This window comes from Burkholderia stabilis (assembly GCF_001742165.1).
Lineage (GTDB): Bacteria > Pseudomonadota > Gammaproteobacteria > Burkholderiales > Burkholderiaceae > Burkholderia > Burkholderia stabilis.
Genome location: NZ_CP016442.1, coordinates 3,399,039 through 3,454,302, shown reverse-complemented (window position 1 = coordinate 3,454,302; position 55,264 = coordinate 3,399,039). Strand labels below are relative to the sequence as shown.

The 55,264-nt window shown below is 69.0% G+C and carries 52 protein-coding genes and 1 pseudogene (2 of these 53 only partly in view); 26 read left to right on the top strand and 27 right to left on the bottom strand.

Annotation, left to right across the window (positions count from 1 at the left end):
- Window positions 1-522: the 5' portion of a SirB1 family protein gene (locus BBJ41_RS16060; RefSeq protein ID WP_069747736.1), read on the bottom strand. 321 nt of this gene lie to the left of the window's left edge; only the first 522 of its 843 coding nucleotides appear in the window; its start codon is at window positions 520-522; the stop codon falls past the left edge of the window.
- An 8-nt stretch (window positions 523-530) separates the two neighbouring features.
- A complete protein-coding gene (gene murJ, locus BBJ41_RS16055; protein WP_069747223.1) occupies window positions 531-2,081 on the bottom strand; it encodes a murein biosynthesis integral membrane protein MurJ in 1,551 nt (516 codons plus the stop codon).
- Between the two features lie 304 nt (window positions 2,082-2,385).
- On the opposite strand from murJ, the gene rpsT reads away from it, so the two are divergent.
- Window positions 2,386-2,658 (top strand): 30S ribosomal protein S20, encoded by a 273-nt coding sequence (gene rpsT / locus BBJ41_RS16050; RefSeq protein WP_047898858.1) that lies wholly within the window; start codon window positions 2,386-2,388, stop codon window positions 2,656-2,658.
- Between the two features lie 155 nt (window positions 2,659-2,813).
- On the opposite strand, the gene BBJ41_RS16045 is transcribed toward rpsT, so the two are convergent.
- The gene (locus tag BBJ41_RS16045; RefSeq protein WP_048245154.1) at window positions 2,814-3,134 is read right to left on the bottom strand and encodes a DUF3579 domain-containing protein; all 321 of its coding nucleotides are present in this window, start codon (window positions 3,132-3,134) and stop codon (window positions 2,814-2,816) included.
- Window positions 3,135-3,546: 412 nt separating this feature from the next.
- Here BBJ41_RS16045 and argF point away from each other — a divergent pair, with 412 nt between their 5' ends.
- Window positions 3,547-4,476, top strand: coding sequence for an ornithine carbamoyltransferase (argF, locus tag BBJ41_RS16040; protein ID WP_069747222.1), 930 nt, complete (start codon window positions 3,547-3,549; stop codon window positions 4,474-4,476).
- A 93-nt stretch (window positions 4,477-4,569) separates the two neighbouring features.
- On the opposite strand, the gene murB is transcribed toward argF, so the two are convergent.
- On the bottom strand, window positions 4,570-5,613 hold the full coding sequence (gene murB / locus BBJ41_RS16035) for a UDP-N-acetylmuramate dehydrogenase (protein WP_069747221.1): 1,044 nt from the start codon (window positions 5,611-5,613) through the stop codon (window positions 4,570-4,572).
- A 143-nt stretch (window positions 5,614-5,756) separates the two neighbouring features.
- Here murB and BBJ41_RS16030 point away from each other — a divergent pair, with 143 nt between their 5' ends.
- A complete protein-coding gene (locus tag BBJ41_RS16030) occupies window positions 5,757-6,242 on the top strand; it encodes a YajQ family cyclic di-GMP-binding protein (protein ID WP_006482217.1) in 486 nt (161 codons plus the stop codon).
- A gap of 75 nt (window positions 6,243-6,317) precedes the next feature.
- Here the strand turns inward: BBJ41_RS16030 and plsY are convergent, their stop codons facing one another.
- Entirely contained in the window at window positions 6,318-6,956 is a 639-nt protein-coding gene (gene plsY, locus BBJ41_RS16025; protein WP_069747220.1) for a glycerol-3-phosphate 1-O-acyltransferase PlsY, read from the bottom strand.
- Between the two features lie 108 nt (window positions 6,957-7,064).
- Window positions 7,065-7,556, bottom strand: coding sequence for a Cys-tRNA(Pro) deacylase (gene ybaK, locus BBJ41_RS16020; protein ID WP_048245167.1), 492 nt, complete (start codon window positions 7,554-7,556; stop codon window positions 7,065-7,067).
- A 239-nt stretch (window positions 7,557-7,795) separates the two neighbouring features.
- Between ybaK and BBJ41_RS16015 the strand changes: the two genes are divergently transcribed.
- On the top strand, window positions 7,796-9,358 hold the full coding sequence (locus tag BBJ41_RS16015) for a class I adenylate-forming enzyme family protein (RefSeq protein WP_069747219.1): 1,563 nt from the start codon (window positions 7,796-7,798) through the stop codon (window positions 9,356-9,358).
- A 67-nt stretch (window positions 9,359-9,425) separates the two neighbouring features.
- Here BBJ41_RS16015 and xerD read toward each other — a convergent pair whose 3' ends face one another.
- The 3 genes from xerD to queG all read right to left on the bottom strand — a co-directional run bounded on the left by xerD (window position 9,426) and on the right by queG (window position 12,140).
- Window positions 9,426-10,373: a site-specific tyrosine recombinase XerD gene (gene xerD / locus BBJ41_RS16010; protein WP_069747218.1), complete on the bottom strand. Its 948-nt coding sequence runs from the start codon at window positions 10,371-10,373 to the stop codon at window positions 9,426-9,428.
- Window positions 10,373-10,840 (bottom strand): methylated-DNA--[protein]-cysteine S-methyltransferase, encoded by a 468-nt coding sequence (locus tag BBJ41_RS16005; RefSeq protein WP_034190552.1) that lies wholly within the window; start codon window positions 10,838-10,840, stop codon window positions 10,373-10,375. The genes xerD and BBJ41_RS16005 overlap by 1 nt, the downstream gene beginning before the upstream one ends.
- Before the next feature lie 64 nt (window positions 10,841-10,904).
- Complete coding sequence (gene queG, locus BBJ41_RS16000) at window positions 10,905-12,140, bottom strand: tRNA epoxyqueuosine(34) reductase QueG (RefSeq protein WP_069747217.1); 1,236 nt, start codon at window positions 12,138-12,140, stop codon at window positions 10,905-10,907.
- Between the two features lie 17 nt (window positions 12,141-12,157).
- On the opposite strand from queG, the gene tsaE reads away from it, so the two are divergent.
- Together tsaE and BBJ41_RS15990 are read left to right on the top strand one after the other, a co-directional pair.
- The gene (tsaE, locus tag BBJ41_RS15995; protein WP_069747216.1) at window positions 12,158-12,709 is read left to right on the top strand and encodes a tRNA (adenosine(37)-N6)-threonylcarbamoyltransferase complex ATPase subunit type 1 TsaE; all 552 of its coding nucleotides are present in this window, start codon (window positions 12,158-12,160) and stop codon (window positions 12,707-12,709) included.
- Entirely contained in the window at window positions 12,691-14,217 is a 1,527-nt protein-coding gene (locus BBJ41_RS15990; RefSeq protein ID WP_069747215.1) for an N-acetylmuramoyl-L-alanine amidase, read from the top strand. Before tsaE ends, BBJ41_RS15990 begins: the two co-directional genes overlap by 19 nt.
- Before the next feature lie 45 nt (window positions 14,218-14,262).
- Here the strand turns inward: BBJ41_RS15990 and BBJ41_RS15985 are convergent, their stop codons facing one another.
- Window positions 14,263-15,141, bottom strand: coding sequence for an EamA family transporter (locus BBJ41_RS15985; protein ID WP_175972574.1), 879 nt, complete (start codon window positions 15,139-15,141; stop codon window positions 14,263-14,265).
- A gap of 259 nt (window positions 15,142-15,400) precedes the next feature.
- Here BBJ41_RS15985 and BBJ41_RS15980 point away from each other — a divergent pair, with 259 nt between their 5' ends.
- Both BBJ41_RS15980 and trxA read left to right on the top strand, forming a co-directional pair.
- On the top strand, window positions 15,401-16,282 hold the full coding sequence (locus BBJ41_RS15980) for a pirin family protein (RefSeq protein WP_069747213.1): 882 nt from the start codon (window positions 15,401-15,403) through the stop codon (window positions 16,280-16,282).
- Between the two features lie 52 nt (window positions 16,283-16,334).
- Entirely contained in the window at window positions 16,335-17,183 is an 849-nt protein-coding gene (gene trxA / locus BBJ41_RS15975) for a thioredoxin (RefSeq protein ID WP_069747212.1), read from the top strand.
- A 99-nt stretch (window positions 17,184-17,282) separates the two neighbouring features.
- Here the strand turns inward: trxA and tcdA are convergent, their stop codons facing one another.
- Window positions 17,283-18,140, bottom strand: a complete 858-nt coding sequence (gene tcdA / locus BBJ41_RS15970) for a tRNA cyclic N6-threonylcarbamoyladenosine(37) synthase TcdA (RefSeq protein WP_069747211.1) — start codon at window positions 18,138-18,140, stop codon at window positions 17,283-17,285.
- Between the two features lie 128 nt (window positions 18,141-18,268).
- Between tcdA and pdxH the strand changes: the two genes are divergently transcribed.
- The 3 genes from pdxH (at window position 18,269) to BBJ41_RS15955 (ending at window position 21,583) form a co-directional block, all read left to right on the top strand.
- On the top strand, window positions 18,269-18,913 hold the full coding sequence (gene pdxH / locus BBJ41_RS15965; protein ID WP_069747210.1) for a pyridoxamine 5'-phosphate oxidase: 645 nt from the start codon (window positions 18,269-18,271) through the stop codon (window positions 18,911-18,913).
- A gap of 121 nt (window positions 18,914-19,034) precedes the next feature.
- A complete protein-coding gene (locus tag BBJ41_RS15960) occupies window positions 19,035-20,255 on the top strand; it encodes an SAM-dependent methyltransferase (RefSeq protein WP_069747209.1) in 1,221 nt (406 codons plus the stop codon).
- Between the two features lie 23 nt (window positions 20,256-20,278).
- Entirely contained in the window at window positions 20,279-21,583 is a 1,305-nt protein-coding gene (locus BBJ41_RS15955; RefSeq protein ID WP_069747208.1) for a DUF72 domain-containing protein, read from the top strand.
- Between the two features lie 24 nt (window positions 21,584-21,607).
- Here BBJ41_RS15955 and msrA read toward each other — a convergent pair whose 3' ends face one another.
- The gene (gene msrA, locus BBJ41_RS15950; RefSeq protein ID WP_069747207.1) at window positions 21,608-22,168 is read right to left on the bottom strand and encodes a peptide-methionine (S)-S-oxide reductase MsrA; all 561 of its coding nucleotides are present in this window, start codon (window positions 22,166-22,168) and stop codon (window positions 21,608-21,610) included.
- 574 nt (window positions 22,169-22,742) lie between these two features.
- Between msrA and BBJ41_RS15940 the strand changes: the two genes are divergently transcribed.
- From BBJ41_RS15940 to BBJ41_RS15930, 3 genes are all read left to right on the top strand, one after another.
- The gene (locus BBJ41_RS15940; protein WP_069747206.1) at window positions 22,743-24,149 is read left to right on the top strand and encodes a selenium-binding protein SBP56-related protein; all 1,407 of its coding nucleotides are present in this window, start codon (window positions 22,743-22,745) and stop codon (window positions 24,147-24,149) included.
- A complete protein-coding gene (locus tag BBJ41_RS15935; RefSeq protein ID WP_069747205.1) occupies window positions 24,146-24,811 on the top strand; it encodes a hypothetical protein in 666 nt (221 codons plus the stop codon). The genes BBJ41_RS15940 and BBJ41_RS15935 overlap by 4 nt, the downstream gene beginning before the upstream one ends.
- A gap of 354 nt (window positions 24,812-25,165) precedes the next feature.
- Window positions 25,166-25,675 (top strand): flavin reductase family protein, encoded by a 510-nt coding sequence (locus tag BBJ41_RS15930; protein ID WP_069747204.1) that lies wholly within the window; start codon window positions 25,166-25,168, stop codon window positions 25,673-25,675.
- Here BBJ41_RS15930 and BBJ41_RS15925 read toward each other — a convergent pair.
- Complete coding sequence (locus BBJ41_RS15925; protein WP_006477992.1) at window positions 25,662-26,162, bottom strand: Lrp/AsnC family transcriptional regulator; 501 nt, start codon at window positions 26,160-26,162, stop codon at window positions 25,662-25,664. The two genes, BBJ41_RS15930 and BBJ41_RS15925, sit on opposite strands and share 14 nt — an antisense overlap.
- Before the next feature lie 130 nt (window positions 26,163-26,292).
- Here BBJ41_RS15925 and kynB point away from each other — a divergent pair, with 130 nt between their 5' ends.
- The 3 genes from kynB to kynA all read left to right on the top strand — a co-directional run bounded on the left by kynB (window position 26,293) and on the right by kynA (window position 29,231).
- Window positions 26,293-26,934, top strand: a complete 642-nt coding sequence (gene kynB / locus BBJ41_RS15920) for an arylformamidase (RefSeq protein ID WP_069747203.1) — start codon at window positions 26,293-26,295, stop codon at window positions 26,932-26,934.
- Between the two features lie 25 nt (window positions 26,935-26,959).
- The gene (kynU, locus tag BBJ41_RS15915) at window positions 26,960-28,213 is read left to right on the top strand and encodes a kynureninase (RefSeq protein ID WP_069747202.1); all 1,254 of its coding nucleotides are present in this window, start codon (window positions 26,960-26,962) and stop codon (window positions 28,211-28,213) included.
- A gap of 79 nt (window positions 28,214-28,292) precedes the next feature.
- The gene (gene kynA, locus BBJ41_RS15910; protein ID WP_069747201.1) at window positions 28,293-29,231 is read left to right on the top strand and encodes a tryptophan 2,3-dioxygenase; all 939 of its coding nucleotides are present in this window, start codon (window positions 28,293-28,295) and stop codon (window positions 29,229-29,231) included.
- Window positions 29,232-29,251: 20 nt separating this feature from the next.
- Here the strand turns inward: kynA and BBJ41_RS15905 are convergent, their stop codons facing one another.
- The 4 genes from BBJ41_RS15905 to mdlC all read right to left on the bottom strand — a co-directional run bounded on the left by BBJ41_RS15905 (window position 29,252) and on the right by mdlC (window position 34,948).
- Window positions 29,252-30,646, bottom strand: coding sequence for an MFS transporter (locus tag BBJ41_RS15905; protein ID WP_069747200.1), 1,395 nt, complete (start codon window positions 30,644-30,646; stop codon window positions 29,252-29,254).
- A gap of 254 nt (window positions 30,647-30,900) precedes the next feature.
- Entirely contained in the window at window positions 30,901-31,845 is a 945-nt protein-coding gene (locus BBJ41_RS15900; protein WP_069747199.1) for a ketopantoate reductase family protein, read from the bottom strand.
- Between the two features lie 14 nt (window positions 31,846-31,859).
- Window positions 31,860-33,311, bottom strand: coding sequence for an aldehyde dehydrogenase (locus tag BBJ41_RS15895; RefSeq protein WP_069747198.1), 1,452 nt, complete (start codon window positions 33,309-33,311; stop codon window positions 31,860-31,862).
- 29 nt (window positions 33,312-33,340) lie between these two features.
- Window positions 33,341-34,948, bottom strand: a complete 1,608-nt coding sequence (gene mdlC / locus BBJ41_RS15890; RefSeq protein ID WP_069747197.1) for a benzoylformate decarboxylase — start codon at window positions 34,946-34,948, stop codon at window positions 33,341-33,343.
- A 99-nt stretch (window positions 34,949-35,047) separates the two neighbouring features.
- On the opposite strand from mdlC, the gene BBJ41_RS15885 reads away from it, so the two are divergent.
- From BBJ41_RS15885 to BBJ41_RS15870, 4 genes are all read left to right on the top strand, one after another.
- A complete protein-coding gene (locus tag BBJ41_RS15885; RefSeq protein ID WP_069747196.1) occupies window positions 35,048-35,959 on the top strand; it encodes a LysR family transcriptional regulator in 912 nt (303 codons plus the stop codon).
- Window positions 35,960-36,202: 243 nt separating this feature from the next.
- Complete coding sequence (dalD, locus tag BBJ41_RS15880) at window positions 36,203-37,597, top strand: D-arabinitol 4-dehydrogenase (RefSeq protein ID WP_069747195.1); 1,395 nt, start codon at window positions 36,203-36,205, stop codon at window positions 37,595-37,597.
- 104 nt (window positions 37,598-37,701) lie between these two features.
- Window positions 37,702-39,183 (top strand): xylulokinase, encoded by a 1,482-nt coding sequence (gene xylB / locus BBJ41_RS15875; RefSeq protein ID WP_069747194.1) that lies wholly within the window; start codon window positions 37,702-37,704, stop codon window positions 39,181-39,183.
- 122 nt (window positions 39,184-39,305) lie between these two features.
- Window positions 39,306-40,262 (top strand): sugar-binding transcriptional regulator, encoded by a 957-nt coding sequence (locus tag BBJ41_RS15870; protein WP_069747193.1) that lies wholly within the window; start codon window positions 39,306-39,308, stop codon window positions 40,260-40,262.
- A gap of 16 nt (window positions 40,263-40,278) precedes the next feature.
- Here BBJ41_RS15870 and BBJ41_RS15865 read toward each other — a convergent pair.
- Together BBJ41_RS15865 and BBJ41_RS15860 are read right to left on the bottom strand one after the other, a co-directional pair.
- Window positions 40,279-41,489, bottom strand: a pseudogene (locus tag BBJ41_RS15865) (MFS transporter).
- Entirely contained in the window at window positions 41,486-42,682 is a 1,197-nt protein-coding gene (locus tag BBJ41_RS15860) for a serine hydrolase domain-containing protein (protein WP_069747192.1), read from the bottom strand. The pseudogene BBJ41_RS15865 and the gene BBJ41_RS15860 overlap by 4 nt, the downstream one beginning before the upstream one ends.
- Window positions 42,683-42,795: 113 nt before the next feature.
- Here BBJ41_RS15860 and BBJ41_RS15855 point away from each other — a divergent pair, with 113 nt between their 5' ends.
- On the top strand, window positions 42,796-43,680 hold the full coding sequence (locus tag BBJ41_RS15855; protein ID WP_069747191.1) for a LysR family transcriptional regulator: 885 nt from the start codon (window positions 42,796-42,798) through the stop codon (window positions 43,678-43,680).
- A 13-nt stretch (window positions 43,681-43,693) separates the two neighbouring features.
- Here BBJ41_RS15855 and BBJ41_RS15850 read toward each other — a convergent pair whose 3' ends face one another.
- The 8 genes from BBJ41_RS15850 to BBJ41_RS15815 all read right to left on the bottom strand — a co-directional run bounded on the left by BBJ41_RS15850 (window position 43,694) and on the right by BBJ41_RS15815 (window position 52,025).
- The gene (locus BBJ41_RS15850) at window positions 43,694-44,803 is read right to left on the bottom strand and encodes an ABC transporter ATP-binding protein (protein WP_069747190.1); all 1,110 of its coding nucleotides are present in this window, start codon (window positions 44,801-44,803) and stop codon (window positions 43,694-43,696) included.
- Between the two features lie 54 nt (window positions 44,804-44,857).
- The gene (locus tag BBJ41_RS15845) at window positions 44,858-45,556 is read right to left on the bottom strand and encodes an HAD family hydrolase (protein WP_069747189.1); all 699 of its coding nucleotides are present in this window, start codon (window positions 45,554-45,556) and stop codon (window positions 44,858-44,860) included.
- Entirely contained in the window at window positions 45,553-46,404 is an 852-nt protein-coding gene (locus tag BBJ41_RS15840) for a carbohydrate ABC transporter permease (RefSeq protein ID WP_048245223.1), read from the bottom strand. The genes BBJ41_RS15845 and BBJ41_RS15840 overlap by 4 nt, the downstream gene beginning before the upstream one ends.
- Window positions 46,401-47,348 (bottom strand): carbohydrate ABC transporter permease, encoded by a 948-nt coding sequence (locus BBJ41_RS15835; protein ID WP_069747188.1) that lies wholly within the window; start codon window positions 47,346-47,348, stop codon window positions 46,401-46,403. Before BBJ41_RS15835 ends, BBJ41_RS15840 begins: the two co-directional genes overlap by 4 nt.
- 100 nt (window positions 47,349-47,448) lie before the next feature.
- Window positions 47,449-48,774, bottom strand: coding sequence for an ABC transporter substrate-binding protein (locus BBJ41_RS15830; RefSeq protein WP_069747187.1), 1,326 nt, complete (start codon window positions 48,772-48,774; stop codon window positions 47,449-47,451).
- A 68-nt stretch (window positions 48,775-48,842) separates the two neighbouring features.
- On the bottom strand, window positions 48,843-50,204 hold the full coding sequence (locus BBJ41_RS15825; protein WP_069747186.1) for a D-tagatose-bisphosphate aldolase, class II, non-catalytic subunit: 1,362 nt from the start codon (window positions 50,202-50,204) through the stop codon (window positions 48,843-48,845).
- Window positions 50,192-51,151: a sugar kinase gene (locus tag BBJ41_RS15820; protein ID WP_069747185.1), complete on the bottom strand. Its 960-nt coding sequence runs from the start codon at window positions 51,149-51,151 to the stop codon at window positions 50,192-50,194. The genes BBJ41_RS15825 and BBJ41_RS15820 overlap by 13 nt, the downstream gene beginning before the upstream one ends.
- 97 nt (window positions 51,152-51,248) lie before the next feature.
- Window positions 51,249-52,025, bottom strand: a complete 777-nt coding sequence (locus BBJ41_RS15815) for an L-iditol 2-dehydrogenase (protein ID WP_069747184.1) — start codon at window positions 52,023-52,025, stop codon at window positions 51,249-51,251.
- Between the two features lie 317 nt (window positions 52,026-52,342).
- On the opposite strand from BBJ41_RS15815, the gene BBJ41_RS15810 reads away from it, so the two are divergent.
- The 4 genes in view from BBJ41_RS15810 to BBJ41_RS15795 are tightly spaced (at most 48 nt apart) and all read left to right on the top strand, a layout consistent with a single transcriptional unit that may run on beyond the window.
- A complete protein-coding gene (locus BBJ41_RS15810) occupies window positions 52,343-52,804 on the top strand; it encodes a Fur family transcriptional regulator (protein ID WP_069747183.1) in 462 nt (153 codons plus the stop codon).
- A gap of 48 nt (window positions 52,805-52,852) precedes the next feature.
- Window positions 52,853-53,770: a metal ABC transporter solute-binding protein, Zn/Mn family gene (locus BBJ41_RS15805; protein WP_069747182.1), complete on the top strand. Its 918-nt coding sequence runs from the start codon at window positions 52,853-52,855 to the stop codon at window positions 53,768-53,770.
- Window positions 53,771-53,785: 15 nt separating this feature from the next.
- The gene (locus BBJ41_RS15800) at window positions 53,786-54,664 is read left to right on the top strand and encodes an ABC transporter ATP-binding protein (protein WP_069747181.1); all 879 of its coding nucleotides are present in this window, start codon (window positions 53,786-53,788) and stop codon (window positions 54,662-54,664) included.
- On the top strand, window positions 54,657-55,264 hold the 5' portion of the coding sequence (locus tag BBJ41_RS15795) for a metal ABC transporter permease (RefSeq protein ID WP_069747180.1). The gene runs 175 nt beyond the window's last position; only the first 608 of its 783 coding nucleotides appear in the window; its start codon is at window positions 54,657-54,659; its stop codon lies off the right edge, out of view. Before BBJ41_RS15800 ends, BBJ41_RS15795 begins: the two co-directional genes overlap by 8 nt.

The following is a 55,264-nucleotide window of genomic DNA, read 5'->3' as shown; positions in this document are numbered from 1 at the left end:
GCTGTCGACCGCGCCGGCCGCGCGCGCGACGTACGGCTCGAGCATCTCGACCATCTCGGCCTCGGACAGCGAATGGCCGTTGGTCGGATCGATGATCAGGTCGCCGTCCGGCAGCGTGACGCGCAGCAGGAAATGGCCGGGGAACGATACGCCCCGCGCCGGCACGCCGACCTGCTCGGCCAGCTCCAGATACAGCACCGACAGCGAGATCGGAATCCCACGCCGCCGCTTCAGCACCGCGTTCAGATGGCTGTTATCGGGGTCGTAGTAATCGTTGTGATTGCACGCGAAGCCGAGCTCGCGGAAGAAGAAATCGTTCAGCGCGGCGACGCGGCCCTTCAGGTCCGCATCGTCGGTGAACCGCCGGCGCAACCGCGCCGCCAGCATGTCGAGTTCGGCCAGCGTGCCCTGCAGGTCGAGGTCGGGATACGCATCCTGGGCCAGCGACAGCGCGGTTTCCGTGACGGGCAGGCTGTCGTCGTCCGCCACGAGCGTGCTGAAGTAGTCGAGGACGCGGGTCATTGCGGTCGTCACTTGGCGCGCCTTCTGAAGTAAGCGTATTTGAAGCCCATCACCCACAACATACCGAAATATAGTGCAGCGAACAGCACGAGGCACGCACCCATCAACGCAATGCGGTCGAGCGGCTGCGCACGCATCCCGGTCCAGTCGAAGCTGATCGAGAACCAGTGCATCAGGCCCGCGAGCACGAGCGTCGCGCCGATCAGCTGCACGAAGAAGCGCAGCCAGCCCGGCGACGGCTGGTAAATGCCGCGCCGGCGCAGCCCGATGAACAGCAGCAGCGAGTTCAGGCACGCGCCGACGCCGATGCTCAGCGTGAGGCCCGCATGGCCGATCAGCGGTACGAACACGTAGTTCGAGATCTGCGTGACGATCAGCACGCCGATCGCGATCTTCACGGGCGTCTTGATGTCCTGCTTCGCATAGAAGCCCGGCGCGAGGATCTTGATCAGGATGATGCCGACGAGGCCGATCCCGTAGGTCGCGAGCGCACGCGCGACCATCGTGACGGTATGCGCGTCGAACTTGCCGTAGTTGAAGAGCGTCGCGGTGAGCGGCGTCGCGAAGAAGAACAGCGCGAGCGCGCTCGGCGCGGCAAGCAGGAACGTGACGCGCAGCCCCCAGTCGAGCAGCGCCGAATATTCTTGCGAATCGGCATCGACGTGCGCCTTCGACAGGCTCGGCAGCAGGATCGTGCCGAGCGCGACGCCGAGCAGCGCCGTCGGGAATTCCATCAGGCGGTCGGCGTAGTTGATCCACGACACGGCGCCCTGCCCGAGCCGCGACGCGATGTTGGTGTTGATGATCAGCGACAGTTGCGCGACCGACACCGCGAACGTCGCGGGCACCATTTTGGCGAGCACGCGCTTCACGCCCGGGTGCCGCAGCGCGCGCAGCGGATTGAGGCCGATCAGCGGCACCATGTCGATCTTCTTCAGGCCCGGCAGCTGCACGAGGAACTGCAGCACGCCGCCCACGATCACGGCCCACGCGAGCGCGAACACCGGCACCTTCAGGTGCGGCGCGACGAACACGGCCGCGGCGATGAACGCGACGTTGAGCAGCACCGGCGCGAACGCGGGCAGCGAGAAGCTCTTGTACGTGTTGAGCACGCCGGACGCGAGCGTCGTCAGCGAAATGAACACGATGTACGGGAACATGATCTGCGTCATCGTGACGGCGAGCGGGAACGCCTGCCCGTCGGTGTGCAGACCGGACGCGACCGCGAACACGACCCACGACGCGCCGGCGATCCCGAGGACCGACAGCACGGCAAGCGCCCACGCGAGCACGGTGGACATCGCATCGACGAGCGCCTTCGTCGCATCGTGCCCCTGCTGGTTCTTGAACTCGGCGAGGATCGGCACGAACGCCTGCGAGAACGCGCCTTCGGCGGACAGGCGGCGCAGCAGGTTCGGAATGCGGAACGCGACGTAGAACGCGTCGGTATATTGACTGGCACCGAACGCACGGGCGATCAGCGTCTCGCGGGCCAGTCCGGTCACGCGCGACAGCAGCGTGAAGCCGCTGACCGTCAGCAGGGCTCGGAATAGATTCATGGGGCGCTTATTATACGGACGTTGCGTGGCCCGGCCAGCGCCCGATGCCGAAAAGCACGCACGCCGCCGGCGCCCCGTCCGGCGGGCGTCACGTCGAACTTGCCACTCGCTTGATTTTGTTGCTATAATCGCCCGTTTCTGGGCTCGTACATGCACGGCAATTGCCGTTTTCATGTCCCGGCCTCGGTTAAAATCACCGTTTTTAATGCGCCCCTGGGCAATCGCTCTCAGGGGACGGATCGAAAAGCAGCGCTTGGCCGTCTAGGCTCCAAGCTCTGGAAACAGGACAGGATAAGGAACCGTCATGGCTAACTCCGCACAAGCACGCAAGCGCGCCCGCCAAGCCGCGAAGGCAAACTCGCACAACTCGGCGCTGCGCTCGAAATTCCGCACCGCGATCAAGTCGGTTCGCAAGGCTGTTGAAGCCGGCGACCACGCAAAGGCTGCCGATCTGTTCAAGGCTGCCGTGAAGACGATCGACACGATCGCCGACAAGAAGATCGTTCACAAGAACAAGGCCGCTCGCAGCAAGAGCCGCCTGGCCGCAGCCGTCAAGGGCCTGCAGGCAGCAGCGTAAATCCGGTGCGCCCGCTCACACGGGCGCTCCTGTTTCCTGCGATCGCAAAAAAGCCCGCCTAGGCGGGCTTTTTTGTTGCCTGTCGTCCGGCAATCGGGCCGGCAGGGCAGCCGGGACGGGCGCAGCAGGCGCCCTCGCCCGTCGGCATCACTTCGTCACTTCTTCGCGCTGTAGTCCGGCAGTTCGCACGCTTCGGTGACGACAAGGTTGTTGTCCTTCGCGAAATTCAGCACGAAATCGAAAGCCATCGGTTCGATGTCGCGCAGCCGCGAATCGAGGATCACGCATTTCAGGTCGCCGAGCATCGTCGGGCGCACGTACAGCGAATACTTGAGACGCGCATTCGGCCCGCTCGCCCCCGGCCCGAAGCAGGCCATCACACCGGCCAGACGTTCCGACCAGTCGCTCGGGCGAAACTTTTTCCCGTCTTTCGTGATGCCCTGGATGAAAAATTCGGTCGGAGGGGTTTCAGCCATGTGGTTACCCAAGTGACGGCCCGGCGATGCCCAGGCGACGGCGCCTGGATACGCGAACACAAAGCTGGAATGGACGGCGGCACAAGCATTTCGATATCCCGAAAACGGGGCGTCGATGCGCGCCGCCGGTGTGCTGCACCGGTTTGTGCAGCGCACGGCTTGTGTCCGGCAGAGCGCGAAGAGGCTTGCCTGCCGGGCTGGAGAAAACTTTTGGATTATACCGCAGCGCGCCATCCAGCGTCGCCTCGAAGGGCCGCTTCCCGCGCTGCCGGCCGCACGCAATGATCGCGTCCCGCTTCCGTCCGCGGCTCGTCAAAGCACAGAAAATCCTTTATGCTGCTTTGAGTTATCCACACCCGACGGCGGCGCCGTCCGGCCTCGCGGCCGGGTGCAACCCGCCGTATTTCGTTTCATGACCGCCAAAACCATTCGTCACTACCTGCAGTTCAAGGATTTCTCGCTGGAAGACTACGAGTACGTGCTCGAACGCACGGGTATCCTGAAACGCAAGTTCAAGAACTACGAGACCTATCACCCGCTGCACGACCGCACGCTCGCGATGATCTTCGAGAAGAGCTCGACGCGCACGCGGCTGTCGTTCGAGGCCGGCATCTTCCAGCTCGGCGGCCATGCCGTCTTCATGAGCACGCGCGACACGCAGCTCGGCCGCGGCGAGCCCGTCGAGGATTCCGCGCAGGTCATTTCGCGGATGGTCGACATCATCATGATCCGTACCTTCGAGCAGGAAGTGATCCAGCGCTTCGCGGAAAACTCCCGCGTGCCGGTGATCAACGGCCTGACGAACGAATACCACCCGTGCCAGGTGCTCGCCGACATCTTCACGTACTACGAGCACCGCGGCCCGATCGCCGGCAAGACCGTCGCATGGGTCGGCGACGCGAACAACATGCTCTATACGTGGATCGAAGCCGCGCAGATCCTCGGCTTCAAGCTGCGCCTGTCCACGCCGCCCGGCTACGCGCTCGACATGAAGCTCGTGTCGCCCGACAGCACGCCGTTCTACGAGGTGTTCGACGACCCGAACGAAGCATGCAAGGGCGCCGATCTCGTGACGACCGACGTGTGGACGAGCATGGGCTTCGAGGCCGAGAACGAGGTGCGCATGAAGGCGTTCGCCGACTGGTGCGTCGACGAGGAAATGATGGGGCACGCAAACCCGGACGCGCTCTTCATGCACTGCCTGCCCGCGCACCGCGGCGAGGAAGTGACGGCCGGCGTGATCGACGGCCCGCAGAGCGTCGTGTGGGACGAGGCGGAAAACCGCCTGCACGTGCAAAAGGCGCTGATGGAGTTTCTGCTGCTTGGCCGTCTCAAGCACTGACGCGCCGCCGGAATCCAGCCGCAGACGAAAAAAGAGCCGATCGACGATCGGCTCTTTTTGTTCGGGCGCGCGAAAAACGCTGCAGGACCTGCGTTACAGGCAGACTGGTTCGGCCTCGAGTTCAACGCCGAACTGCTCGCGCACGTCATGCTGGATCGCCCGCGCAAGCGCGAGCACGTCGGCCCCCGTCGCGCCGCCGCGGTTGACGAGCACGAGCGCCTGGCGGTCGTGCACGGCCGCCGCCCCCAGCGCGCGCCCCTTCCAGCCGCAGCGGTCGATCAGCCAGCCGGCCGCGAGCTTGACCTGCCCGTCCGGCTGCGGATACGACACGACGTCGGGCGCGCGAGCGCGCAGCGCGTCGAACTGCGCGGCATCGATAACCGGATTCTTGAAGAAACTACCCGCGTTGCCGACCACGAGCGGATCGGGCAGCTTCGCGCGGCGGATCGCGACGACCGCATCGAACACGTCGCGCGGCGTCGCCGCGTCGGGCGCGATGCCGCGCGCGTCGAGCTCACGCGTGACATCCGCATAGCCGAGCCGCGGCGCCCACTGCCTGGGCAGCCGGAACGTCACCGACACGATCGCGAACCGGCCACGCCCTTCCCGCTTGAAGAAACTGTCCCGATAACCGAACGCGCAGCGCGCGGCGTCGAAGCGCTCGCTGCGCCCCGTCGCCAGCTCGACCGCGACCAGCGAGTCGAAATACGCCTTCATCTCGAGGCCGTACGCGCCGATGTTCTGGATCGGCGCGGCGCCGACGGTGCCCGGGATCAGCGCGAGATTCTCGAGGCCCGGCATCCCGTGTTCGAGCGTCCACGCGACAAACGCATGCCAGTTCTCGCCGCCGCCGGCCTCGACGTACCACGCGTCGTCGTCCTCGCGCACGACGCGGCGGCCCGCGATCTCGTCGAGCAGCACGACACCGTCGAAATCGCGCGTGAACACGACATTGCTGCCGCCGCCGAGCACGAGCTGCGGCAGATTCGCGACGCGCGGGTCGCGATGCAGCGCCTCGAACTGCGACGCATGCGTGATGCGCGCGGCAAAGCGCGCGTTCGCGGCAATGCCGAACGTGTTGTGCGCGGCGAGCGGATGGTCGGGAAGCAGCGACAGGGCGGAATCGTCAGGAGGCATCGGCTTTCGCGGTCACGTCCGCCCGGTGCGGCGAATGGCCGGTCTTGGGCAAACGGAGGGGCATCGGTAAAATGGCAGACAGTCCGCAATTATAGCGAGTGCCCGCGCGCGAGCCGGGTGCCCGCATCTCAAGGGAGAATGCCATGCCATCGTTCGACGTCGTTTCCGAAGCGAACATGATCGAAGTGAAGAACGCCATCGAGCAGTCGAACAAGGAAATTTCGACGCGCTTCGACTTCAAGGGCTCCGACGCGCGCGTCGAGCAGAAGGAACGCGAGCTGACGCTGTTCGCCGACGACGATTTCAAGCTCGGCCAGGTCAAGGACGTGCTGATCGGCAAGCTGGCCAAGCGCAACGTCGACGTGCGCTTCCTCGACTACGGCAAGGTCGAGAAGATCGGCGGCGACAAGGTCAAGCAGATCGTCACCGTGAAGAAAGGCGTGACGGGTGATCTCGCGAAGAAGATCGTGCGGCTCGTGAAGGACAGCAAGATCAAGGTGCAGGCGAGCATCCAGGGCGACGCGGTGCGCATCTCGGGCACCAAGCGCGACGACCTGCAGAGCACGATCGCGATGCTGCGCAAGGACGTGACCGACACGCCGCTCGATTTCAACAACTTCCGCGACTGATCGGCCACCGATCCATCGCGTCATGACGCCGGGCCCCGCATACGCGGCGCGCCCGGCACGCGGCGCACCGCCGCGTCAGGCTTTCCCGCCGTCCTGCGCGCTGCTGTCCGCGGCCGCCTTCTTCTTGTCGCCGATCCGGCTTTCCTGCCCCGCGAGCAGCTTCGAAATGTTGCTGCGGTGACGCCACACGAGCAGCACGCTCATCGCGAGCACGGCCCACGCGACCGGGTTATGGCCCGTGCCGAACAGGAACACGTCGAACACCGGTGCGAACACGGCCGCCACCAGCGCCGCGAGCGACGAATAGCGGAAGAAGAACGCGACGATCAGCCAGGTCAGCGCGGTCGCGAGCCCGAGCACCGGGTGCACGGCGAGCAGCACGCCGGCCGCGGTCGCCACGCCCTTGCCACCCTGGAAGCGGAAGAACACCGGATACAGGTGGCCGATGAACACGGCGATCGCGACCCACGCGACCGCGACATCGGGCAGGCCGAAGCGCCGCGCGAGCCAGACGGCAATCCAGCCCTTGAACGCATCGCCGACGAGCGTCAGGATCGCGGCCTTCTTGTTGCCGCTGCGCAGCACGTTGGTCGCGCCGGGATTCTTCGACCCGTACGAGCGGGGGTCGGCCAGGCCCATCGCGGCGCTGACGACGACGGCGAACGACACCGAACCGATCAGGTAGGCAACGAGGGCGGCGAGCAGGATCTGCATGCGGAGGACTCTTCTTTCAACGTATCGGTAAAGGGACGGCTATGCGCGGCAAGCCGAAACGGCGCCCATTCTACCGAACGAGTGCGGCCTGCCACGAAGGTGAAACCCTCAGTCGACGCTCGCGCACTGCACGGGCTGCGCGCCGAGCAGCGACGTGAGCACCGCCGGCTCGAGGCTGACGAGGTAGCCGCGCCGCCCGCCGTTCAGGTAGATCGTCGGTAATTCGAGGATCGTCGCCTCGACGTAGACGGGCATCGTCTTGCGCGTGCCGAACGGCGACGTGCCGCCGACGAGATAGCCCGAATGGCGGTTCGCAACGTCGGGCTTGCACGGCTCGACGCGCTTCGCGCCGATCTGCCGCGCGAGGTTCTTCGTCGACACGGTGCGGTCGCCGTGCATCAGCACGATCAGCGGCTTCGCATGCTCGTCTTCCATCACGAGCGTCTTCACGACGCTGTGCTCGTCGACGCCGAGCTGGCGCGCCGACTCGCCGGTGCCGCCATGCTCGACGTATTCGTACGGATGCTCGCCGAACGCAACGCCGTGGCGGCGCAACAGCTGAGTCGCGGGAGTTTCGGACACGTGTCTGGATTTGCTCATGGCGGCATTTTAATGGTGAACGACCGGCAGGCGCGCAATGGCGCGCCCGCGCCGGCGGTATACTCGCGGCCCGTTTTCGGCCGGGCAGCCTGCGGCGGCGCCGCAACGATTCCGATCATCATCATTGCGGACATCGCGAAGCGCTATTGCCCGAATGGCCGATTGTGGCGTGCGCGCCGTCATGGCACGATCGTTCGCAAACATCGTCACGCGGCCCCCGCCCCTTTTCTGGAGACGCCATGCTCTCGCCCATCCGTTCCTCCGAGTCGCTCGACGTCGATGCGCTGCTCGCCGCGCTGCCCGGCCGCATCGCCGACGTCCCCGCGCGCTGGGCCGCGCAGTCGCCCGCGCACCCGGCACTGATCGAGGACGCGCGCCGACTGTCGTACGGCGACCTGGCCCAGGCCGTCGATGCGGCGGCCGCGATGCTTGCCAGCCTCGGCGTGCAAGGCGGCGACCGCGTGATGATCGTCGCGGAAAACTGCGTCGCGCAGATCGTGCTGCTGTTCGCGGCCGCCCGCGTCGAGGCGTGGGCACTCGTGTCGAACGCGCGGCTGTCGGCCGGCGAACTCGACGCGATCGCCGCGCACGCGCGCCCGAAGCTGATCGCGTTCACGACGGACGCGTCGCCCGACGCGCGCGCGCATGCCGCCCGATACGATGCAACGCCGGCCGGCGCGCTGCCGGTCGACATCGGCGCGTGGTCGTATCGCGTCGACGCGAGCGCGCCGGGCGAACCGGTGGCCGCCGACGGCGCCGCGCAATGCGCGGCGCTGATCTACACGACCGGCACCACGGGCGCGCCGAAAGGCGTGATGCTGTCGCACCGCAACCTGCTGTTCATCGCGGCGACGTCCAGCACGCTGCGCCGCGTGTCGCCCGACGACGTCGTCTACACGGTATTGCCGGTGTCGCACGTGTACGGGCTCGCGTCGGTGTGCCTCGGCAGCCTGTACGCGGGGGCGACGCTGCGGCTCGCACCGCGCTTTGCGCCGGAAGCCGTGCGCGTCGCGCTCGCCGACGAAGGCGTCACGATCTTCCAGGGCGTGCCCGCGATGCACGCGAAGCTGCTCGAACACCTGCACACGCACGGCCACGCGTGGCGCGCGCCGCGCCTGCGCTTCGCGTACTCGGGCGGCTCGCCGCTCGACGCGAACCTGAAGGCGCGCGTCGAGCACACGTACGGCGTGCCGCTGCACAACGGCTACGGGATGACCGAAAGCAGCCCGACAATCACGCAGACACCGCTCGACGCGCCGCGCGCCGACAGCTCGGTCGGCGTGCCTATTCCGGGCGTCGACGTGCGAATCGTCGCGCCGGACGGCACCGACGTGTCTCAAGGCGAAGTCGGCGAAATCCGCGTGCGCGGACCGAACGTGATGCTCGGTTACTACCGCAACGCGGAAGCGACGCGCGCGGCCGTGTCGCCGGACGGCTGGCTGAGCACCGGCGATCTCGCGCGGCAGGAAGCGGACGGCGCAGTGACGATCGCGGGCCGCAGCAAGGAACTGATCATCCGGTCGGGCTTCAACGTGTATCCGGTCGAAGTCGAGCAGGTGCTGAACGCACATCCGGACGTCGTGCAGGCGGCCGTCATCGGCCGCGCGGTCGAAGGCAACGAGGAAGTGCTCGCGTTCGTCGAGCTGGTGCCCGGCGCGGCGGCAGACGAAACCGCGTTGAACGCCTGGTGCGCGGAACGGCTCGCGCCTTACAAACGTCCTGCGCGCATCCGCGTGCTCGATGCACTGCCGGCCGCATCGACGGGCAAGGTGCTGAAGCACAAGCTGCGCGAGCTGGCCTGACACCCGTCACCGCCGGAAGCCGCACGCGCATCAGCCGATGCGCGCGCCGGGGCAGCACCGCCCCGCGCTAGCCGCGCGGGTGGTGTTGCGCGTGCAGCGTCTTCAGCCGCTCGCGCGCGACGTGCGTGTAGATCTGCGTGGTCGAGATGTCACTGTGGCCGAGCAGCATCTGCACGACGCGCAAGTCCGCGCCGTGATTCAGCAGGTGTGTCGCGAACGCGTGCCGCAGCGTGTGCGGCGACAGGTGCGCGCGCACGTCGGCCTGCTGCGCGTGGCGCTTGATGATGTTCCAGAACTGCTGGCGCGTCATCCCGTCGCCGCGCGCGGTCACGAACAGCGCGTCGGCCGCGCGCGCGCCGAGCAGCGCCGGCCGCGCGTCGCGCAGATAGCGCTCGATCCAGTCGTGCGCGACTTCGCCGAACGGCACGAGCCGCTCCTTCGAGCCTTTGCCCATCACGCGCACGACGCCCTCGTTGAGCCCGACCTCGACGGTCTTCAGCGTCACGAGCTCGCTCACGCGCAACCCGCTCGCATACATCAGCTCGAGCATCGTGCGATCGCGCAAGCCGAGCGGCGTCGCGATGTCGGGCGCGCCGAGCAGCGCCTCGACCTGCGCCTCCGACAGCGTCGACGGGAACCGCGCCGCCTGTTTCGCGGACGTGATCCGCAGCGTCGGGTCGGCGCTCGCGCGATGCTCGCGCACGGCCCAGCCGTAATAGCGACGGAACACCGACAGCCGCCGGTTCGACGACGTCGCCTTGCCGTCGCTGCGCGCGGCGATATAGCCCGTCACCAGCGCTTCGTCGGCGGAATCGAGCGGCGCGTCGTGCGTCGCGGCCAGCCATTGGGAAAACAGCACCAGATCGCGCCGGTAGGCGTCGAGCGTGTTGCGCGCGAGCCCGTGTTCGAGCCACAGCGCATCGCAGAACACGTCGATCGATGCGCGGCTCGCGAGCAGCGCGGGCGATGCCGCGGCTGCGTCGTCGGTTTCAGGGGAAATCAGCGGTTCGCTCATCAGTACGGCACGCCCTCGTGCGCCAGCAGCCAGCGCTTCACTTTCTGGTAATACCCGTTGTCGTCGTGGTTCGCGAAGCCGCCGAGGCCGCCCGCCGCGACGACGCGATGGCACGGAATCACGAGCGGGAAGTAGTTCGCGCCACACGCCTGGCCGACCGCGCGCGGCGCGCTGCCGATCCGCTTCGCGACCTGCCCGTAGGTCAGCACGGTGCCCGGCGGGATATCGCTGATCACGTCCCACACGCGGTGCTGGAATGCGCTGCCGACTTCGGCGAGCGGCAGGTCGAAGCGCGCCGACGCACGCTCGAAATAACGTTCGATCTGCTTGACTGCGCGCTTCGCGAGCGGCGAATCCGGATCGACCGACTTCACCGACTCGGGCAGATAGACGATCTCGCGCACCACGGCGGCGTCCGTGCGGATGCCGACCTTGCCGAACGGCGCGTCGATGACTGCATTGAACATGGCCCTCTCCTGACCGATGAAAGCGAGCGGTACCGCCGCGCGCCGACGACACTTTACGCCGCCTTCACGCGGCGCGCAGCGCCCATTCGACATGCTCGCGCACGACCGGCGACGGATCGTCGGCCCGCGCGCGCAACGCGGCGACGATCGCCTCGCGCGCCTGCGGCGACAGCCGCTCCGTGCTCGCGCGCAGCGCATTGCCGAGCCCGACCGCGAGATTACGCAGCCAGCTTTCGTAGCCGATGCGCCGGATCGCGCTGCCCTGCATCCGCGTATCGAACGCGTCGGCGTCCCACGCGAACAGCTCGACGAGCGTCGCGCGGTCGAGGCCGTGCCGCACGTCGAAATCGGCGACGGGCGCGGCCTGCGCGAACTTGTTCCACGGGCACACGAGCTGGCAGTCGTCGCAACCGTACACGCGATTGCCGATCATCGGCCGCAGCGGCTCGGGGATGCTGCCTTTCAGTTCGATCGTCAGGTACGAGATGCAGCGGCGCGCATCGACGCGGTACGGCTCGACGATCGCGCCGGTCGGGCACGCGTCGATGCAGCGCGTGCAGCTGCCGCAGTGTGCGCCGGGCGTCTCGGGCGCGGTATCGGGCGACGTGTGCGCGTCGGTCGGCAACGGAATGTCGACGTAGATCTCGCCGAGGAAGAACAACGAGCCGGCATCGCGTTGCAGCAGCAGCGTGTGCTTGCCGCGCCAGCCGACACCGGCCTTCTGCGCGAGCTCGACCTCGAGCACGGGCGCCGAATCGGTGAACACGCGGTAGCCGAACGCGCCGATCTCGAGCTCGATGCGCTCCGCGAGCGTCTGCAGCCGGTTGCGCAGCACCTTGTGATAGTCGCGGCCACGCGCATAGATCGACACGACGGCGGCCTGCGGATCGTCGAGCCGCGCCCGTTCGCGCGCACGCCAGTCGTGCAGCGCGAGCGCGCCCGGCTCGCCGTCGGGCGCGCTGGGGGCAAGCGTTTCGGCCGGCAGATAGGCGAGCCGCACGGAAATCACGCGTCGCGTACCGGCCACAAGTTCGGCCGGCCGCGCGCGTTTCATCCCATGTTTCGCCATATAATCCATTTCGCCGTGGTAACCGGCTTCCAGCCAGGCGGCGAGGCCTGCTTCGGCATCCGAGAGATCGGTGTCGCTGATGCCGATCGCCCCGAAACCCAATTCGCGCCCCCACGCCCTGATGCGAGCGGCGAGCGCAGTCAAGGCCGCATCATCGAGCGCGCACGGCGCCGCGCCTTCGGCATGAGTCGAAGGCCTGTCGGATGCGGCGAGTTCCGGTAATCGGTTCATCGCACTATTTTACGAGAATGCCAGCCACGTCCCATACGCCTCATGCCGCCACGCTGCCTGCCCCGCTCGCGGAGCGCGTGATCGCACTCGCCGACGAAGCGGCGACCGAGGCCTTCGGCACCCGCTTCGCACACGCGCTCGATGCGGCGCGCGTCGATCTCGTCCGCGCGCACGCGTTCGACGGGCTGCAGATCCAGCTGGTCGGCGATCTCGGCGCGGGCAAGACGTCCCTCGTGCGCGCGATCCTGCGCGGCCTCGGCCACCCGGGGCGCGTGCGCAGCCCGACCTACACGCTGGTCGAGCCGTACGCGCTCGAACGCGACGATGGGGAACTCGAGGTCTATCACTTCGATCTGTATCGATTCAACGATCCGGCCGAATGGTCCGATGCAGGCTTTCGCGAATATTTCAATTCCAGCGCGATCTGCCTCGTCGAATGGCCGCAACAGGCGGGCGCCCTGCTCGGCGTGCCCGATCTGGTTTTCTCGCTCGACGTGGATGGCGACGGCCGCGCCCTCACCGTCCGGGCGTACAGCGCTTCAGGAAAGGCATGTCTCGAAAGATGTTGATCAAACCGTTCCGCTCGATCGAATCGGCGGCCACCGCGACGCACAACTGGCGCCGCCGCCAGATCCTGCGCGCCGGCGCGTCGACGCTGGTGCTCGGTCTCGTCGCCCCGCGGCTCGCGCACGCATCGTCGGTGCTCGGCGTGCGCGTGTGGCCCGCGCGCGATTACACGCGCGTCACGATCGAATCCGACCAGCCGCTGCAGAATAGCCAACAGCTGCTGCAGGGTCCCGACCGTCTCGTCGTCGATCTGAGCGGCCTCGATCTCGACCAGGCGCTGCGCGACCTCGTGTCGAAGATCGCGCCGAACGATCCGCAGATCCAGTCGGTGCGCGTCGGCCAGTACCAGCCGCACGTCGTGCGGATGGTGTTCGACCTGAAAGGCTCGGTGAAGCCGCAGGTGTTCACGCTGCCGCCGGTCGGCACCTACAAGTACCGGCTCGTGTTCGACCTGTACCCGGCCGTCGCGCCCGATCCGCTGTCCGACCTGATCGCACAGACGGAACGCAAGGAACAGGCGCTCAACGACACCGCGCGCGCGCAGCAGATGCAGCCGCCGTCCACGCTGGCCGGCCCGGGCACGCCGCCGCCCGGCTCGGGCGACAACAGCGATGCGTTCTTCCAGCGTTTCGCGCAGAACACGCCGGCCACGCCGCATACGCCGCCCGCCGCGGCCACGCCGTCGACGCCCGCGAAGCCGGCCGTCAAGCCGCCGCCCGTCATCGCGCGCCGCGACGACAGCGACGACGACGGCGACACCTACAAGTTCACCGCGCCGAAATCCGGCAAGGGCGGCACCGTGCGCCTGCTGACGGTCGCGATCGATCCGGGCCACGGCGGCGAGGATCCAGGCGCGATCGGCGGCGGCGGCACGTACGAGAAGCACATCGCGCTCGACATCGCGAAGAAGCTGCGCGCGAAGATCGACGGCGCGCCGAACATGCGCGCGATGATGACGCGCGACGCCGACTTCTTCGTGCCGCTGAACGTGCGCGTGCAGAAGGCGCGCCGCGTGGGCGCCGATCTGTTCGTGTCGATCCACGCGGATGCGTTCACGACGCCGTCCGCGCGCGGCTCGTCGGTGTTCGCGCTGTCCGACCACGGCGCGACGAGCGCCGCGGCGCGCTGGATGGCGAACAAGGAAAACTCGTCCGACCTGATCGGCGGCATCAACATCAAGACGGCGGATGCGGCCGTGAACCGCGCGCTGTTCGACATGTCGACGACCGCGCAGATCCGCGATTCGCTGCGCTACGGCAACTACGTGCTGAAGGAAGTCGGCGGCATCAACAAACTGCACAAGGGCTCGGTCGAGCAGGCCGGGTTCGCGGTGCTGAAGGCGCCCGACATTCCGTCGATCCTCGTCGAGACCGCGTTCATCAGCAACCCGGACGAAGAGCGCCGGCTCAACGACGACAGCTATCGCGACGAGATGGCCGACGCGATCTTCCGCGGCATCAAGCGTTATTTCGCCGCGAACCCGCCGCTCGCGAAGAACCGGATGGCCTGACGGCCGCTTCTCCCCCGCCGCCGGCACGCAGCGCGTGCCGGCGCGTCACGACGCCGCGAAGCGGCGCATCAGTTTCCCGCCGAACACGTTCACCGCGAGCCCGCCCATCACGAGCGCCGTGCCGATCAGTTGCGTGCGCGTCAGGTGTTCGTCGAGCAGCAGCGCCGACGACGCGAGCCCGACGATCGGCACCAACAGCGAGAACTGCGCGACCTGCGCGGCCGGATAGCGCGACAGCAGGCGGCTCCACAACCCGTAGCCGAGCAGCGTCGCGACGAACGCGAGATAGACGACCGCGAAGATCGATGCGCCGTTGAGCCCGGAGAGCGCGGTCGCGATCCGCTGCGGCCCTTCGAACCACAGCGACAGCAGGAAGAACGGCACGGGCGGCACGAGGCTCGCCCACACGACGAGCGACACGAGGTTCGCACGGCCGACCTTCTTCGTGACGATGTTGCCGAACGCCCACATCGCGGCCGAGCAGATCGTCAGCAGGAAGCCCGCGAGCGTCATCGCGCGGCCGCCTTGCGCGGCGATCACGACGAGCCCGCCCGCGGCGATCGCGAGCCCGATCAGGTTCTGCACGCGCAGCCGCTCGCCGAGGAACAGCATCGCGAACACCAGCGTGAAGAACGCCTGCGACTGCAGCACGAGCGACGCGAGACCGGCCGGCATGCCGACGTACATACCGGTGAACAGGAACACGAACTGGCCGAGCTGGATGGTCGCGCCGTACAGCACCAGCAGGCGCCACGAAATCTGCGGGCGACGCACGAAGAACACGGCGGGCACCGCCGCGAGCGTGAAGCGCAGCGCGCCGAGCAGCATCGGCGGCATGCCGTGCAGGCCGACCTTGATCACGACGAAGTTCACGCCCCACGCCAGGATCACGACCAACGCGAGCAGCAAGTCCTTCGGGGCCATCATCTGCGTCTCCTCGATTGTCTAATCGTTGTGCAAAGTGCCCCCGGCCCGGTCGCGTCGCGCCAGCCCCCTTTCGAGCGGGCATCCCGCAAGGGGACGTCCTTCGGGGCGGAAAACCCGGGACGACCCGGCGTTTTCCTGGGAAGCCGGTCAGTCTACCGGGTTTCACCACGCCGCCCGATACCCGCGCGGCGCGCATGGAATCGCCGGCGGGCGGCTATACAATGACCGGCATCCCCGCCGCCCCACAGGAACCGCCATGAACGATCCGATCAAAGCCCTGCTGAAGCCGCACGTGCGCGACATCGGCAACCTGCAGGTGCGCCGCACGCTGCCCGCGCTCGCCGCGCGCCTCGTCGGCCCGTTCATCTTCTTCGATCACATGGGGCCCGCCACGCTGCCGGCCGGCACCGGGCTCGACGTGCGCCCGCATCCGCATATCGGCCTCGCTACCGTCACCTACCTGTTCGACGGCGCGATCCTGCACCGCGACAGCCTCGGCTCGCTGCAGGAAATCGTGCCGGGCGACGTGAACTGGATGACGGCCGGCCGCGGGATCGTCCATTCCGAGCGCACGCCCGACGCACAGCGCGCAAACGGCCACACCGTGCACGGCATCCAGACCTGGGTTGCGCTGCCGCGCGCGCACGAAACCACCGAGCCGTCGTTCGAGCACCATGCGGCCGATACGCTGCCCAAGCGCAACGAAGACGGCGTGTCGCTGACGGTGATCGCCGGCGATGCGTTCAGGCTGCGCTCGCCGGTCACGACGTTCTCGCGCACGCTGTACGTCGCGGCCGAATTCGCGGCCGGCGGCCGCATCGAACTCGACGCGTCGCACGAGGAGCGTGCGGTCTACGTGGTCGACGGCGATCTCGCGATCGACGGCACGCCGGTCCCGGCCGAACAGATGGCCGTGCTCGCGCCGGGCGCGACGGTCACGCTGACGAGCACCGACGGCGCGCGCGCGATGCTGCTCGGCGGCGACAAGATCGACGGCGAGCGCTTCATCGAATGGAATTTCGTCGCGAGCAGCCGCGACGCGATCGCGCGCGCGAAGGAAGCCTGGACGCGCCAGGAAATGGGCAAGGTGCCGGGCGAGACCGAGTGGATTCCGCTGCCCGAAGCGAAGCCGCGTTGAAAAACGGGCGCGCCGCCCCCATCCTGACGACATTCGAACGAAAGAGAACGACATGGACACCACGCTTGCCACATTCGAGAAAGACGTCATCGAGGCGTCGCTGGACACGCCCGTGCTGGTCGACTTCTGGGCCCCGTGGTGCGGCCCCTGCAAGACGCTCGGCCCGCTGCTGGAAAAGCTCGAAGGCGACTACGAAGGCCGCTGGAAGCTCGTGAAGGTCAACGTCGACGAGAACCAGGAACTCGCCGCGCACTTCCAGACGCGCAGCATCCCGCACGTGATCGCGTTCGCCGATGGCCGCCCCGTCGACCAGTTCGTCGGCGTGCTGCCCGAAGGCCAGTTGCGCGCGTTCCTCGACCGGTTGCTGCCAGCGCCCGAGGAAGCCGAACGCCGCGCCGCACAGTACGCGATGGCCGAATCGCGCTTCGACGACGCGCTCACGCACCTCGAAGCGGCGCTCGCGCTGAACCCGGGCTTCGACGACGCACGGCTCGACCTGATCGAACTGCTGCTCGCGAACAACCAGGTCGACGCTGCGCAGGCCGAGACCGAGCGGCTGTCGCCGCAGACGGTGCAAGGCGGCGACCCGCGCTACCAGGCGATCAAGACCCGTTTCGACGCGCTCGAGGCAACAGCCGACCTGCCGCCGACCGACGCGCTCGAAGCCCGCATCGCGGCGAACCCGGGCGACCTCGACGCGCGCTTCGACCTCGCGCAGAGCCTGATCGCGCGGCGTGCGTATGAAGGTGCGCTGGAACAGTTGCTGGAAATCGTGACGCGCGATCGCACGTACGGCGACGATCTCGGCCGCCGCACGATGATCTCGGTGTTCGAGCTGGCGGGCGACCGCCCCGACCTCGTCGCCGGATGGCGACGCAAGCTGAGCATGGCGCTCAACTGACGTGCTTCACGCCGGGCCGCAACGGCCCGGCCTGATCGTCGTAGCGCAAGCGGCGCGCGTCCCGCGCCGCAGCATCGATCGATGCCGGCGCTGCGCGGATCAGTCGGCGGCCTGCGCCGCGATCGCGCGCAGCACGTGCGCGGCGGCCGCGAAGCCGAAGCTCGCGGTCACGCACACGCTCGAACCGAATCCTGCGCAATTGAGCCCCGCGACATGCGCGGCCGTGGACGGCTCGGCGCCGTCCTCGATATCGCAGGCGGCCGCTTCCGGATAGATCAGCGGCTCGTCCGAATACACGGCGCTGACCTTGAAACGCGCCTTCGGCCCGCGCGGAAAACCATGCTGCTTGCGCAGCTGCGCGCGCACCTTCGACAGCAGCGGGTCCTGGATCGTCAATGCGAGATCGTCGATGCGGATGCGCGTCGGGTCGAGCTGCCCGCCCGCGCCGCCGACCGTGATCAGCGGCTGCCGCTTCTCGACGCACCATGCGATCAGCGCGACTTTCGTGCGCACGCTGTCGATCGCGTCGATCACGTAGTCGAAGCCGCCGCCAAGCAACGCATCGAAGTTGTCGGGCTCTGCGAAATCCTCGATCCGGTTCACGCGGCACGCGGGATCGATCAGCGCGATCCGCTCGGCCATCGCGTCGACCTTCGGCTTGCCGTAATTGCCGTCCAGCGCATGGATCTGCCGGTTCGTATTACTTTCGGCGACGTTGTCGAGATCGACCAGCGTCAGCGAGCCGATCGCGCTACGCGCGAGCGCCTCGGCCACCCACGACCCCACACCGCCGATGCCGATCACCGCGACATGCGCGCGCTCGAAAGCGGCCAGCGCCGGCGCGCCGTACAGCCGCGCGATGCCGCCGAAACGCCGCTCTCGATCCACGTCAAGCTGGATTGTCGGGCTCGGGGTAAGATCAGAAGAACTGGGCGGGGCAGTATCGGCGGCAGACATGGCAGCAAGGAAAACGTAAGTCGAGCAGCCCTCTATTTTGCCTGAACTCCCCGCTCGCACGCGCCACTGTGCACGCACGATTCTCGCGCGTTCGCTATACTGGCCCCAGATTGAAGCGTTTGCATAACATGACGACTCTCGCCGATCTCCGCATCAATTATTCACGTGCTTCGCTCGACGAAGCCGATGCCGCCCACGACCCCTTCGCCCAGTTCGACCGCTGGTTCAAGGAGGCGCTCGCCGCCAAACTGCCCGAGCCGAACACGATGACGCTCGCGACCGTCGGCGACGACGGCCGGCCGTCGGCCCGGATCGTACTCATCAAGGGCGTCGACGAACGCGGGTTCGTCTTCTTCACCAATTACGAAAGCCGCAAGGGGCGCGATCTCGCTGCCCATCCGCACGCGGCGCTGCTGTTCTACTGGATCGAGCTCGAGCGCCAGGTGCGCATCGAAGGCCGGATCGAGAAAACCAGTGCCGAAGAAAGCGACCGCTATTTCGCGTCGCGCCCGCTCGGCTCGCGCATCGGCGCATGGGCGTCGGAGCAGAGCGCCGTGATCGACAGCCGCGCGACGCTCGAAGCGCGCGAAAAGGCCGTCAGCGAACGTTACGGCGACACGCCGCCGCGCCCGCCGCACTGGGGTGGCTACCGCCTCGTGCCCGACGCGATCGAGTTCTGGCAGGGGCGCCCGTCGCGGCTGCACGACCGTCTGCTCTATACGCGCGACGCCAACGCGGCGCCGGGCTGGACGATCTCGCGCCTGTCGCCGTAAGCGCGGCGCCGGCGCTCGCCGGTCGTGTCTCGTGTTGCATCCGGGCGCCCGCCTCGCAAGCGGCGGGCGCCGGTCAAGATACTTGGCTGTATTCGATTCAACGAACAAACGGAGAATCCAAATGTTCTGGGAAAAGAAGCTGGCACAGTGGGCGGACGAAGTACGGGCGAAAGCGAACATACCGGCGCGCCTCGTGCTGTGGAACGGCGAACAACTCGATTTCGGCACCTTCAGCGCGCCGCAGGTCACGCTGAAAGTGAACAGCGCGTCGGCGTTGCCGCTTCTGCTCGAACCGAGCCTCGACAATCTCGGCGAGGCGTACGTGAAGGGCAAGATCGACATCGAAGGCAAGCTGTCGGACATCATCAACATCGGCTACTCGCTCGCTCGCAGCACGGTGACGAGCGCGAGCAAGCTCGCGCGCGTGAAACGCTACTTCAATCACTCGAAGAGCACCGACAGGAAGGCGATCCAGTACCACTACGACGTCTCGAACGAGTTCTACAGGCTGTGGCTCGACGAGAACATGGTGTACTCGTGCGCGTACTTCGAGAACGGCGACGAGGATCTCGCGACCGCGCAGATCAAGAAGATCGATCACATCCTGACGAAGATCCAGTTGCAGCCGGGCCAGCGCCTGCTCGACATCGGCTGCGGCTGGGGCGCGCTCGTGCTGCGCGCCGCGCAGAAGTTCGGCGCGACGTGCCTCGGCGTGACGCTGTCGCAGAACCAGTTCGATCTCGCGACCGCGCGCGTGAAGGCCGCGGGGCTGGAGGACAGGATCGAGATTCGTCTGCAGGATTACCGCGAGATCGACGGCCAGTTCGACCGCATCACGAGCGTCGGGATGTTCGAGCACGTCGGCCGCAAGAACCTGCCGCTCTATTTCTCGCGGGTCCGTGAGCTGCTGGCCGACGACGGCATCGCGATGAACCACGGGATCACGTCGACCGACGCGGAAAGCGGCGAAACGGCGCTCGGCGGCGGCGAGTTCATCGATCGCTACGTGTTCCCGGACGGCGAGCTGCCGCACATCAGCCTCGCGCTCGAAGCCGCGCAGCGCGGCGGGCTGGAAGCGGTTGACGTCGAAAGCCTGCGGCGGCACTATGCGCGCACGCTCGACATCTGGACGGAGAACTTCGAGGCGAAGGCCGAAGAAGCGCGCAAACTCGTCGACGACGAAAAATTCCGCATCTGGCGCGTGTATCTCGCCGGCTGCGCGTATGCGTTCGAGCACGACGACGTGTCGATCTTCCAGATCGTGTGCCGCAAGGCCGGACGCAGCGCGAAAACGCTGCCGTGGTCGCGGCGCTATATGTACGAAAACGCGCTGCCGCGCTAGGCAGCACTTCACGCTGGGCATGCATGGGTGACGGCAGGACGCGGCGCAAGGCGCCGCCTGAACAGCAGCACGACGACGCCAACGGGTCGCACGCCGACGGACAATTCGACCTGTTCGGCGCGCCGCCCGACGACGCACGCGCGTCGCCGCCCGCCGACGACGTTCCCCTTGCAAGCACCGATGACCGCATGACGCCCGCCGCGCGCGACGATGCGCGACCCGCGCCGCCCGCCCGCGCAGCCTCCCGCCCTGCCGACGAAACACCGCCCGCGTCCTCCGGGCTGCTGTGGGACGAGCCGTCCCTGCCGGCCGCGCCGCCGAAGCAAGGCCGGCGCCGGCGCGGCGTGCCGCCCGCACCGATCGCGGCGGACGTGGCCGATGCGGCAGCCGGCCTGCCGCCGAACGTGCGGCTCGGCACGTCGTCGTGGTACTTCCCCGGCTGGAACGGCATCGTCTACGACGGCGACTTCGCGCAGACGAAGCTGTCGCGCGAAGGGCTCGAAGCGTACGGCGCGCATCCGCTCCTGAGGAGCGTAAGCCTCGACCGGTCGTTCTACGGCCCGCTGACGGTCGCCGACTACCTGCGCTACGCGCAGCAGGTGCCCGACGACTTCCGCTTCGTCGTGAAAGCACCGGCCTCGGTGACCGACGCGGTCGTGCGCGGCCGGCGCGGCGAGCCGTCGGGACTGAACCCGACCTTCCTCGACGCGCAGCTCGCCACCCGCGAATTCGTGCAGCCGTGCCTCGAAGGGCTCGGCCGGAAAGCCGGCGTGCTCGTGTTCCAGTTCTCGCCGTTGCCCGACCAATTGCTCGCCGATCCGGCTACGCTGATCGACCGGCTGGCCGCGTTCTTCGCGGCGCTGCCGCCGTTGCCGCCGTTGCCGCCGGAAGTCGACAGCCCGCGCTACGCGATCGAGATCCGCGACGCGAGCCTGCTCACACCGCGCTTCATCCGCGCGCTCGCGTCGCTCGGCGTGCGCTATTGCGTCGGCCTGCATGCGCGGATGCCCGACCCGCTGCGCCAGGCCGCCGCGCTCGCGCTGCTCGACGGCGACGCGCCGGGCCCGCTGATCGTGCGCTGGAGCCTGCACGGCGGCTTCAAGTACGAGCAGGCGAAAGCGAAGTACGAGCCGTTCGACAAGCTCGTCGACGAGGATCCGGCCACGCGTTCGGCGCTCGCCGAACTGGCCGCGCGCTACGCGCTGGCCGGCCAGCCGGTGATCATCACGATCAACAACAAGGCGGAAGGCTCCGCGCCGCTGTCGTGCATCGCGCTCGCGCGCGAGATCGCCGCCGCGTGCGCGCGGTGGCGCGGCGAGGCGGCGTAACGCAAGGTCCTGCCGCTTACACGCTCACGTGCCGCGCAGCGACTTCAGCCGGTGCGAGAACTTCTGCCGGAATTTCGCGAGTTTCGGGCCGATCACGACCGAGCAGTAGCCCTGCCCCGGGTTACGCGCGTAGTAGTTCTGGTGATAATCCTCGGCCGGCCAGTAGTTGCCGTCGAGCGGCACGACCTGCGTGACGATCGGCTGCCCGAACACCTGGTCGCGCTCCAGCTCGCGGATCACGTCGAGCGCGGTGTCGCGCTGCGCGTCCGAATGCGTGAACACGACCGAACGATACTGCGTGCCGACGTCGTTGCCCTGCCGGTTCAGCTGGGTCGGATCGTGCGTCGCGAAGAAGATCTCGAGGATCTCGCGATAACCGATGCGCGCCGGATCGAACGTCACGTTGACGACTTCCGCGTGGCCGGTATCGCCTTCGCATATGTCGCGATAGCCCGGATTGCGCGTATGGCCGCCCGCGTAACCCGACTGCACGGCCGTCACGCCGTCGACGTCGAGGAACACGGCCTCCGTGCACCAGAAACATCCGCCTCCCAAAGTCGCGGTTTCAAGCATGTCGTTCCCCATGAAATCAGACCCTCGTTGATGACAGCGGCCGGCACGCATGCGCCGGCGCCGCCGCTTCGTCCCGCCATCCGTGCGTCGCGCGGGCCGCAGCGGCACTTCGGCAAGTATCTCACTCGCGCGCGGCGCTGGCAGATTGCATCGGTGCCGCGCGCGACCGGCCGCACGTTTCTCGACTACACTTAGGCACGCGTGAGGACGGCACACCGTCCCGCCACGCAAAGCGTCCGATGCACGCCCGCCCCTGATGTACCCATCATCTGCCGGAACATCGATATGCACGTCTTGACAGACATCGCCCGCGCCGCAGGCCCGGCCGCCGCCACGCCGCGAGCCGGCGCTTCACCCGCACCATCGCGATTTCGCGCCCCCGCGTCGCCCCGCACGCGGCGATCCGGCGCATCGCCTTCACCCGCTTTCACGATCTGATGCACGGCGCCGCGCGTCTCGCCGACGCGTGCATTCGCCTGCCGATCGCGCCCGCCGGCATGCATCGCGCCGCGCGGCCACTCCGACCCGCACGCCCGCAGCGCTCGGCCGTGCGTCCATGATCCGATACCACCGAGAGGGCACTACCATGAGCATGCGGCCTGACCCGACGTTTCACGCTTCGCCCGAGCTTGCGATGCAGGCGCCGGCGGAAACATTCGCCTATACGTTGTTGCTGAGCCCCGATTTTTCCAGACCCGACGCGCTCGCCGTGATCGACGTGAAACCCGGCTCGCCGACCTACGGAAAAATCGTGCATACGGTGACGATGCCGAACACCGGCGACGAGTTTCACCACTTCGGCTGGAATGCGTGTTCGTCGTCGCTGTCGCCGCTGACCGGCCATGCGTTCCTCGAACGCCGCTTCCTGATCATCCCGGGCCTGCGCTCGTCGCGCATCTACGTGATCGACACGAAGCCGCACCCGACGCAGGCGCGCATCCACAAGATCATCGAACCCGACGAGATCTTCGCGAAGACCGGCTATTCGCGGCCGCACACCGTTCACTGCGGCCCCGAGGGCATCTACGTGAGCACGCTCGGCGGCGCGGGCAAGGACGGCACCGACGGCGCGCCCGGCATCTTCATCATGGACTGCGAAAGCTTCGACGTGCTCGGCCGCTGGGAGATCGACCGCGGCCCGCAGGACAAGCACTACGACTTCTGGTGGAACCTGCCGCGCGACTACATGGTGTCGAGCGAATGGGCGCTGCCGCCGCAATTCGAGAACGGCATCGTGCCCGAGGACCTGCTCGCGAACAAATACGGGCACCGGCTGCATTTCTGGGATCTGCGCGCGCGGCGCAACGTGCAGACGATCGATCTCGGCGCGCATCACCAGATGGCGCTCGAGGTGCGGCCCGCGCACGATCCGGCGCGCGAATACGGGTTCGTCGGCGTCGTGGTCGACACGACCAATCTCGAAGGCTCGATCTGGACCTGGTGGCGCGAAGGCGGCAAGTTCCATGTAAAGAAAACCGCGACGATTCCCGCCGAACCAGCCGCGGCCGACGAACTGCCGCCGCTGCTGAAAGGGTTCGGCGCGGTGCCGCCGCTCGTGACGGACATCGACCTGTCGCTCGACGACCGCTTCCTCTACGTATCGTGCTGGGGCACCGGCGAGATGCGCCAGTACGACGTGTCGGACCCGCACCATCCGGTGCTCGCGGGGTCGGTGCGCATCGGCGGCATCGTGCGCCGCGCACCGCATTCGAATGGCCGCGCGTTCGCGGGCGGCCCGCAGATGGTCGAGATCAGCCGCGACGGCCGGCGCGTGTACTGGACCAACTCGCTCTATTCGACGTGGGACGACCAGTTCTATCCGGACGGCGTGCCGGCCGCGCAGGTGCTCGCGCATGCGGGGCCGGACGGCGGCCTGACCCTCGCCGACGATTACTGGGTCGAGTTCCCCGACGGCTATCGCGCGCACCAGATCCGGCTCGAAGGCGGCGACTGCTCGACCGACTCGTTCTGCTATCCGTCGGTCAAGCGTTGAGCACCGGCCTGCATGCGCAGTTCGCTCTGTGGGCGGCCGTGCTCGCGAGCGGCGTCTATCACGGGCTCAATCCCGCGATGGGCTGGCCGCTCGCGGTGTCGAACGCGCTGATGACGCGCCGCGGCGGCGCGCTCGTCGCGGCGCTCGGTTATCTCGCGCTCGGCCACGTGCTTGCGGTATTCGCGGTGATGCTGCCGTTCGGGCTGCTCGCCGCGCTGCTCGCATGGCAATCGGCGATCCGGATCGGCGCGAGCGCACTCGTGATCGGCTTCGGCGCCGTGCTGCTGATCCGGCGCCGGCATCCGCGCGCGCTCGCGCGGATCCCGCCCGCGCGGCTCGGCCTGTGGTCGTTCGCGGTCGCGATCGCGCACGGCGCGGGGCTGATGCTGGTGCCGATCTATCTCGGGCTCTGCGGACTGGACCGAGACGCCGGCCATCGCGCGGCGGCCACGCTCGTCGATACTCATCTCGGGATGGCGCTCGTCGTCGCGGCCGTGCACGCCGCCGCGATGATCGCCGCCGGCGGCGGGCTCGCGTGGCTCGTGTACCGCTATCTCGGGCTGAAGTTCGTAGCGCGGAGCTGGTTCAATCTCGATGCGGTCTGGGCGTCGAGCCTGATCGTGACGGGTGCGCTGTCGCTGGGGTTGGCGGCGGCGCGATAGCGCGGGAGTCGGTGGTCGACCGGCGACTTGGCGACTTGGCGACTTGGCGGCTGAAGGTGGAGTTGGAGAACCAGACTGATCGACGGAAGGACAACCCGGCTGCGCCGCACAAAACCGCGACAGAACAGCCGCCCCGATCCGCCCGCCATCGCGAATCGGGCAGCCTGCAGCAGTGTTCGCTACCTCACGCTATCCTCGCAATACGCCGTCCGGCCGGGCCCGGCGGCCCCGATTCCGCTAAAATCGGGCGATGCGCACCACTTCCCAATCGACCGCCTTGTCGCCTTTCGTCCGCCGCGCCCGTCACACCCGCGTCGCGCCGCGCCCGCCCGTTTCGTTCCGGATGGCCGCCCGATGAGCCACGCCAATCCGCCGGATTTCGACTCGGCCGCCTTCCGCCAGGCGCTCGGCCAGTTCGCGACGGGCGTGACGGTGATCACGACGCGCGCGCCGTCCGGGCAACTGATCGGCATCACCGCCAGCTCGTTCAACTCGGTATCGCTCGATCCGCCGCTCGTGCTGTGGAGCCTCGCGCACAAATCGGCGTCGACGCCGGTGTTCCGCGGCAACAGCCATTACGTGGTGAACGTGCTCGCGGCGTCGCAGCTCGACCTGTGCAAGCGTTTCTCGACGTACAAGGGTGATCGCTTCGAAGGGATCGCGCACGTGGCCGGCAACTCGGGAATGCCCGTGCTCGACGGCGCGCTCGCATGGTTCGAATGCCACAACCGCAGCCGCTATGACGAAGGCGACCACGTGATCTTCGTCGGCGAAGTGGAGCGCTGCGGCGTGCGCGCAGCCACGGACGACACGCCGCCGCTCGTGTTCCACGGCGGCGGCTTCCACGGCCTCACACGGCTTTGATCGCGCCCGTGCGCGCCAGCCCGACCGGCGCGCCGGCTTCATCCTTCAGCGTCTGCAGCACGATGTTCGAACGGATGTCCATCACGCCCGGCGCCTTGTAGAGCCGGTTCAGCACGAAATCCGAATAGTGCTTGAGGTTGTGCGCGAGCACGCGCAGCAGGTAGTGGCTCTCGCCGGTCACGACGAACGCGCCGACCACCTCCGGCCATTCGCGCAGCGCTTCCGCGAAGCGCTCGTGCCATTGATTCTCTTCGTTGCGCATCGACACCTGTACGAACGCCTCGAGCTCGAAGCCGAGCTTCTCGCGGCTCAGGCAGGCGCGATAGTGCTCGATCACGCCCTGCTCCTCGAGCAGGCGCATGCGGCGCAGGCAGGCGGACGGCGAAAGCGAGATGCGTTCCGCCAGGTCGAGATTGCTGATTCTGCCCTCCTCCTGCAGTACCGCCAGAATCCGGCAGTCGGTGGCATCGAGCGTGATCGCGTGCATTTATGGTCCCCGTTTTCCCTCTGAGTCGAATTATCTGCCAATCCGGCGGATTGTCCATGTTTATTTCGCAAGCACTTTCTGCGAGCGTCCACCTATCATTCGAAGGATCGACTCACCGATTCGTCATGCCATGGACACACTCTGGGACATCTCGCCGCCCGTCAGCCCCGCCACCCCCGTGTGGCCGGGCGATACGCCGGTTTCCGTCGAACGCGTATGGCGGATGGAGGCCGGCTCGCCAGTCAACGTCGCGCGCCTGACGCTGTCGCCGCACACCGGCGCGCACTGCGACGCGCCGCTGCACTACGACGCCGATGGCGCGCCGATCGGCGCCGTGCCGCTCGACACCTACCTCGGCCCGTGCCGCGTGATCCATTGCATCGGCGCATCGCCGGTCGTGCGGCCGGACGACGTCGCGGCCGCGCTCGACGGCGTGCCGCCGCGCGTGCTGCTGCGCACCTGCGCGCAGGCGCCGGTCGCGCAATGGGACCCCGGCTTCTGCGCGGTCGCCCCTGAAACGATCGACCTGCTCGCCGCGCGCGGCGTGAAGCTGATCGGCATCGATACGCCGTCGCTCGACCCGCAGGAATCGAAGACGATGGACGCGCATCTCCGTATCCGCGCGCATCGGATGGCGATCCTCGAAGGCATCGTGCTCGACGACGTGCCGCCCGGCGACTACGAACTGATCGCCCTCCCGCTGAAATTCTCGACGCTCGACGCGAGCCCCGTGCGCGCCGTGCTGCGCGCGCTGCCCGCCCGCGCCAGCTGATTCATCCGACCTACGACCCGACATCATGATCAAGACCCGTGAAGACGCGCTCGCGCTCGACCGCGACGACCCGCTTGCCCCGCTGCGCGACCAGTTCTCCCTGCCCGACGGCGTGATCTACCTCGACGGCAACTCGCTCGGCGCGCAGCCGCGCGCGTCGGCCGCCCGCGCGCTGCAGGTGATCGACGCCGAATGGGGCGAAGGCCTGATCCGCAGCTGGAATACCGCCGGCTGGTTCGCGCTGCCGCGCCGCCTCGGCGACAAGCTCGCGACGCTGATCGGCGGCGCACCCGGCGAAACGGTCGTGACCGACACCATCTCGATCAACCTGTTCAAGCTGCTGTCGGCGATGGTGCGCCACCAGGCCGAACGCGCGCCCGAGCGCCGCGTGATCGTGTCGGAGCGGTCGAACTTCCCGACCGACCTGTATATCGCGCAGGGGCTCATCGAACAGCTCGGCGGCGACTACGAACTGCGCCTGATCGACGATCCGGCCGACCTGCCTGCCGCGCTCGGTGCGGACACGGCCGTCGCGATGATCACGCACGTGAACTACCGCACCGGCTACATGCACGACATGCCGGCCGTCACGCAGCTCGTGCACGACGCGGGCGCGCTGATGCTGTGGGATCTCGCGCACTCGGCCGGCGCGGTGCCGGTCGACCTGAACGGCGCGCGCGCGGACGGCGCGGTCGGCTGCACGTACAAGTACCTGAACGGCGGCCCCGGTTCGCCGGCGTTCGTCTGGGTGCCGCAGCGCCATCACGCGCATTTCTCGCAGCCGCTGTCCGGCTGGTGGGGCCACCGCGCGCCGTTCGCGATGCAGCCGGGTTTCGCGCCCGATCCGGGCATCGCGCGCTTCCTGTGCGGCACGCAGCCGATCGTGTCGATGTCGATGGTCGAATGCGGGCTCGACGTGTTCCTGCAGACCGACATGCAGGCGATCCGCCGCAAGTCGCTCGCGCTGACCGACGCGTTCATCGCGCTCGTCGAAGCGCGCTGCGCGGGCCTGTCGCTGAAGCTCGTCACGCCGCGCGCGCATCACCAGCGCGGCTCGCAGGCGAGCTTCGAGCATCCGCACGGCTACGAAGTGATGCAGGCGCTGATCGCGCGCGGCGTGATCGGCGACTACCGCGAGCCGTACGTGCTGCGTTTCGGCTTCACGCCGCTCTACGTGCGCTTCGTCGACGTGTGGGATGCCGTCGAGACGCTGCGCGACATCCTGGCGACCGACGCGTGGAAGGCGCCCGAGTTCGCCGAACGCGGCGCGGTGACCTGACCGGCCTCGCCCGGCGCGCACCGAACGCGCGCCGCGCCACTGTCATTCAAATCTGGAGAAAGTCGTGAATTCTGGTCATATGCAGCCACCCGGCAGCGACGCGCCGGCGGGCTGCCCGTTCTCGGGCGCACGCGCCGCGCAACCGGCGCAACACGCGGCGCACGAAGCGCCGCACGTGCCCGGTGACGCCGCCGATCAAGCCGGCTGGCACAACGCGCAGCTCGATTTCTCGAAGTCGATGAGCTACGGCGACTACCTGTCGCTAAATTCGATCCTCGATGCGCAGCATCCGCTGTCGCCCGATCACAACGAGATGCTGTTCATCATCCAGCATCAGACGAGCGAGCTGTGGATGAAGCTCGCGCTGTTCGAGCTGCGCGGCGCGCTCGACGCGGTTCGCAGCGATGCGCTGCCGCCCGCGTTCAAGATGCTCGCGCGCGTGTCGCGCATCCTCGAGCAGCTCGTGCAGGCGTGGAGCGTGCTGTCGACGATGACGCCATCCGAGTATTCGGCGATGCGCCCGTATCTCGGGCAGTCGTCGGGCTTCCAGTCGTACCAGTATCGCCAGCTCGAATTCCTGCTCGGCAACAAGAACGTACAGATGCTGCAGCCGCATGCGCACCGCCCTGACATCCTCGAACAGGTGCGCGCGACGCTCGAAGCGCCGTCGTTCTACGACGAGGTCGTGCGTCTGCTCGCGCGGCGCGGTTTCCCGATCGCGCAGGCGCGGCTCGAGCGCGACTGGACGCAGCCGACGCTGCACGACGAAACGGTCGAAGCCGCGTGGCTCGAGGTCTACCGTCATCCGCAGCAGCACTGGGAGCTCTACGAGATGGCCGAGGAGCTCGTCGATCTCGAGGACGCATTCCGCCAGTGGCGCTTCCGTCACGTGACGACCGTCGAGCGCATCATCGGCTTCAAGCAGGGCACCGGCGGCACGAGCGGCGCGCCGTATCTGCGCAAGATGCTCGACGTCGTGCTGTTCCCCGAGCTCTGGCACGTGCGCACCACGCTGTAACGCACGTCATGCGCCCGCCGTCACGACGACGTGCGGGCCAGCTCCTCCCCTTCGTGCGGCAGCGCCTGCGCGCGCGACAGCCGCGGAATGTGCCGCCGCACCGCGAGCAACGCGACGCACACGACGCCCATCGCAATAGCCAGCATCGTCAGGTACGCGCCTGCCCCGCCCGCCGTAATCACGATCGCGCCCGCGAACGCGCTGAGGATCGCGCCGAGACGGCCGAACGCGAGCGCGCTCGCGGTGCCCGTCGCGCGCACCGCCGTCGGGTAGATGTACGCGCAGAGCGCATACATCGTCGACTGCACCGCGTTGACGAACAGCCCGTGCATGCCGAGCCCGACGATCAGCCAGCCCGTGTGACGGCTCGCATCGACACCCATCAGCCACACCGCGCTCGCCGCGCCGCCGATGCTGCACAACGCGAGCGGCCAGCGCGAGCCCGCATGCGTGATCGCCCATGCACACAGCAGCGCGCCGATCACGCCGCCGAGGTTGTATGCCGTGAGCCCCGCGCCCGCGACCGACACGCTCAGCCCGCTCGCCGCGAGCATCGTCGGCAGCCAGCTGAACGCCGCATACACGGCCAGCAGGCACATGAAGAACGCGCACCACAGCGCGATCGTGTCGCGCGCCTGGCCGCGCTCGAACAGCGCGCCGAAGCCGCCGCGGGCGCCGGGCGCACGCGCGTCTTTCGCATCGGTGAACGTCGTGCCCGGCGCGACCGGCCGCTGCATCCGCGCGAGCAGCGCGCCGAGCTCCGGCCAGCGCGCCGGGCGCCGCGCGAGGTAACGCGGCGATTCGGGCAGCGCACGCACGAGCAGGAAACCGAGCACGAGCGGCAGCGCGCCGCCCGCGAAGAACAGCCCGCGCCAGCCGTAGCGCGGCAGCACCTCGTGCGCGAACAGGCCGGCGAGCATCCCGCCGAGCGGCACGCAGACGATCGTCGCCGTCACCATCATCGTACGGCGCCGCGCGGGCGTGTATTCGGCCGTCATCGTCGTGGCCGTCGGCAGCGCGCCGCCGATCCCGAGCCCCGCGCAAAACCGCAGTATCGCGATCGTCGCGACGTCGGGCGCGAAACCGATCGCGCAGGTCGCGACGCCGAACAGGAACACGCTGCCGATCACGGCCTGGCGGCGGCCGAAGCGATCCGCGACGATCCCCGCGCACGCGCTGCCGATGCCCATCCCGATCAGCCCGGCCGCGACGGCCGGCGCGAACGCGCCGCGCGTGATGCCCCATTCGCGGATCAGCACCGGAATCGCGAAGCCGATCAGCTGGCCATCGAAGCCATCCAGCACGATCGCGAGCGCGGCGAGCAACACCACGCAACGCTGCATCGTCGTGAACGGCCCGTCGTCGAGCGTCGCGCCGATGTCGACCGGCGGCGGCAATCCGTCGCGCGTGCTCATGCGACCTCCCGTGCGCCGCGCAGCGGCGGCAACGCGCGCGAACGGCGCGCGGCAAGACAACGGCATTCGATGGTTTTCATGACGTCTCCAGTTGCCCGGGCTGGCGCATCGGCGCGTGCCCGGATCTCTTGCTGCGCGGCCGGCGTCAACGCACCGCGCCGGTATCGTGTCCAACCTGTTTCAATCCCGCGCCTGCGCGCGGCGCACGGCGGCTCGTTGCGTGATGTAGCGCAAGCCGGCCGCCGGCCTGACGCTCAGTCGATCCGCGCGTCGATCAGCCGGACGAGCGCGAGCAGCGTCTCGGTATGCGGCACCGCGACGCCCGTTTCACGCGCAGCGGCAACGACCTTGCCGCTGATTGCGTCGATCTCCGTGCGGCGGCCCGCGAGCACGTCCTGCAGCATCGACGGGCGATGGCCGCGATGTTCGCGGATCGCATGCCCGACGTTGCGCGCGATGCGTTCGCCATCGACGGCGATGCCTTTCGCACGGGCGACGGCGGCCGTCTCGGCCGCGATCGCGAGCGCGAGCCGCGGCCCGTCGTGATGGTTGCCGAGCTGGTCGACCGTGCAACCGGTCGCCGCGCACAGCGTGTTGAGCGCCGCGTTGAACGCGACCTTCTCCCAGATCGCGGCCCACACGTCGGCATCGAGCGTGCACGCGAGCCCCGCGCGCGACAGCGCGTCGGCCACCGTCGCCGCGAACGGGCGCGCCGCGCCGTCGGCCGTCATCATGCGGATCGTGCCGGCACCGTGCGAGCGAACGTGCGCGGGCCCCGCGGCATCGGCCGGCCACGTCGTCACACCGACCAGGATGCGTTCGAGCGGCACGAACGCGTTCAGCGTCTCGACGTTGCCGAGCCCGTTCTGCAGCGTCAGCACGAACGTATGCGGGCCCAGCAGTGCGCGCACGCCGTCAAGCGCGCTACGCGTATGCAGCGATTTCGTGAAAACGATCAGCAGGTCGAACGACGCATCGGGCGAGGCGACGGCGTCCGCCTGCGCGGCTTCGGGCCGCACCGCCTGCAATGCGCGGATGCGCCGTTCGCCGCGATCGTCGTCGATGCGCAGCCCGTCGCGGCGAATCGCGTCGAGATGCGCGTCGTTCACGTCGATCAGCGTGACGGCCTCGCCGCTTTCCGCCAGCAGCCCACCGAACAGCGAGCCCATCGCGCCGGCGCCCAGAATCGCGATCTTCATCGTCGGCGGCCTCGTCAGAACGGATAGTGGCGCGGCGCGGTCTGCACGGTGATCCAGCGCAGGTCCGTGAATGCCGCGATGCCGGCCTTGCCGCCGAAGTGGCCGAAGCCGCTGTCCTTCACGCCGCCGAACGGCATTTGCGCTTCGTCGTGCACGGTCGGGCCGTTCACGTGGCAGATCCCCGATTCGATGCGCGCGGCGACGCGCATCGCCCGCGCGACATCGCGGCTGAACACCGCCGACGACAGCCCGAACGCGTTGTCGTTCGCGCAGCGGATCGCGGCGTCCTCGCCGTCGACGCGCACGATGCCCTTCACCGGGCCGAACGATTCCTCGGCGTAGATACGCATCGCCGGCGTCACGCGATCGAGCAGCGTGGCCGGAAACAGCGTGCTGTCAGACTTGCCGCCGCACAGCAGCGTCGCGCCGTGCGCGAGCGCGTCGTCGATCAGCGCGTTGCAGCGCTCGACGGCCTTCATGTCGATCAGCGAGCCGAGCACGACGGGCCCGTTGCGCGGGTCGCCGAGCGGCAGCGACGCGGCCTTGTCGGCGAGCTTCGCGACGAATGCATCGGCGATCGACGCGTCGACGATGATGCGCTCCGTCGACATGCAGATCTGCCCGGAATTCGCGAATGCGCCGAACGCGGCGGCGGCGACGGCCGCGTCGATATCGGCATCGTCGAGCACGACGAACGGCGCCTTGCCGCCGAGCTCCAGCACCGACGGCTTCAGGTGGCGCGCGCACGCTTCGGCGACGATCCGCCCGACCCGCGTCGAGCCCGTGAAATTCACGCGGCGCACGGCCGGATGCGCGATCAACGCATCGACGACGGCGCCCGCATCCTCGGGCGCATTCGTCACGAAGTTGACGACACCCGGCGGCAGCCCGGCCTCCTGCAACGCCTCGACGATCAGCCCGTGCGTGACGGGGCACAGCTCCGAGCCCTTCAGCACGACCGTGTTGCCGCATGCGAGCGGCAGCGCGAGCGCACGCGTCGCGAGGATCACCGGCGCATTCCACGGCGCGATGCCGAGCACGACGCCGGCCGGCTGGCGCACGCCCATCGCGAGCGAACCGGGCACGTCGGACGGGATCAGCTCGCCGCCGATCTGCGTGGTCAGCGACGCGGCCTCGACGAGCCCGCTCGCGGCGAGGTGCACGTTGAAGCCGGCCCACAGCGCGGACGCGCCCGTCTCGGCCGCCATCGCGGCGACGAACTGCTCGTGCTTCGCTTCGAGCGCGGCGGCCGCCTTCAGCAGCAGCGCGCGGCGCGCGCCGGGGCCGAGCGCGGCCCATTCGGGAAACGCCGCAGCCGCCGCGTCGGCCGCCGCGCGCGCATCGTCGACGGTGCACGCGGGCGCGGCGGACGCGACTTCGCCGTCGAGCGGGTTGCGGCGCACGAAGGTCGCGCCGCTGGACGAATGGCGGCGTTCGCCGCCGATCAGCATCGATACGGTTTGCATGAATTCTCCGGAAAGACGCGCACTGCGCGTCAGGCAATCTCGACTTCGACGACGACCGGCGTCGCGGCACGCAGCGCGTCGGCCAGCGTCTCGCGCAGGCACGCCGCATCCGCGACGCGCACGCCGCGGCAGCCCATCCCCTGCGCAAGCGCGACGAAATCCAGGTCGGGCAGATCGGTGCCCTGCACGGGGTCGTCGGGACCGAAGCCGAACACGGGCGCGAAATCCTGTAACGCGGCGTAGCGCCGGTTGTTCAGGATCACGAACGTGATCGGCAGCTTCAGTTGCGCGGCACTCCACAATGCCTGGATCGAATACAGGCTCGACCCGTCGCCGATCAAGCCGATCACGCGCCGGCCCGGCTGCGCGAGCGCGACCCCGACCGCGGCCGGCATCCCGTAGCCGAGCCCGCCGCTGTCCATCGTGTAGAACGTGCCGCTGCGCGTGAACGGCAGGTGTTCCTGCATCACGGGCCGCGCGCTCGGGGCTTCCTCGACGACGATGTCGTGCGCGTCGCGCACGTCGGCGAGCGTCTGCAGCGCGAACGCGGCCGACATGCGCTCGCCGGCGGCCGGCGCATCGATGCGCGCGCGCGGCGGACGCGGCGCGGGCATCGGCCGCTCGGGTGGCGCCGGGCGCGCCAGCAGATCGTGCGCCGCGAGCCGCAGGTTGCCGACGACCGCGTCGCCCGCCGGCGTCCACGCGGCGACGCCCGGATCGTCGACGAGCTGCACGAGCGCGGCGCCGGGCGGCACGTGCGGGCCGAAGCCCTCGATGTGATACGTGAACGCGGGCGCGCCGAATGCGAACACGAGGTCGTGCCCGTCGAGCCGCGCGACGATCTTCTCGCGGATCGCGGGCAGGAAGCCGGCGAACAGCGGATGATCCTCGGGGAAGCTGCAGCGCCCCGACATCGGCGCGACGTACACGCGCGCACGATGCCGTTCGGCGAGCCGCACGACGTCGTCCCATGCACCCGCGCGATCAACGGCCGCGCCGACCACGAACGCGGGACGCCGCGCGGCGTCGAGCGCGTCGCCAAGCCGCGCGAGCGCGTCGGGATCGGGCCGCACGACGCTGCTGACCTCGCGCCGCGGCAACAGCTCGGCCGGCTGATCCCAGTCGTCGACCGGGATCGACACGAACACGGGGCCGCGCGGCTCCTGCATCGCGATGCGATAGGCGCGCGCGATCGCGGCGGGCACGTCCTGCGCGCGCGCGGGCTCGATGCTCCATTTCACGTACGGCTTCGGCAGCTCGGCGGCCTGCGCCGCGCCGAGGAACGGATCGAACGGCAGGATCGCGCGCGCCTGCTGGCCCGCGGTGACGATCATCGGCGTGCGGTTCTTGAACGCGGTGAACAGATTGCCCATCGCGTTGCCGACGCCCGCCGCCGAATGCAGGTTGACGACCGCCGCATTGCCCGTGGCCTGCGCATGGCCGTCGGCCATCCCGACCACGACGGCCTCGTGCAGGCCGAGCACGTAGCGGAAATCAGCGGGGAAATCGCGAAACATCGGCAGCTCGGTCGAGCCGGGATTGCCGAACACGCGGTCGATGCCGAACTGGCGAAACAGGTCGATGACCGCATCGCGAACGGTGACCGGTGCGGCGGATGGGGGCGGATGGCCGGACATGCTCGGGTGTCTCCTCGATGACTGGGCGGTTTCCACAGTATCGAAGTGCAAGCCATTCTCGGATACTGTATTTTTTGCGAAAAGCCATTACGTTTCGACATGACTTTCGATCTCCGACAATTGCGCGCCTTCACGACGATCGTCGCGTGCGGCAGCCTCGGCCGCGCGGCCGATGCGCTGCATGTGACGCAGCCGGCGCTGAGCCGGATCCTGAAGCGGCTCGAGGACCAGGTCGGCGCGCCGCTGTTCGAGCGCCATTCGAAGGGTGTGCAGCTCACCGCGTTCGGCGAGGCGCTGCTGCCGCACGCGACGTTGCTGCAGCACGAGGCCGAGCATGCGCGCGAAGAGCTCGACGCGATGCGCGGCTTCGCGAAGGGCACGATCAAGGTCGGCACGGTGGGCAGCATCGCGAGCCTCGTGCTGCCGGTCGCGGTCGGCCGCGTGCTCGATCGCTGGCCGAACCTGCGCGTCGAGATCCTCGAAGGCGTGTGGGACCGGCTCGCCGACGGGCTGAACAAGCACGAGATCGATCTCGCGCTGTCCGCGCACGCGCCCGACACCGACGAAATCGTCGCGATTCCCGAATGCCGCTGGGAAGACCGCAGCCACATCGTCGCGGCGCCGAACCATCCGCTGCGCGCGCTCGGCCGCGCGCCGACGCTCGCCGATACGCTGCACGCGCGCTGGGCGATCCCGCCGCGCGGCACCGCGCCGTTCGACCACATGCGCGCGACCTTCGACGCGCACGGGCTCGCGCTGCCCGACATCGCGGTCGAGACGCGCTCGGTCACGACGCTGAAGAGCCTCGTCGCGCATGCCGGCTTCCTGAGCTGGATGGCCGAGCCGATGTACGGCGCCGAGCAGCGCGCCGGCACGATCGACACGCTGCCGGTGCGCGAAGTCGTCGCGGTGCGCACGCTCACCGCGTTCCGGCGTCGTCACGGCATCCTGCCGGGGCCGGCCGGCAAGCTGCTCGACGAACTCGTCGCGCTCACACGCGAATGGCGCTGACGGCGCTTCCCCGCCGGCCGCCCGTTCCCGCCCGTTCCCGCCCGTTCCCGCCCGTTCCCGCCCGTTCCCGCTCGTTCCCGCTCGTTCCCGCTCGTTCCCGCTCGTCCCGCGCACCGCCGCAGCGCACCATCGAAATGCCGTTTCCCCGCCTTGACTTTCGCTCGCCCGAATACGATCATTCGCTCACACAAAGAGCAAATGATCGAATCCTCAGGAAAGACTGGCACGAACAGGAGACACCGGATGAGCGAATCGCCCACCGCCCGCGCACCCGTGCTGCTGCACATCGGCGCGGGCTCGTTTCACCGCGCGCACCAGGCGTGGTATCTGCATCGCGTGAACGCGGCCGTGCCGGCCGGCGAACGCTGGTCGCTGACCGTCGGCAACATCCGCGACGACATGCGCACGACGATGGACGCGCTCGCCGCGCAGCACGGCGCATACACGCTCGAAACCGTCACGCCGCAAGGCGAACGCGCGTACGAGACGATCCGCGCGATCACCCGCGTGCTGCCGTGGTCGATCGACCTCGCCGCGCTGATCGACGCCGGCGCCGACCCGGCCTGCCGGATCGTGTCGTTCACCGTCACCGAAGGCGGCTACTACCTCGACGAACACAACCGGCTCGACGTCGCGAACGCCGATCTCGCGGCCGACCTGCAGGGCGCGCGTACGACGCTGTACGGCGCGCTCGCGGCACTGCTCGCCGAACGCGTGAAGCGCGGCGCGGGCCCGCTCACGCTGCAGAGCTGCGACAACCTGCGCAACAACGGCGCGCGCTTTCGCGCAGGGATGCGCGAATTTCTCGAACGGCGCGGCGCGGCCGACCTGCTCGCGTGGTTCGACGCGCACGTCGCCACGCCGAGCGCAATGGTCGACCGCATCACGCCGCGCCCGACCGCCGACGTGCGCGAGCGCGTGCTGGCGGCGACCGGCATCGACGACGCCTGCCCGGTGATGGGCGAATCGTTCATCCAGTGGGTGATCGAGGACCGCTTCGCGGCCGGCCGGCCGCGCTGGGAGCTGGCCGGCGCGGAACTCGTCGACGACGTGCACCCGTACGAAGAAGCGAAGATCCGCATCCTCAACGCGACGCACAGCTGCATCGCGTGGGCCGGCACGCTCGCCGGGTACACGTATATCCACGAAGGCACGCACGACGCGGCGATCCGCCGTTTCGCGCACGACTACGTGACGCAGGACGTGATCCCGTGCCTCACGCCGAGCCCGCTCGACCTCGCGCGCTACCGCGACGTCGTGCTCGAGCGCTTCGGCAACCCGTACGTGCTCGATACGAACCAGCGCGTCGCGGCCGACGGCTTCTCGAAGATCCCCGGCTTCATCGCGCCGACGCTCGCCGAATCGTTCGCGCGCGGCGCGGCGCCGGTCGCCACCGCCGTGCTGCCCGCGCTGTTCCTGCGCTTTCTCGAACGCTGGGCGCGCGGCACGCTGCCGTACGCGTACCAGGACGGCGTGATGGACGACAGCGCCGCGCGCGCGATCGTCGACGCCGACGACCCCGTCGTCGCGCTGTGCGCGAGCCGCCCGCTGTGGGGCTCGCTCGCCGGCAACGCGGCGCTGTTCGAGGCGCTGCGCGCCGGGCTGGCACGCGTCGACGCATGGCTCGCGCAGCGCTGACGCGCGAGCGCCGGCGCCCGGCCGCGCGGCCGGGCGAACCTGCTTGGCACAGGGCGTGCAGCACGGCTAAAGTAGCGGCTCCTCTCTGACGGAACGGATCGCTCATGTATCTCGGCATCGACCTCGGCACCTCGGAAGTGAAGGTGCTGCTGCTCGCCCCGGACGGCGCGGTCGTCGGCACCGCCGGCTCGCCGTTCACCGTGTCGCGGCCGCATCCGCGCTGGGCCGAACAGCATCCCGAAGACTGGTGGCAAGGCACGCTCGCCGCGCTCGCGGCGCTGCGCGCGCGGCATCCGCGTGAATTCGCGCAGGTGCGCGGCATCGGCCTGTCCGGCCAGATGCACGGCGCCGTGCTGCTCGGCCGCGACGACCGCGTGCTGCGCCCCGCGATCCTGTGGAACGACATGCGCAGCGCCGACGAATGCGCGCTGCTCACCGAGCGCGCGCCCGATCTCCACGCGCTCGCCGGCAATCTCGCGATGCCGGGCTTCACTGCACCGAAACTGCTGTGGGCCGCGAAGCACGAACCCGACGTATTCGCGGCGACCGCGTGCGTGCTGATGCCGAAGGACTACCTGCGGTTCCGAATGACCGGTGCGAAGGTGTCCGACCCGTCGGACGCGGCCGGCACGCTGTGGCTCGACGTCGCGCGCCGCGACTGGTCCGACGCGCTGCTCGCCGCGTGCGGCATGACGCGCGAGCAGATGCCGCGCATCGTCGAGGGCAATGCGCCGTCCGGCACGCTGCGCGCGGACGTCGCACGCGAACTCGGTCTGTCGGAAGCCGTCGTGGTGGCCGGCGGCGGCGGCGACAACGCGACCAGCGCGCTCGGCATCGGTGCGATCCACGCGGGCGACGGCTTCGTGTCGCTCGGCACGTCGGGCGTGCTGAGCGTGGTCGGCGACCGCTTCATGCCGAATCCCGCATCGGCCGTGCATGCGTTCTGCCATGCGATTCCCGATCGCTGGCAACTGATGAGCGTCGTGCTGTCCGCCGCGAGCTGCCTGCGCTGGGTCTGCAAGCTGACGGGCACCGACGAGCCCGCGCTGCTCGCCGAAGTCGAGGCGCTCGACGCCGACGCGCTCGCCACTGCCCCGCTGTTCCTGCCTTACCTGTCCGGCGAACGCACGCCACACAACGATCCGTACGCACAGGGCGTGTTCTTCGGGATGACGCATGCCACCGACCGCGCGCATCTCGGCTACGCGGCGCTCGAAGGCGTGACGCTCGGCCTCGCCGACGGCCTCGACGCGCTACATGCGGCCGGCGTCGAAACCGACCAGCTTTCGCTGATCGGCGGCGGCGCGCGCAGCGCGTTCTGGGCGCAACTGATCGCCGATGCGCTGAACGTGCGCACGCGCCAGATCGGCGGCGGCGAAACGGGGGCGGCGCTCGGCGCGGCCCGGCTCGGCTGGCTGGCCGTCGGCGGCGATCCGCACGCGGTGCTGACCAAGCCGCCGGTGCGCGCCGAATACGCACCGGACGCGGCCCGCCACGCGCGGCTGCGCGAACGCCTCGACGCGTTCCGCACGCTGTACCGCCACGTGCGGCCGCTGTACGAACCGTCGCGCACACGGCTCGCCTGAGCGCCGTCGCCGCGCGCGCACCGGCCAACGGCCGCGCGCACGACATGCGTTACAGTGGATGCCGTCGTGCGGCCCGCCGGCCGGTCCGCGGGCGGCCCCCAGCTCCGAACCGAATCGCTATCGTGTCCAAGTCCTCAGAAAAACTCGATCTCGCCACGCGCGCCGCGTGGCTCTACTACGTCGCGGGCGACACGCAGAACGAAATCGCCGAAAAGCTGCAGGTGTCGCGCCCCGTCGCGCAGCGCCTCGTCGCGTTCGCGGTCGAAAAGAACCTGATCCGCGTGCGCGTCGACCATCAGCTCGCCGACTGTCTCGATCTCGGCGCGCAGCTGTCGAAACGCTACGGCCTGGCGATGTGCGAAGTCGTGCCCGTCGATGCCGACGCGCCCGACGCGATCGACCGCAAGCTCGCGGTCGCCGGCGCGCAGGTGATGGAGCGCTACCTGGGCGAGACGCGGCCGATGGTGATCGCCGTCAGCAGCGGCCGGACGCTGAAGGCCGCCGTCGCGCAGATCGCGCAGATCGACCGCCCGCAGCACCGGCTCGTGTCGATGGTCGGCGCGATCGCGGCCGACGGCTCGTCGAACCGCTACGACGTCGCGCAATACATCTCCGAGAAAACCGGCAGCAAGCACTTCCTGCTGCCCGCGCCGCTGTTCGCCGACAGCGGCGCCGAGCGCGCGCAGTGGTGCAACCACCGGCTGTACCGGATCGTCGAGGCGCTGTCGGGCAAGGCCGATGTCGCGTTCGTCGGAATCGGCAACATCGGCCCGCACTGCCCGCTCTACGAAGACGGCTTCATCACCGAACAGGAGCGCGACGAGATGACCGCGCTCGGCGCAGTGGCCGAATTGCTCGGCATGCCGATCGACGCGCAGGGCAAGCTGATCGACGTGTCGACCGGCCCGCGCGTGACGAGCGTGTCGCTCGCCACGCCGCCGAAACGCCCGACGATCGCCTTCGCCGGCGGCCCGAAGAAACGCGACGCGGTGATCGCCGCGCTGCGCGGCGGCTGGGTGTCGGGGCTCGTCACCGACGAAACCTGCGCGCGCGCCGCGCTCGACGCGAAGGCGGACTGACACCGCAACCGCGCGCTCAGGCCGCACGCGGCGCCGGAAACGCATGCCGGCGCGCGCGCCACGCGCCGACCCACGCGGCCGCCAGCAGCACGACCAGCACCCACGGAATCGCGCTGGCGCCCGTCGCGCCGAGCAGCATCCCGCCCGCGATGCCGCCGCCCGCGATCGCGAGGTTCCACACCGTCACGAGCATCGACTGCGCGACGTCGGCCGACTCCCCCGCCGCGTTCGCGGTGGCCGTCTGGAACAGCGTCGGCGCGCCGCCGAACGCGAGCCCCCACAGCACGACGCCCGCATAGACGATCGTCATCCCGGAGCCTGCGCCGAGCAGCGCCGCCGCGAGCGCGAACAGCGCGATGCTGGCGAGCGTCAGGCGCCGTTGCGCGGCGCCGATCCACGCACCCGTCAGCGCGATGCCGACCAGCGACGCCACGCCGAACACGAACAGCACCACATCGACCTGCGTGCCCATCCTCACGCCCGCGAGGAACGGCGCGACGTACGTGTACAGCATGTTGTGCGCGAGCACGTACGCGAACATCACGGTCAGTACCGGCCGCACGCCGGGCAGCGTCATCACGCCGAGCACCGGTTCGCGCGTGCCGGCCTGCTGCCCCGGGTAATCGGGCACGCGCAAGCGAATCCAGCCGATCAGCGCGAGCGCCGCCAGCGTGATCAGCGCGAATGCGACGCGCCAGCCGAGCGCCGCGCCCAGCGCGGTGCCGGCCGGAATGCCGATCGACATCGCGACCGGCGCGCCGAGCATTGCGACCGCGATCGCGCGCCCGCGCAGCGATGCGCCGACCATCCGGCTCGCGTAGCCGGCCAGCAGCGCCCACAACAGCCCGGCCGACATGCCGGCGACGAAACGCGCGGCGAGCGTGAGCGCGTAGTACGGCGAGACGGCCGTCAGCGCATTCGACACGACGAAACCGGCCAGCGCCGCGAGCAGCAGCCGGCGCCGGCGCATCGCACGCGTCGCGGCCACGAGCGGGATCGCCGCGACGATCGAGCCGAGCGCATAGACGGTCACGAGCTGGCCGATCAGCGCCTCGGTCACGTGCAGGTCGGCGCTCATCAGCGGCAGCAGGCCGGCCGGCAACGCCTCGGTGAGAATCGTGATGAAGGCGGCCGTCGCGAGCGCGAGCAGGTTCGCGACCGGCAAGCGCCACGCGCGTGCCCGGCCTGGACGGCAACGTCGTCGTCGATCGATGTGCAGTCGCTCATGCCGCGCTCCCGGCATCGACGCCATAGACCGCATCGCGCACGTCGGTCACGATGCGCCCGTGCATGCCCTCGTACAACGTGTTGGTCAGCGCAACGACCGTGAGGCCGGCGGCGCGATCGACGAACCACGCATGTCCGTACGCGCCGCCCCAGCGCCACGTGCCGACCGACTCCGGCGACTGCGCGGCCGCCGGATCGTGCAGCACCGAAAACCCGAGCCCGAAACCGAAACCCGGCGCGTCCTGCAGTGCGTGCGCGCCCGGCTGGATGCGCGCCATCTCGTCGATCCACGTGCGTTCGAGCCAGCCGTCGCGGCCCGTGCGCAGCGCGTCGAGCAGCGTCACGCAATCGCGCGCACTGCCGACCATGCCCGCGCCACCCGACGGCCACGCATCGCGGTCGAACACGCGCGCCGGTTCGAAACGGATGCCGACCGTGCCGTCGAACACCGGCACGAGATCGGTGTCCGCCATCCGGCGCGGCACGCCCGGCGTGCTCACGTAGGGCGTCGCCAATCGCGCGGCGTCGTGCGCGACGAACGCGGTGTCGGTCATTCCGAGCGGCGTCGTGACGAGCGCGGCCACCGCCTCGGCGAGCGGCCGGCCGTCGACCGCCTCGACCAGCGCGCCGACCACGTCCATCGCAAGCGAATAGTCCCAGGCCGTGCCGGGCGCGAACTTCAGCGGCACGCTGGCGATGCGCCGCACGTTCTCCGCGAGCGAAATGCCCGCGCGATCCATCCCGTCGGATACGCCGGCTCGCGCATACGGGCCGTCGGCGTCGGCTTCGAGGAAGCGATAGCCGAGCCCGGCCGTATGCGACAGCAGATGACGCAACGTGATATCGGCCGGCGCGCCGTCGGGCAGCGCGGGCCGGAACGCGGGCAGCCAGCGCGCGACCGGCTCGTCGAGCGCGATGCGCCCCGCCGCGACCAGCCGCATCGCGGCGGCCGCGACGATCGGCTTCGTGACCGACGCGAGCCGGAACAGCGTGTCCTCCCGCATCGGCGTGCCGGCCTCGCGATCGGCTAGCCCGGCGGCGCGCGCATAACGCAGCTCGCCATCGCGCGCGACCAGCACGACCGCGCCGACCATGCGCGCATCGGCGAGCGCGCGCTCGAGCGTGCCGTCGAGCCGGCGGCGCAGCGCGGCGTCCGGTTCGGCGCGGAAAGCGGTGACAGGCAGGGATGACATGGGGCGACCTCGAACAGTGAAGGAACGCCCATCGTAAGGAGCCGGCGAAAGAAGAAAAACCGGGTTAGAGTTCCGGACACTCCGGACGCACGCGTCCGCAATCGGGAGCTCGCATGGAAAATCTGGGCGGTTTCGTCGTGTTCGTTCAGGTCGCCGAAACGCGCAGCTTCGTCGCGGCCGGCCGCGCGCTCGGGCTGTCGGCGTCGGCGATCGGCAAGCGCATCGCGCGGCTCGAGGCGCGCCTGAACGTGCGGCTCTTTCACCGCAGCACGCGCAGCATCACGCTGACGGCGGAAGGCACGCGCTTTCTCGAACGATGCCGGCGCGTGATCGCCGAGATCGATGCGGCCGAGCAGGAACTGACGCACAGCGCCGAAGCGCCGCGCGGACGCCTGCGCGTGAGCCTGCCGATGGTCGGCACGCTCTTGCTGCCCGTGCTCGCCGATTTCATGGCCGCGTATCCGGAGATCGAACTCGATATCGATTTCAACGACCGGCTCGTCGACGTCGTCGACGAAGGTTTCGACGCGGTGCTGCGTACCGGCCGGCCGTCGGATTCACGGCTGTCATCGCGGCTGCTCGGCCATTTCCGCCAGCACCTCGTCGCGTCGCCCGACTATCTCGACCGGCACGGCACACCGCGCACACCGGCCGACCTCGCGCTGCACCGCTGCCTGCACTACCGCTTCCCGAGCAGCGGCAAGCTCGAAACCTGGCCGCTGCGCGTGCCGCGCTCGGGCACGTCGCCCGAGGTGCCGGTATCAATGGTCAGCAACAACGCGGAGGCGCGCCTGTGCTTCGTGTTGCGCGGGCTCGGCATCGCGTGCCTGCCGGAGTTTTTCGTGCACGACGCGCTCGACGGCGGCGCGCTGCGCACGGTGCTCGACGAACACATCGAGAGCCGCACGCCGATTTCCGTGCTGTGGCCGTCAGGCCGGCATCCGACGCCGAAGCTGCGCGCGTTCGTCGATTACATGGCCGATCACCTGCGCCTGTAACCGGCGCCGGCCGTCACGCGGCCTTCGCGTGCGCGCTCAGCCGGCGCAACGCCTGGCCGTGCTCGTCGAACAGGTGGCAATGTCCGGCCTCCGCGCTCACGTGCAGCGCCTCGCCGGTGCGATAGGTATCGAGCGGCGGAATCCGCGCGATCAGCCCGTCAGGCGCTGCGGCCGACTCCGCATACAGATACGCGGAATCGCCGAGCGATTCGACGGCCATGGTCCGCGCGGCGACGCCCGTCTCCGCGGCACCCACCTTCAGATGCTCGGGCCGCACGCCGACCGTCACCGCCGCGCCGCGCTGCAGCCCCGCCGCGTCCACCGCGACGCGCTGCGTCTCGCCGCTGTCGAAGCGCACCTGCACGCCGAGCGCGTCGACCGATTCGACCGTGCCCTTCAGGAAGTTCATCTTCGGCGAGCCGATGAAGCCCGCGACGAACTGGTTCGCCGGTGCGTGGTAAAGCGCGTTCGGCGTGCCGACCTGCTGCACCGCGCCGCCCGACAGCACGACGATCTTGTCCGCGAGCGTCATCGCCTCGACCTGGTCGTGCGTCACGTAGATCATCGTCGTCTTCAGCTCGTCGTGCAGCCGCGCGAACTCCAGCCGCATCTTCACGCGCAGCGCGGCGTCGAGATTCGACAACGGCTCGTCGAACAGGAACACCTTCGGCTTGCGCGTGATCGCGCGGCCGATCGCGACGCGCTGCCGCTGGCCGCCCGACAACTGCTTCGGCTTGCGGTCGAGCAGGTGGTCGATGTGCAGGATCTTCGCGGCGTTCTTCACCGCCTGGTCGATCTCGGGCTTCTTCGCGCCCGCGAGCTTCAGGCCGAACGCCATGTTGTCGTACAGCGTCATGTGCGGGTACAGCGCATACGACTGGAACACCATCGCGATGCCGCGCTTCGCGCTCGGCACGTCGTTGACCTTCGCGCCGTCGATCAGCAGGTCGCCGCTGGAAATATCCTCGAGGCCCGCGATCATCCGCATCAGCGTGGATTTGCCGCAGCCGCTCGGGCCGACGAACACGACGAATTCGCCGTCGGCGATGTCGAGGTTCACGTTGCGCAGCACTTCCGTTTCGTCGTAGCGCTTCGCGATGTTGCGCAGGAGCACGCTTGCCATGATCTGTCTCCGTTCGTTCGTGATGCGCCGCCTTCGGGCGGCGCGCAATCGTTGCTAGTTCGGCAGCACCGCGCCCGTCGCCTGCCAGCGCGCGACGTAACCGGGCAACTCGTGCATGTCGTCGAATACGTGACGCGCGCCGATCCCGCGCAGCGCGTCGATCTGCGCGGCCGACGCATGCCCGCCGCCGACGAAGCCGAGCACGGTCATGCCGGCCGCGGCTGCGGCGGTGATGCCGGTCACGCTGTCCTCGACCACGAGGCAGTGCGCGGGCGCGACGCCGAGCGTGCGCGCGGCCGCGAGATAGACGTCGGGCGCCGGCTTCGGCCGCGCGACCGAATCCGCGCAGAACAGCCGGTCGCCGAAGAAGCGCGCGAGGCCCGTGCGCGCGAGCGCGGCTTCGACGTACGCGCGATAGCTGTTGCTCGCGCAGGCTGTCGTCAGCTGGATCGCGTCGAGCGCCGCGTCGATGCCTTCGACCATCGGCGCGTTCACGGCCGCCGCCTCGACCGCGCGGCGGATCGCGTCGACGTCGCCGGCCGACAGCGTGCGGCCAACCGCCTCGCCTGCACCGGCCAGCACGCGCTCGATGCGCAACCCGAGCAGCGGCATCACGGCCGGCCGCACATCGACGCCCGGCCAGCGCGCGTCGAGCTCGCGCACGATCACGTCGGCAGCGACGGCTTCGCTGTCGATCAGCACGCCGTCGCAATCGCAAATCAACGCACTTCCGCCTTCGCCGGCCGCGCTCATTTGACCGCCCCGAACGTGAGCCCGCGCACGAGCTGCTTCTGCGACAGCCAGCCGACGATCAGGATCGGCGCGACCGCGAGCAACGAAGCGGCGGACAGCTTCGCCCAGAACAATCCTTCGGGGCTCGAGTACGACGCGATGAACACGGTGAGCGGCGCGGCATTCGAGCTCGACAGGTTGATGCTCCAGAACGCCTCGTTCCACGACAGGATCACGAGCAGCAGCGCGGTGGACGCGAGCCCCGGCAGCGCCATCGGCATCAGCAGGTAGACGATCTCCTGCCACGTCGACGCGCCGTCGATGCGGCCGGCTTCGAGGATGTCCTTCGGGATCTCGTTGAAGTACGTGAAGGTCATCCACACCGCGATCGGCAGGTTGATCAGCGTGTAGACGATCACGAGGCCCGACACGGTGTCGAGCAGCCCCGCGTTCTTCCACAGCAGGTAGATCGGCACGAGCACGCCGACCGACGGCATCATCTTCGTCGACAGCATCCACAGCAGCACCTTCTGCGTGCGGTGGTTCGGGAAGAACGCCATCGCGTACGCGGCCGGCACCGCGAACAGCAGCGAGATCACCGTGACGCCCGCCGAGATCAGCACCGAATTCCATGCGAACGCGAAGTAGTTGCTGCGCGCGAATACCTCGCGGAAACTGTCGAGCGTCGGCATGAAGAACAGCGTCGATGCGTACGCCTGCTGCTCGGTCTTGAACGCGGTGATCGCCATCCAGAAGATCGGGAAGAACAGCAAGAGCGCGATCAGCCACGCGAGCGTGCCGGGCAGCGCACGCCGCACGAGGTCGAACACGGCCGGCACGCGCCGGCCTTCGAAGGTCAGGTCGCTCATTTTTCGTACTCTCCCTTCAGGTTGCGCGCGAGCATCCGCACGAGGAAGAACGACACGACGTTCGCGACCACGACGGCGATGATGCCGCCCGCGGAGGCGAGGCCGACGTCGAACTGCTGCAGGCCGAGCGCGTAGATCAGGTACGACAGGTTGGTCGTCGCGTCGCCGGGGCCGCCGCCGGTCGTCGTGTAGATCTCCGCGAAGATCGACAGCAGGAAAATCGTCTCCATCATCAAGACCACGGCGATCGCGCGCTTCAGGTGCGGCAGCGTGATGTAGAAGAACATCGCGATCGGGCCGGCGCCGTCGATGCGCGCCGCTTCCTTCTGTTCCTGGTCGAGCGACTGGATCGCGGTGAACAGGATCAGGAACGCGAACGGCAGCCACTGCCACGCGACGATGATGATCACGGCCGTGAGCGGGTAATCGGCGAACCAGTCGATCGGCGTCATCCCGAGCGCGCGCATCGCGTTCGCGACGAGCCCGTACACCGGGTGCAGGATCATGTTCTTCCAGATCAGCGCAGACACCGTCGGCATCACGAAGAACGGCGCGATCGCGAGCAGGCGTGCGATGCCCTGCCCGTAGAACTTGCGGTCGAACAGCACGGCCATCAGCACGCCGCCGACCACGGTGATCGCGAGCACCGCGCCGATCAGCACGAGCGTGTGCCAGATCGCGGGCAGGAACGACGGATCGGTCGCGAGGAAGCGGTAGTTGTCGAGCCCCGCGAAACCCTTCACGTCGGGGTTCAGCAGGTTGTAGCGCGAGAACGAATACCAGATCGTCATCGCGAGCGGAATCGACATCCACAGCAGCAGCACCGCGACGGACGGCGACACGAGCCAGCTCGCGCCGCCGCGCGCACGGCGCGGCGCGCCCGGCGGCGACGACGCGTCGCCGACCGACGGCGCATGACTCAGGGGAAGACGCAGGTGACGCATGATCGGAGTCCCTCCGGTTGATGCGCGGGCGCGAACGGCCGCCCGCCTTTCAGCTTCGACGACACGCACCGTGCACGGCCTGCGCACGGTGCGTGGCGCGTCACTTCTTGTAGCCGGCCTGTCGCACCGCGCGATCGGCGGCAGCCTGCCCGGCGGCGAGCGCCTGGTCGACCGTCATCTGGCCCGCGACCGCACCCGCGATCGACTGGCCGACCACCGTGCCGAACGACTGGAACTCGGGAATCCCGACGTACTGCACGCCCGTGTACGGCACCTTCTTCAGCGACGGATCGTTCGGGTCGGCCGTCTCGATCGCCTTCAGCACGAAGTCCGAGAACGGCGCGGCGGCCTTGTACTCGGAGCGCTGATAGGTCGACGTGCGCGTGCCCGGCGGCACCGATGCCCAGCCCTCGTCCTTGCCGACCATCTCGATGTACTGCTTCGACGTCGCCCACGCGATGAACTTGCGCGCGGCGTCCTGCTGCTTCGACGTCTTCGGCACGGCCAGCGCCCATGCCCACAGCCAGTGCGAGCCCTTCGGCGTGGCGGCGACCGGCGCGGCCGCGAAGCCGATCTTGTCGGCCACCTGCGACTGTTGTTTGTTATAGAGCATGCCGGCCGCGACCGTCGCGTCGATCCACATCGCGCACTTGCCCGACGCGGTCAGCGTCAGGTTCTCGTTGAAGCCGTTCGAGCTCGCTCCCGGCGGGCCGTCCTTCTTCAGCAGGTTCACGTAGAACGTGATCGCCTTCTTCCATTCGGGCGACGTGAGCTGCGCGTTCCAGTTCTCGTCGAACCAACGCCCGCCGAACGTGTTCACGACCGTCGATACATACGCCATGTTCTCGCCCCAGCCGGCCTTGCCGCGCAGGCAGATCCCGTAGGTGCCCTTCGCCTTGTCGGTGAGCTTGTCCGCGAACTCGGCGATCTGGTCGTAGGTCGGCTGGTCGGGCATCTTCAGCCCCTTCGCCGCGAACAGGTCCTTGCGGTAGAACGTCATCGAGCTTTCGACGTAGAACGGCAGCGCGTAGAGCTGGCCGTTGTACGACAGGCTGTCGCGCGCGGTCTTCACGATGTCGTTCAGGTCGTAATCGGCGGGCAGGCCCGTGATAGGCGCGAGCCAGCCGCGCTTGCCCCACTGCGGCGTCTCGTAGGTGCCGATCGCCATCACGTCGAACTGGCCGCTGCCGGTCGTGATGTCGGTCGTCGCGCGCTGACGCAGCACGTTTTCCTCGAGGATCACCCAGTTCAGCTTGATGTCGGGATTCGCCTTCTCGAACGCCGGCGACAGCTTCTTCAGCTCGATCATGTCGGGGTTGTTCAGCGTCGCGATCGTCAGCGTGCCGGCGGACGCGGCGCACGCGGCCGTCGCGAGCGCGGCCCCGGCGAAGCAGCGTGCGGCGGCGTCGAGCATCTTTCGTTGCATGGCATGTCTCCTGTGATTGTTCGAAGTGTCGTCGGTATTGCGTGTTGCGTCTTTTCCTTCGCGGCCCGTCATGCCGGCCGCTGCATGCCGCACGCGCGCGCATAGTGCGCGATCACGTCGCGTATCCGGTGGCGCACCCACGCGCGCGGTTCTTTCGCGAGGCCGCCCGCGCGGCATGCCGCGTAGACGTCCGGCAGCCACTGCGCGACGAGCGTCTCGGGCACCGGCTGTCGCGCGAGATTGCCGAACAACTGCTCGACCGCGGCCGCAACCGCCGGCTGCAGCCAGTAATAACGAATGCGGTCGCTGTAACTGAACTGGCGCGCGAGCCGCTGCTCGGTTTCGTCGCCGCGGTAGTACGGCGCCCAGTGCTCGGGCTGCGCGCGCATCGCGGCATCGACCACGTCGCGCAAGCGCGAGCGCTGCGCGGCGTCGTCGATCAGCGCATCCTCGATGAACGTCAATGCAAACAGCGCCTCGCGCAGCGCGAACGTCAGCGCGGGGCCGACCTTCAACACCGCGAAGTGGTCGCGCACGAGCGCGGCGAGCGCGCCTTCGGTCTGGTAATCGGTCGAATGCGCCTCGAACACGAGGCGCGGTGCATGCAGGATACTCGCGCCGAGTGACGCCGCCTTCGCGCTGTCGTAGTCGAGCACGTGGCGATCGTCGAAGTCGACGCCCGGCTGCGCGACGATCGCGACGACGCGCGTCCACGCGTCGTCGAGTCCGGCCGCCGCGAAGGCGCGGCGGTGCGCATCGAGCGTCGCCGCGATGCTGTCGCTGCGCGTGACCGCGATGTGCGCGATCGCGCCGCCTTGCGCATCGTGCGCGTTGCCGCTCACTTCGCCGCCCGGCGTCGGCACCTCGGTGCCGATCACGTAGACGGGCGCGACGCCGGCGCGCGATGCCGCGTCTTCCGCCGCCCGGCACAGCTCGGCCGCGCGCGCGGCGATCGTACGATCGTCGAGCCGCGCCGGATCGTCCGCGCACGCCATGCTCGCATCGAGGTGGATCTTTTCGAAACCGGCGTCGACGTACGCGGCGACCATCGCGCAGGCCTCGCGCATCGCGTCGGCCGCGCGGCGATGCCGCCACGGGTTCGGGCCGAGATGATCGCCGCCGAGCACGAGCGCCGACGGCGGGAGCCCGCAGCGCTCGGCGATCGCGTCGACGTCGCGGCGGAAATCGGCGGGCGTCATGCCCGTGTAGCCGCCGAGGTGGTTCACCTGGTTGCAGGTCGCCTCGATCAGGAGCGGCGAGCCGTCCGCGCGCGCGGCTTCGCACGCGGCCTCCAGCACGAGCCGGTGCGCGCTGCAGATCGAATAGATGCCGCGCTGCGCGTCCGCGCGGTTCGCATCGAAGATCATCCGCAGCACGGCTTGCGCGTGCGCGGGGCGGGTGCGTTCGGCAACGCTCGTCAGGCCGGACATGCGACACCTCGTTCGGTCAGGAAGCGGTCGATCTCGGCCGCGCTGCTGTTGCCTTCCATCGGGCCGCGCCGCGTGACCGCGATCGCGCCGGCCGCGTTCGCGCGGCGCAGCGCCACGTCGATCGGCACGCCCGCGACGAGGCTCGCGACCAGCGTGCCGCCGAAGCAGTCGCCGGCGCCGGTCGGGTCGACTTCGTCCACCGCGTAAGCACTCGCTTCGACGCGGCTCGCGCGGTCGAACGCGACGCTGCCTGCGGCGCCGCGCTTCAGCACGACGCGTTCGAGCAGCGGATGCGTCGCGAGCAGGCCCGCGATCGCGCGCTCGGCCGGCTGCGGCCCGCAGAAGAACGGCAGGTCGGCCTCGCTCGGCAGGAACAGGTGGCACGCGGCGAGCATCGCGTCGAGCGCCGCGCGCATCGGGCGAAAGCTCAGCATTTCGGCGCGCACGTTCGGGTCGAACGACACTTTCGCGCCGGCCCGCGCGGCCTCGATCACGCCGCGCTGCACGGCCGCGATCGCCGATTCGCTCGTCAGCGACGAGCCCATCACGTGGAAGTAGCGGCAGCCGTCGAACATCGCGGTATCGACGTCGGATGCGTCGACGCATGCGGCCGCACTGGTGGAAAGACTGAAGACGAAGCTGCGCGAGCCGTCGTCGCGATACGCGACGAACGCGGTGCCGGTCGGGCGTGCCGCGATGCGGCGGACGCGTGCGACGTCGACGCCGTCGCGTTCGAGCCGCGCGACGATCGCATCGCCGAACGCATCTCGGCCGACGCAGCCCGCATAGGCGACGCGCGCACCGAGCCGGGCGGCCTGATCGGCGAAGATCGCGGGCGCACCGCTCGGGAACGGTCCCGCGAACAGGCCCGGTGTATCGAAACCCTGGCCGCGCTCGGCGGCGACGAATTCGGCGAGCAGTTCGCCGGCGACGACGATCGCGGCCATCAGGCGCGCCCTCCTCGTTCGGCGGCAGCCCAGGCGCGCGGCGATGCCCCCTCGTCGAGGGCCGGCCGGCAGGTTGCGGGTGCGAGCGGCGCCATCGTCAGCTCATCCAGTTGCCGCCGTCGACGTTCAGCGTCTGGGCAGTGATGTAGTCGGCGTCGGCGGACGCGAGGAACAGCGCGGCGCCCGTCAGGTCGCCCGGCACGCCCATGCGGCCCAGCGGCACGGCTTCGCCGACGAGCCGCTTCTTCTCGCCGAGCGGCCGGTTCTCGTAGCGCGCGAACAGCGCATCGACCTGCTCCCACATCGGCGTGTCGACCACACCCGGCGCGATGCCGTTCACGTTGATCCGGTGCGGCGCGAGCGCGAGTGCGGCCGACTGCGTATAGCTGATCACCGCGGCCTTGGTCGCGCAGTAGTGCGAAACGAGCGCTTCGCCGCGCCGGCCGGCCTGCGACGACATGTTGACGATCTTGCCGCCGCGCCCCTGCTCGACCATCCGCTGCGCCACGGCCTGCATCAGGAAGAACAGCCCTTTCACGTTGACCGCGAACAGCCGGTCGAACACGTCCCACGATTCGTCGAGGATCGGGCGCATGTCGAACAGCGCCGCGTTGTTGAACAGGATGTCGACGCCGCCGAAACGCTCGATCGTAGTGGCGACGATCCGCTCGATGTCGTCGCGGCGCGTGACGTCCGCGGTGACCGCCACCGCGCGGCCGGGGTTCGCCTCGATGAGCCGCGCGAGCGAGCCGGCCGCCGGCTTCACGTCGACGAGCACGCAGCGCGCGCCCTCGTCCAGATAGCGTTGCGCGACCGCCTCGCCGATACCGCTTGCGGCGCCCGTCAGGATCGCGACCTTGTCTTCCAGTCTCACTGGCTGTCTCCGGTTCGTTCTGCTGTACGACGGTCACGAGGTGAGCGAACGCTCTCTGACCGATCAATTGCTCTGTTGTTGATCGAATGATCGGATACGCGATTCGCGCTGTCAAGGCGGGGCGGCGGCTTTCTATGACGCGCTGCGGCACAACGGCGCATGACGATGGCCCGAGGCGCACGCCCGGCAAGGCGCGGCGCGCGCGGTGCGGCGCGGTCGGAGCGACGATGAAGGGGACGGAAACAGGATTTGGCGCTGCACGGCGCGGCGATACGTTATATCATCGCCGTACTTTGTTTCATCGCCTGCTTCACGCCATGGCTACCTCATCGTCCCTTGACGCCCGGCTGTCCCGGGCCGACGCATTCGCCGCCGAGCACGGGCTCGCGTGGACGCCGCTGCGCCGCCAGGTCTACGAGCGCGTGCTGGCCGCGCAGCGCCCGATCGGCGCGTACGACCTGCTCGCCGAGCTCGAGCCGCAGCGCGGCCGCGTGCCGCCCACGACCGTCTACCGCGCGCTGGATTTCCTCGTCGAGCACGGCTTCATCCACCGGATCGAATCGAAGAACGCGTTCTTCGCATGCTGCGAGATCGGCGTACCGCACGAAGGCCAGTTCCTGATCTGCGATTCGTGCGGCGATACCGTCGAGATTCCCGGCGGCGACCTCGCGAAGCAGTTGTCCGCGAGCGAGCCCGCGCACGGTTTCGAAGTCCACCACCAGGTCGTCGAGCTGAGCGGCCTGTGCGGGCACTGCAAGCGCAAGCCCGCGCAACGCTGACGCCGAAACCGCGCGGCGCATGCGCCGCCCTTTCCATCGAGGAGTTCCATGTTCATTGCCCTGAAGCGCGCGCCGCGGCGTGCCCTGTCGCCTGTCCGCTGGCTCGCCGCCACTGCCGCCGTGCTGTCGTCGCTCGCCGCGCCCGCGTTGGCGCAGGCCGCGGCCGTCAACGTCGTCGCCGCCGAGAATTTCTACGGCGATGTCGCATCGCAGATCGGCGGCCGCCACGTCGCGGTGACGAGCATCCTCAGCAATCCCGACCAGGATCCGCACCTGTTCGAAGCGAGCCCGAAGACGGCGCGCGCGCTCCAGCACGCGCAGGTCGTGATCTACAACGGCGCCGACTACGATCCGTGGATGGCCAAGCTGCTCGGCGCGTCGAAACAGGCGAAGCGCGTGACGATCGTCGTCGCCGATCTCGTCGGCAAGAAGGCCGGCGACAACCCGCACCTGTGGTACGACCCGGCGACGATGCCGGCCGCCGCGCGCGCGATCGCGACCGAGCTCGGCCGCGCCGATCCGGCGAACAAGGCCGACTACGACGCGAACCTGCAGAAGTTCGTCGCGTCGCTGAAGCCCGTCGACGACAAGGTCGCCGCACTGCGCGCGCAGTACAAGGGCGTGCCGGTGACGGCCACCGAACCCGTATTCGGCTACATGTCGGATGCGATCGGCCTCGACATGCGCAACCAGCGCTTCCAGCTCGCGACGATGAACGACACCGAAGCGAGCGCGCAGGACGTCGCCGCGTTCGAGAACGACCTGCGCAAGAAGCAGGTGCGCGTGCTGATCTACAACAGCCAGGCCGAAGCGCCGACCACCAAACGCATGCTGAAGATCGCGCGCGACGGCGGCGTGCCGGCCGTCAGCGTCACCGAGACGCAGCCCGCCGGCAAGACCTTCCAGCAGTGGATGGCCGGCCAGCTCGATGCGCTCGCCGCCGCGCTTTCCGCCGGCAAGAAATAAGGCACCCGTAACGAAATGACCGCCACTCCCCATGCACTCGCCGTCGATCGCGTCACGCTCGAACTCGGCGGACGCACGATCCTGCGCGACGTCAGTTTCTCGATCGAACCCGGCGAATTCGTCGGCGTGCTCGGGCCGAACGGCGCCGGCAAGACGACGCTGATGCGCGCGGTGCTCGGCCTCGTGCCCGTCTCGGGCGGCACGCTGTCGGTCGGCGGCGTGCCGGTCGTGCGCGGCAACGCGTCGATCGGCTACATGCCGCAAATCAGGAGCGGCCTCGCGAATCGCCGGATGCGCGGCTACGACTTCGTCGCGATGGCCGCCGACGGCCACCGCTGGGGATTGCCGCACACGAACGCGGCCACGCGCCGCGACGTCGACCGCGTGCTCGACCTCGTCGGCGGCACGACGCTCGCGCGCCGGCCGCTGTCGGAGCTGTCGGGCGGCGAGCGGCAGCGCCTGCTGCTCGCGCAGTGCCTGCTCGGCAACCCGAAGCTGCTGCTGCTCGACGAGCCGCTGATCAGCCTCGACCCGAACCACCAGCGCGGCGTCGTCGAACTCGTGCGCAACGTGCAGCGCGAACTCGGCATCACCGTGCTGTTCTCCGCGCACGAACTGAATCCGCTGCTGAACGCGCTCGATCGCGTGCTGTATCTCGGCAACGGCGTCGCGGCGCTCGGCACCGTCGACGAAGTGATCACGAAGCCCGTGCTGTCGCGGCTCTACGGTTCGCCGATCGACGTGATGCGCGTAAACGGCAAGATCTTCGTGATGTCGGGCGACGTCGAGATCGAGAAGCACGACCACGAGCACGAAGACGACGGCCACTCGCACGGCGGCGGCGGTCACCACCACCACGGACACGCCCATCCCGGGCATTCGCACGATGTTTGAATACGACTTCATGATCAACGCCTTCGCGGCGTCGGGAATCGTCGCGGTGCTCGCGGGCATCGTCGGCTACTTCCTGGTGCTGCGCGGGCAGACCTTCGCCGGCCACGCGCTGTCGCACGTCGGCTTCACCGGCGCGACGGGCGCGGTGCTGCTCGGCATCTCGCCGATCTGGGGGATGGTCGGCTTCACACTCGCGGCCGGGATCGGGATGGGCGCACTCGGCGAGAAGCTCGCGGGCCGCGACGTCGCGATCGGCGTGATCCTGTCGGGCGCGCTCGGCTTCGGCCTGCTGTTCCTGCATTTCTATACGTCGTTCGCGACGCAGGTCACCGCGCTGCTGTTCGGCAACGTGCTCGCGGTCAGCCACGACACGCTCGCGGTGCTCGCGGGCATCGGCGCGGTGAGCCTGATCGCGCTCGCGCTGATCGCGCGGCCGCTGCTGTTCGCGTCGCTGCAGCCCGAACTGGCCGAAGCCAAGGGCGTGTCGCTGCGCGCGGTGTCGATGCTGTTCCTCGCGGTGTGCGCGCTCGCGGTGGCCGCGGCCACGCAGATCGTCGGCGTGCTGCTCGTGTTCACGCTGCTGGTCGGGCCGGCTGCCGC

What these genes read in the sequence shown, in the direction of transcription:
- murJ (WP_069747223.1), bottom strand. Translation starts at nt 2,081, where the DNA reads ATGAATCTATTCCGAGCCCTGCTGACGGTCAGCGGCTTCACGCTGCTG.
- rpsT (WP_047898858.1), top strand. Translation starts at nt 2,386, where the DNA reads ATGGCTAACTCCGCACAAGCACGCAAGCGCGCCCGCCAAGCCGCGAAG.
- BBJ41_RS16045 (WP_048245154.1), bottom strand. Translation starts at nt 3,134, where the DNA reads ATGGCTGAAACCCCTCCGACCGAATTTTTCATCCAGGGCATCACGAAA.
- argF (WP_069747222.1), top strand. Translation starts at nt 3,547, where the DNA reads ATGACCGCCAAAACCATTCGTCACTACCTGCAGTTCAAGGATTTCTCG.
- murB (WP_069747221.1), bottom strand. Translation starts at nt 5,613, where the DNA reads ATGCCTCCTGACGATTCCGCCCTGTCGCTGCTTCCCGACCATCCGCTC.
- BBJ41_RS16030 (WP_006482217.1), top strand. Translation starts at nt 5,757, where the DNA reads ATGCCATCGTTCGACGTCGTTTCCGAAGCGAACATGATCGAAGTGAAG.
- plsY (WP_069747220.1), bottom strand. Translation starts at nt 6,956, where the DNA reads ATGCAGATCCTGCTCGCCGCCCTCGTTGCCTACCTGATCGGTTCGGTG.
- ybaK (WP_048245167.1), bottom strand. Translation starts at nt 7,556, where the DNA reads ATGAGCAAATCCAGACACGTGTCCGAAACTCCCGCGACTCAGCTGTTG.
- BBJ41_RS16015 (WP_069747219.1), top strand. Translation starts at nt 7,796, where the DNA reads ATGCTCTCGCCCATCCGTTCCTCCGAGTCGCTCGACGTCGATGCGCTG.
- xerD (WP_069747218.1), bottom strand. Translation starts at nt 10,373, where the DNA reads ATGAGCGAACCGCTGATTTCCCCTGAAACCGACGACGCAGCCGCGGCA.
- BBJ41_RS16005 (WP_034190552.1), bottom strand. Translation starts at nt 10,840, where the DNA reads ATGTTCAATGCAGTCATCGACGCGCCGTTCGGCAAGGTCGGCATCCGC.
- queG (WP_069747217.1), bottom strand. Translation starts at nt 12,140, where the DNA reads ATGAACCGATTACCGGAACTCGCCGCATCCGACAGGCCTTCGACTCAT.
- tsaE (WP_069747216.1), top strand. Translation starts at nt 12,158, where the DNA reads ATGCCAGCCACGTCCCATACGCCTCATGCCGCCACGCTGCCTGCCCCG.
- BBJ41_RS15990 (WP_069747215.1), top strand. Translation starts at nt 12,691, where the DNA reads ATGTCTCGAAAGATGTTGATCAAACCGTTCCGCTCGATCGAATCGGCG.
- BBJ41_RS15985 (WP_175972574.1), bottom strand. Translation starts at nt 15,141, where the DNA reads ATGGCCCCGAAGGACTTGCTGCTCGCGTTGGTCGTGATCCTGGCGTGG.
- BBJ41_RS15980 (WP_069747213.1), top strand. Translation starts at nt 15,401, where the DNA reads ATGAACGATCCGATCAAAGCCCTGCTGAAGCCGCACGTGCGCGACATC.
- trxA (WP_069747212.1), top strand. Translation starts at nt 16,335, where the DNA reads ATGGACACCACGCTTGCCACATTCGAGAAAGACGTCATCGAGGCGTCG.
- tcdA (WP_069747211.1), bottom strand. Translation starts at nt 18,140, where the DNA reads ATGTCTGCCGCCGATACTGCCCCGCCCAGTTCTTCTGATCTTACCCCG.
- pdxH (WP_069747210.1), top strand. Translation starts at nt 18,269, where the DNA reads ATGACGACTCTCGCCGATCTCCGCATCAATTATTCACGTGCTTCGCTC.
- BBJ41_RS15960 (WP_069747209.1), top strand. Translation starts at nt 19,035, where the DNA reads ATGTTCTGGGAAAAGAAGCTGGCACAGTGGGCGGACGAAGTACGGGCG.
- BBJ41_RS15955 (WP_069747208.1), top strand. Translation starts at nt 20,279, where the DNA reads ATGGGTGACGGCAGGACGCGGCGCAAGGCGCCGCCTGAACAGCAGCAC.
- msrA (WP_069747207.1), bottom strand. Translation starts at nt 22,168, where the DNA reads ATGGGGAACGACATGCTTGAAACCGCGACTTTGGGAGGCGGATGTTTC.
- BBJ41_RS15940 (WP_069747206.1), top strand. Translation starts at nt 22,743, where the DNA reads ATGAGCATGCGGCCTGACCCGACGTTTCACGCTTCGCCCGAGCTTGCG.
- BBJ41_RS15930 (WP_069747204.1), top strand. Translation starts at nt 25,166, where the DNA reads ATGAGCCACGCCAATCCGCCGGATTTCGACTCGGCCGCCTTCCGCCAG.
- BBJ41_RS15925 (WP_006477992.1), bottom strand. Translation starts at nt 26,162, where the DNA reads ATGCACGCGATCACGCTCGATGCCACCGACTGCCGGATTCTGGCGGTA.
- kynB (WP_069747203.1), top strand. Translation starts at nt 26,293, where the DNA reads ATGGACACACTCTGGGACATCTCGCCGCCCGTCAGCCCCGCCACCCCC.
- kynU (WP_069747202.1), top strand. Translation starts at nt 26,960, where the DNA reads ATGATCAAGACCCGTGAAGACGCGCTCGCGCTCGACCGCGACGACCCG.
- kynA (WP_069747201.1), top strand. Translation starts at nt 28,293, where the DNA reads ATGCAGCCACCCGGCAGCGACGCGCCGGCGGGCTGCCCGTTCTCGGGC.
- BBJ41_RS15905 (WP_069747200.1), bottom strand. Translation starts at nt 30,646, where the DNA reads ATGAGCACGCGCGACGGATTGCCGCCGCCGGTCGACATCGGCGCGACG.
- BBJ41_RS15900 (WP_069747199.1), bottom strand. Translation starts at nt 31,845, where the DNA reads ATGAAGATCGCGATTCTGGGCGCCGGCGCGATGGGCTCGCTGTTCGGT.
- BBJ41_RS15895 (WP_069747198.1), bottom strand. Translation starts at nt 33,311, where the DNA reads ATGCAAACCGTATCGATGCTGATCGGCGGCGAACGCCGCCATTCGTCC.
- mdlC (WP_069747197.1), bottom strand. Translation starts at nt 34,948, where the DNA reads ATGTCCGGCCATCCGCCCCCATCCGCCGCACCGGTCACCGTTCGCGAT.
- BBJ41_RS15885 (WP_069747196.1), top strand. Translation starts at nt 35,048, where the DNA reads ATGACTTTCGATCTCCGACAATTGCGCGCCTTCACGACGATCGTCGCG.
- dalD (WP_069747195.1), top strand. Translation starts at nt 36,203, where the DNA reads ATGAGCGAATCGCCCACCGCCCGCGCACCCGTGCTGCTGCACATCGGC.
- xylB (WP_069747194.1), top strand. Translation starts at nt 37,702, where the DNA reads ATGTATCTCGGCATCGACCTCGGCACCTCGGAAGTGAAGGTGCTGCTG.
- BBJ41_RS15860 (WP_069747192.1), bottom strand. Translation starts at nt 42,682, where the DNA reads ATGTCATCCCTGCCTGTCACCGCTTTCCGCGCCGAACCGGACGCCGCG.
- BBJ41_RS15855 (WP_069747191.1), top strand. Translation starts at nt 42,796, where the DNA reads ATGGAAAATCTGGGCGGTTTCGTCGTGTTCGTTCAGGTCGCCGAAACG.
- BBJ41_RS15850 (WP_069747190.1), bottom strand. Translation starts at nt 44,803, where the DNA reads ATGGCAAGCGTGCTCCTGCGCAACATCGCGAAGCGCTACGACGAAACG.
- BBJ41_RS15845 (WP_069747189.1), bottom strand. Translation starts at nt 45,556, where the DNA reads ATGAGCGCGGCCGGCGAAGGCGGAAGTGCGTTGATTTGCGATTGCGAC.
- BBJ41_RS15840 (WP_048245223.1), bottom strand. Translation starts at nt 46,404, where the DNA reads ATGAGCGACCTGACCTTCGAAGGCCGGCGCGTGCCGGCCGTGTTCGAC.
- BBJ41_RS15835 (WP_069747188.1), bottom strand. Translation starts at nt 47,348, where the DNA reads ATGCGTCACCTGCGTCTTCCCCTGAGTCATGCGCCGTCGGTCGGCGAC.
- BBJ41_RS15830 (WP_069747187.1), bottom strand. Translation starts at nt 48,774, where the DNA reads ATGCAACGAAAGATGCTCGACGCCGCCGCACGCTGCTTCGCCGGGGCC.
- BBJ41_RS15825 (WP_069747186.1), bottom strand. Translation starts at nt 50,204, where the DNA reads ATGTCCGGCCTGACGAGCGTTGCCGAACGCACCCGCCCCGCGCACGCG.
- BBJ41_RS15820 (WP_069747185.1), bottom strand. Translation starts at nt 51,151, where the DNA reads ATGGCCGCGATCGTCGTCGCCGGCGAACTGCTCGCCGAATTCGTCGCC.
- BBJ41_RS15810 (WP_069747183.1), top strand. Translation starts at nt 52,343, where the DNA reads ATGGCTACCTCATCGTCCCTTGACGCCCGGCTGTCCCGGGCCGACGCA.
- BBJ41_RS15805 (WP_069747182.1), top strand. Translation starts at nt 52,853, where the DNA reads ATGTTCATTGCCCTGAAGCGCGCGCCGCGGCGTGCCCTGTCGCCTGTC.
- BBJ41_RS15800 (WP_069747181.1), top strand. Translation starts at nt 53,786, where the DNA reads ATGACCGCCACTCCCCATGCACTCGCCGTCGATCGCGTCACGCTCGAA.